The sequence below is a fragment of the Paenibacillus sp. FSL F4-0243 genome (genome assembly GCF_037963295.1).
Classification (GTDB): Bacteria; Bacillota; Bacilli; order Paenibacillales; family Paenibacillaceae; genus Paenibacillus_AQ.
Genome location: NZ_CP150151.1, coordinates 1038089 through 1095759, shown reverse-complemented (window position 1 = coordinate 1095759; position 57671 = coordinate 1038089). Strand labels below are relative to the sequence as shown.

50 protein-coding genes (2 of these 50 running past the window's edge) are annotated in these 57671 nt (G+C 44.0%); 11 read left to right on the top strand and 39 right to left on the bottom strand.

All coding sequences use genetic code 11. The features are described 5' to 3' along the window. The 16 genes from NSS87_RS04765 to NSS87_RS04690 all read right to left on the bottom strand — a co-directional run. On the bottom strand, positions 1-572 hold the 5' portion of the coding sequence (locus NSS87_RS04765; RefSeq protein ID WP_036676592.1) for a glycosyltransferase. It extends 529 nt beyond the left edge of the window; 572 of the gene's 1101 nt are visible here — the first part of the coding sequence; its start codon is at positions 570-572; its stop codon lies beyond the left edge, outside the window. A gap of 61 nt (positions 573-633) precedes the next feature. Beyond that, on the bottom strand, positions 634-1773 hold the full coding sequence (locus NSS87_RS04760; RefSeq protein WP_339245145.1) for a glycosyltransferase family 4 protein: 1140 nt from the start codon (positions 1771-1773) through the stop codon (positions 634-636). Continuing rightward, positions 1773-2960 (bottom strand): glycosyltransferase family 4 protein, encoded by a 1188-nt coding sequence (locus tag NSS87_RS04755; protein ID WP_339245142.1) that lies wholly within the window; start codon positions 2958-2960, stop codon positions 1773-1775. The genes NSS87_RS04760 and NSS87_RS04755 overlap by 1 nt, the downstream gene beginning before the upstream one ends. Beyond that, positions 2947-3804, bottom strand: a complete 858-nt coding sequence (locus tag NSS87_RS04750) for a glycosyltransferase family 2 protein (RefSeq protein ID WP_339245139.1) — start codon at positions 3802-3804, stop codon at positions 2947-2949. The genes NSS87_RS04755 and NSS87_RS04750 overlap by 14 nt, the downstream gene beginning before the upstream one ends. A 26-nt stretch (positions 3805-3830) precedes the next feature. Then, on the bottom strand, positions 3831-5216 hold the full coding sequence (locus NSS87_RS04745; protein WP_339245137.1) for an oligosaccharide flippase family protein: 1386 nt from the start codon (positions 5214-5216) through the stop codon (positions 3831-3833). Then, positions 5182-6660 (bottom strand): O-antigen ligase family protein, encoded by a 1479-nt coding sequence (locus tag NSS87_RS04740; RefSeq protein ID WP_339245133.1) that lies wholly within the window; start codon positions 6658-6660, stop codon positions 5182-5184. Before NSS87_RS04740 ends, NSS87_RS04745 begins: the two co-directional genes overlap by 35 nt. Further along, on the bottom strand, positions 6657-7430 hold the full coding sequence (locus tag NSS87_RS04735; protein ID WP_036676606.1) for a WecB/TagA/CpsF family glycosyltransferase: 774 nt from the start codon (positions 7428-7430) through the stop codon (positions 6657-6659). Before NSS87_RS04735 ends, NSS87_RS04740 begins: the two co-directional genes overlap by 4 nt. Next, entirely contained in the window at positions 7427-8773 is a 1347-nt protein-coding gene (locus NSS87_RS04730) for an O-antigen ligase family protein (RefSeq protein ID WP_036676609.1), read from the bottom strand. The genes NSS87_RS04735 and NSS87_RS04730 overlap by 4 nt, the downstream gene beginning before the upstream one ends. 9 nt (positions 8774-8782) lie before the next feature. Next, on the bottom strand, positions 8783-9718 hold the full coding sequence (locus NSS87_RS04725; protein WP_042185173.1) for a glycosyltransferase: 936 nt from the start codon (positions 9716-9718) through the stop codon (positions 8783-8785). Between the two features lie 25 nt (positions 9719-9743). Then, the gene (locus NSS87_RS04720; RefSeq protein WP_042124430.1) at positions 9744-10436 is read right to left on the bottom strand and encodes a sugar transferase; all 693 of its coding nucleotides are present in this window, start codon (positions 10434-10436) and stop codon (positions 9744-9746) included. 30 nt (positions 10437-10466) lie between these two features. After that, complete coding sequence (galU, locus tag NSS87_RS04715) at positions 10467-11357, bottom strand: UTP--glucose-1-phosphate uridylyltransferase GalU (RefSeq protein WP_042185171.1); 891 nt, start codon at positions 11355-11357, stop codon at positions 10467-10469. A 149-nt stretch (positions 11358-11506) separates the two neighbouring features. Then, the gene (locus tag NSS87_RS04710; protein WP_042185169.1) at positions 11507-12148 is read right to left on the bottom strand and encodes a CpsD/CapB family tyrosine-protein kinase; all 642 of its coding nucleotides are present in this window, start codon (positions 12146-12148) and stop codon (positions 11507-11509) included. Next, the gene (locus NSS87_RS04705) at positions 12132-12872 is read right to left on the bottom strand and encodes a Wzz/FepE/Etk N-terminal domain-containing protein (protein ID WP_339245129.1); all 741 of its coding nucleotides are present in this window, start codon (positions 12870-12872) and stop codon (positions 12132-12134) included. The genes NSS87_RS04710 and NSS87_RS04705 overlap by 17 nt, the downstream gene beginning before the upstream one ends. A 265-nt stretch (positions 12873-13137) precedes the next feature. Further along, entirely contained in the window at positions 13138-13773 is a 636-nt protein-coding gene (locus NSS87_RS04700; protein WP_042185164.1) for a response regulator transcription factor, read from the bottom strand. Positions 13774-13798: 25 nt separating this feature from the next. Continuing rightward, entirely contained in the window at positions 13799-15445 is a 1647-nt protein-coding gene (locus NSS87_RS04695) for an ATP-binding protein (protein ID WP_042185158.1), read from the bottom strand. 316 nt (positions 15446-15761) lie between these two features. Beyond that, positions 15762-16616 carry a helix-turn-helix domain-containing protein gene (locus NSS87_RS04690; RefSeq protein ID WP_339245125.1) on the bottom strand — a complete coding sequence of 285 codons (855 nt, stop codon included), beginning with the start codon at positions 16614-16616 and terminating at the stop codon, positions 15762-15764. A gap of 84 nt (positions 16617-16700) precedes the next feature. On the opposite strand from NSS87_RS04690, the gene NSS87_RS04685 reads away from it, so the two are divergent. Further along, complete coding sequence (locus NSS87_RS04685; RefSeq protein WP_339245123.1) at positions 16701-18611, top strand: family 20 glycosylhydrolase; 1911 nt, start codon at positions 16701-16703, stop codon at positions 18609-18611. Positions 18612-18652: 41 nt separating this feature from the next. On the opposite strand, the gene NSS87_RS04680 is transcribed toward NSS87_RS04685, so the two are convergent. Then, a complete protein-coding gene (locus NSS87_RS04680) occupies positions 18653-18946 on the bottom strand; it encodes a hypothetical protein (RefSeq protein ID WP_339245122.1) in 294 nt (97 codons plus the stop codon). Between the two features lie 103 nt (positions 18947-19049). Here NSS87_RS04680 and NSS87_RS04675 point away from each other — a divergent pair, with 103 nt between their 5' ends. Both NSS87_RS04675 and NSS87_RS04670 read left to right on the top strand, forming a co-directional pair. After that, positions 19050-19985, top strand: coding sequence for a hypothetical protein (locus tag NSS87_RS04675; RefSeq protein ID WP_339245120.1), 936 nt, complete (start codon positions 19050-19052; stop codon positions 19983-19985). Between the two features lie 94 nt (positions 19986-20079). Beyond that, positions 20080-20319 (top strand): NHLP leader peptide family RiPP precursor, encoded by a 240-nt coding sequence (locus NSS87_RS04670; RefSeq protein ID WP_170880314.1) that lies wholly within the window; start codon positions 20080-20082, stop codon positions 20317-20319. A 16-nt stretch (positions 20320-20335) separates the two neighbouring features. Here NSS87_RS04670 and NSS87_RS04665 read toward each other — a convergent pair whose 3' ends face one another. Together NSS87_RS04665 and NSS87_RS04660 are read right to left on the bottom strand one after the other, a co-directional pair. Then, positions 20336-22246, bottom strand: a complete 1911-nt coding sequence (locus NSS87_RS04665; protein WP_339248432.1) for a HAMP domain-containing sensor histidine kinase — start codon at positions 22244-22246, stop codon at positions 20336-20338. Positions 22247-22360: 114 nt separating this feature from the next. Continuing rightward, positions 22361-24259: an ATP-binding protein gene (locus NSS87_RS04660; RefSeq protein ID WP_339245117.1), complete on the bottom strand. Its 1899-nt coding sequence runs from the start codon at positions 24257-24259 to the stop codon at positions 22361-22363. Between the two features lie 223 nt (positions 24260-24482). On the opposite strand from NSS87_RS04660, the gene NSS87_RS04655 reads away from it, so the two are divergent. Beyond that, positions 24483-24881 carry a hypothetical protein gene (locus NSS87_RS04655; RefSeq protein ID WP_042185146.1) on the top strand — a complete coding sequence of 133 codons (399 nt, stop codon included), beginning with the start codon at positions 24483-24485 and terminating at the stop codon, positions 24879-24881. 92 nt (positions 24882-24973) lie between these two features. Here NSS87_RS04655 and NSS87_RS04650 read toward each other — a convergent pair whose 3' ends face one another. Continuing rightward, complete coding sequence (locus tag NSS87_RS04650; RefSeq protein WP_042185144.1) at positions 24974-26179, bottom strand: MFS transporter; 1206 nt, start codon at positions 26177-26179, stop codon at positions 24974-24976. 204 nt (positions 26180-26383) lie between these two features. On the opposite strand from NSS87_RS04650, the gene NSS87_RS04645 reads away from it, so the two are divergent. After that, entirely contained in the window at positions 26384-27067 is a 684-nt protein-coding gene (locus NSS87_RS04645) for a peptidylprolyl isomerase (protein WP_042193340.1), read from the top strand. 82 nt (positions 27068-27149) lie between these two features. Here NSS87_RS04645 and NSS87_RS04640 read toward each other — a convergent pair whose 3' ends face one another. The 3 genes from NSS87_RS04640 to NSS87_RS04630 all read right to left on the bottom strand — a co-directional run bounded on the left by NSS87_RS04640 (position 27150) and on the right by NSS87_RS04630 (position 30288). Further along, positions 27150-28256 carry a Glu/Leu/Phe/Val dehydrogenase gene (locus NSS87_RS04640; RefSeq protein WP_339245116.1) on the bottom strand — a complete coding sequence of 369 codons (1107 nt, stop codon included), beginning with the start codon at positions 28254-28256 and terminating at the stop codon, positions 27150-27152. A gap of 183 nt (positions 28257-28439) precedes the next feature. Next, positions 28440-29372 (bottom strand): manganese-dependent inorganic pyrophosphatase, encoded by a 933-nt coding sequence (locus tag NSS87_RS04635; protein WP_076283885.1) that lies wholly within the window; start codon positions 29370-29372, stop codon positions 28440-28442. Positions 29373-29490: 118 nt separating this feature from the next. Further along, on the bottom strand, positions 29491-30288 hold the full coding sequence (locus NSS87_RS04630; protein WP_042185136.1) for an AAC(3) family N-acetyltransferase: 798 nt from the start codon (positions 30286-30288) through the stop codon (positions 29491-29493). 167 nt (positions 30289-30455) lie between these two features. Between NSS87_RS04630 and NSS87_RS04625 the strand changes: the two genes are divergently transcribed. Beyond that, on the top strand, positions 30456-31433 hold the full coding sequence (locus NSS87_RS04625) for a ring-cleaving dioxygenase (protein ID WP_339245113.1): 978 nt from the start codon (positions 30456-30458) through the stop codon (positions 31431-31433). 58 nt (positions 31434-31491) lie between these two features. Here the strand turns inward: NSS87_RS04625 and NSS87_RS04620 are convergent, their stop codons facing one another. Beyond that, positions 31492-32193, bottom strand: a complete 702-nt coding sequence (locus NSS87_RS04620) for a YjjG family noncanonical pyrimidine nucleotidase (protein WP_042185133.1) — start codon at positions 32191-32193, stop codon at positions 31492-31494. A 168-nt stretch (positions 32194-32361) separates the two neighbouring features. Here NSS87_RS04620 and NSS87_RS04615 point away from each other — a divergent pair, with 168 nt between their 5' ends. Further along, the gene (locus NSS87_RS04615; RefSeq protein ID WP_042124401.1) at positions 32362-33297 is read left to right on the top strand and encodes an MraY family glycosyltransferase; all 936 of its coding nucleotides are present in this window, start codon (positions 32362-32364) and stop codon (positions 33295-33297) included. A 157-nt stretch (positions 33298-33454) separates the two neighbouring features. On the opposite strand, the gene NSS87_RS04610 is transcribed toward NSS87_RS04615, so the two are convergent. From NSS87_RS04610 to NSS87_RS04555, 12 genes are all read right to left on the bottom strand, one after another. Further along, positions 33455-33976, bottom strand: a complete 522-nt coding sequence (locus NSS87_RS04610) for a mismatch-specific DNA-glycosylase (RefSeq protein WP_042185130.1) — start codon at positions 33974-33976, stop codon at positions 33455-33457. Between the two features lie 35 nt (positions 33977-34011). Then, entirely contained in the window at positions 34012-34569 is a 558-nt protein-coding gene (locus tag NSS87_RS04605; protein ID WP_042185128.1) for an RNA 2'-phosphotransferase, read from the bottom strand. A 42-nt stretch (positions 34570-34611) separates the two neighbouring features. Further along, positions 34612-37233: a polynucleotide kinase-phosphatase gene (locus tag NSS87_RS04600; protein WP_339245110.1), complete on the bottom strand. Its 2622-nt coding sequence runs from the start codon at positions 37231-37233 to the stop codon at positions 34612-34614. Further along, on the bottom strand, positions 37233-38615 hold the full coding sequence (locus NSS87_RS04595; protein ID WP_339245108.1) for a 3' terminal RNA ribose 2'-O-methyltransferase Hen1: 1383 nt from the start codon (positions 38613-38615) through the stop codon (positions 37233-37235). Before NSS87_RS04595 ends, NSS87_RS04600 begins: the two co-directional genes overlap by 1 nt. A gap of 42 nt (positions 38616-38657) precedes the next feature. Further along, entirely contained in the window at positions 38658-39461 is an 804-nt protein-coding gene (locus NSS87_RS04590) for a nucleotidyltransferase domain-containing protein (RefSeq protein WP_339245107.1), read from the bottom strand. A gap of 367 nt (positions 39462-39828) precedes the next feature. Next, a complete protein-coding gene (locus tag NSS87_RS04585; protein ID WP_339245105.1) occupies positions 39829-41853 on the bottom strand; it encodes a hypothetical protein in 2025 nt (674 codons plus the stop codon). Beyond that, on the bottom strand, positions 41828-42730 hold the full coding sequence (locus NSS87_RS04580; protein WP_042185122.1) for an ABC transporter ATP-binding protein: 903 nt from the start codon (positions 42728-42730) through the stop codon (positions 41828-41830). Before NSS87_RS04580 ends, NSS87_RS04585 begins: the two co-directional genes overlap by 26 nt. Next, on the bottom strand, positions 42723-43112 hold the full coding sequence (locus NSS87_RS04575; RefSeq protein ID WP_076283874.1) for a GntR family transcriptional regulator: 390 nt from the start codon (positions 43110-43112) through the stop codon (positions 42723-42725). Before NSS87_RS04575 ends, NSS87_RS04580 begins: the two co-directional genes overlap by 8 nt. Positions 43113-43280: 168 nt before the next feature. Beyond that, entirely contained in the window at positions 43281-44039 is a 759-nt protein-coding gene (locus NSS87_RS04570; RefSeq protein ID WP_076299120.1) for an amino acid ABC transporter ATP-binding protein, read from the bottom strand. A 9-nt stretch (positions 44040-44048) separates the two neighbouring features. Further along, positions 44049-44708, bottom strand: a complete 660-nt coding sequence (locus NSS87_RS04565) for an amino acid ABC transporter permease (protein WP_042185116.1) — start codon at positions 44706-44708, stop codon at positions 44049-44051. 29 nt (positions 44709-44737) lie between these two features. After that, the gene (locus NSS87_RS04560; protein WP_042185114.1) at positions 44738-45508 is read right to left on the bottom strand and encodes an amino acid ABC transporter substrate-binding protein; all 771 of its coding nucleotides are present in this window, start codon (positions 45506-45508) and stop codon (positions 44738-44740) included. Positions 45509-45718: 210 nt separating this feature from the next. After that, entirely contained in the window at positions 45719-46837 is a 1119-nt protein-coding gene (locus NSS87_RS04555; RefSeq protein WP_339245101.1) for a polysaccharide deacetylase family protein, read from the bottom strand. Between the two features lie 484 nt (positions 46838-47321). On the opposite strand from NSS87_RS04555, the gene qoxA reads away from it, so the two are divergent. From qoxA to qoxD, 4 genes are read left to right on the top strand one after another with little or no spacing between them, the layout of a single operon-like run. Beyond that, positions 47322-48317 (top strand): cytochrome aa3 quinol oxidase subunit II, encoded by a 996-nt coding sequence (gene qoxA, locus NSS87_RS04550; RefSeq protein ID WP_094871516.1) that lies wholly within the window; start codon positions 47322-47324, stop codon positions 48315-48317. A gap of 38 nt (positions 48318-48355) precedes the next feature. Next, complete coding sequence (qoxB, locus tag NSS87_RS04545) at positions 48356-50299, top strand: cytochrome aa3 quinol oxidase subunit I (RefSeq protein ID WP_042185110.1); 1944 nt, start codon at positions 48356-48358, stop codon at positions 50297-50299. Next, positions 50296-50892, top strand: coding sequence for a cytochrome aa3 quinol oxidase subunit III (gene qoxC, locus NSS87_RS04540; RefSeq protein WP_076283869.1), 597 nt, complete (start codon positions 50296-50298; stop codon positions 50890-50892). The genes qoxB and qoxC overlap by 4 nt, the downstream gene beginning before the upstream one ends. 1 nt (position 50893) lies before the next feature. After that, complete coding sequence (gene qoxD / locus NSS87_RS04535) at positions 50894-51187, top strand: cytochrome aa3 quinol oxidase subunit IV (protein WP_179281646.1); 294 nt, start codon at positions 50894-50896, stop codon at positions 51185-51187. Positions 51188-51261: 74 nt separating this feature from the next. On the opposite strand, the gene NSS87_RS04530 is transcribed toward qoxD, so the two are convergent. The 3 genes from NSS87_RS04530 to NSS87_RS04520 all read right to left on the bottom strand — a co-directional run. Next, positions 51262-52968: a methyl-accepting chemotaxis protein gene (locus NSS87_RS04530; RefSeq protein WP_042185106.1), complete on the bottom strand. Its 1707-nt coding sequence runs from the start codon at positions 52966-52968 to the stop codon at positions 51262-51264. A 210-nt stretch (positions 52969-53178) separates the two neighbouring features. Next, complete coding sequence (locus tag NSS87_RS04525) at positions 53179-55758, bottom strand: DUF4430 domain-containing protein (protein ID WP_339245094.1); 2580 nt, start codon at positions 55756-55758, stop codon at positions 53179-53181. A gap of 208 nt (positions 55759-55966) precedes the next feature. After that, positions 55967-57671 carry the 3' portion of a glycosyltransferase gene (locus tag NSS87_RS04520; protein ID WP_339245092.1) on the bottom strand. It continues 1256 nt past the right edge of the window, so the window shows 1705 of its 2961 coding nt (coding positions 1257-2961); its start codon lies beyond the right edge, outside the window — the gene reads right to left on this strand; it ends in the stop codon at positions 55967-55969.

Here is a 57671-nt window from a genome sequence, read left to right as displayed (position 1 = left end):
GTAAACCGGGCTGTATTAATCGGTGGAAATATGACATCTGCATCCCGGTGATAATAATTCTGAATCCTCGTCTTCACTACTGATGAATTGGCTACGAACTGATTCACATTTTTGGAAGTCCGTTGGTCCCACGTTTTGAGCTGCTGCATGTATACCTTAAGCATTTTTTTGAACAGCCCGGAATTCGACTGACGTTCCATGTAGGTGTCATAATCCCATGCGAAGCGCATAGGCGTATGGCAGTAACAAAGATGAAACGTATGTTTAGGAACTTGAATACTTTTCATAAAAGCACTGCTGGAACTCAGGACGATATCGAAACCGCGAAAGTCCAAATCACGGATGGCCATTGGATAAAGTGGCAGCACCCCTTTAAAATTGGTCTTTACCCCCGGAATCTTTTGCAGCCAGGAGGCACGGATATCCGCATCTTTGAGATTGTCAGTAAGGCGGCTTCCGTTAAAAACCGTTGTGTAGATTGGAGCCTCGGGATACATGTGATGAAAGACTTCCACCACTCTTTCCGCGCCGCCCATTTGGATTAAGTAATCGTGCGCTATCGCAATTTTCATGTGAATCATCCTCAAAGTTTTATGGAGCATCATCTTCAGAATTACCGCGTCATAGCATCTGTCAGGTGCCCGCCAACAAACCTTTATAGTAGTCAACGATGTCCTTGACCGTATTCTCGATAACAAAATGCTCTTTCACTCGTTTCATCCCATTGTCCGCCATCCGCCGTCTTTCCTCTGAGTGATCCAGCATCCATTTAATGGAATCTGCCAGTATCGCCGCGTCACCAGGCTCTATCAGTAGCCCTGTCTCACCTTGAACTACAATTTCTACCGGCCCGCCTTCATTGGAGGCGATCACCGGCAATCCCGCTGCCATTCCTTCAACGATAACTTGGCCAAAAGGCTCAGGAGTTACCGAAGTGTGAATCAGTAAATCAGCAGTATTCATAAGACCTTGAATATCATCCACATGCCCTAGCATGCTTACATTAGTAAGCTCGTCGTTTTTTATCTTTTGCAGCAATTCCTGCTTATAAGCCTCTTCTCCAAACAGAGCGTCTCCAGCCAGCCAGAATTTCACACGAGGTTCGTTCTTAAAGCTTTTTGCGGCTTCCAGCACAATATGTTGACCTTTCCAATGCGCCAATCGACCAACTAGCAGTACGTTAAAATCCTTCTGGTCCCGCATACCGATCCCATTACCAATCGCTTTAGCGAAAGCGGAGTATACGACCAACGTTTTTTTCGAACGCGGCAGCTCCAAAGCATTCAGCGTAGAATGTGAATTTGCGATGACTCCATTGGGGAGCAGTCGCGACAGCAAACGAATTCCTTTGGCAACGATTGGCTTTAAATAAGGAGCCCCAATATGATCCCGGATGTGCCAGATCAATGGAACGCCCGCTATTTTTGCAGCGATGGCTCCGTATAATGCAGATTTTAGGGAATTGGTGTGCACGCAATCTACCTTCTCCGCTTTTAAGAGCGGCGCAAGCTTGCGGCCATAAGCCAACAGCTTGAAGGCTGCAGCAGGTGCTCCCAAGTTGACAGCATTTCTCCCCCGACTTCTGATGCTCTCATCCAGCGGAATAATACGGACATCCATCCCTTTTTCACGTAGCCGTTCAGCCAGCGCACCATCCTCAGCCAGAATTACCAGTGGATCGATCTGTTCTCCAATATGGGTAAGGATGTTAAACAGGGCAACTTCTCCACCACTCCATTTAGCAGTGTGATCTATATAGGCTACTCTAAGCATTACGTGGTCACCTCCTCTCCTAAGGCTTGTAGGAACACGGATTCTACTTGATCCGTAACATGCTCCCAGGTATATCTCTCCAGTACATGCTCTCTACATTCATCCCGGCTCGGAAGCAGCTTTCGATTGCTAAGCATATGGATCATACCTTCAGCCATGTGGTCACTACTTGAACTCTTAAATAGTAATTCCGGCCGGAAGCCTTGCAAAATTTCCTTATTGCCGCCAATCGGTGTAGCCATCACTGGCAATCCTGAAGATAAAGCTTCAACGGTAATCAAACCAAAGCCCTCCAATGCCTGTGAGGGAACCACGAACATATCCGCTGCCTGATAATAAGAGGCTAGTTCATGATCGGGAATGTAGCCTAGCAGTCTTACCTTATTGCTTAAGCCATAGTCGGCGATCTTTTCTTCCAGTTCTCCCCGCAACGGCCCTTTACCACCAATCAGCAGAATTGCATTCGGGAAACGCTCCGCAACTTGCTTCCAGGCTTCAAGCAGCTGTAGCAGTCCCATCCGATTGACCAACCGCCGAACAGTCAGCACGGTTGTTGCTCCCTCAGGTAAATTTAAGCTTCGTCGAATCGCCAATCGATTCGTAGCGGGAATAAAACGTTCCACATTAGCTGCTCCTGGAATCACTATAATTTTGTGTAGAGGCACTCCGTGCAGCTTATGGAGAATGTCCCGGAACGTCTCACTAAGCACAATGAACTTATCCGCTAGTTTATAGGCTCTATGTTCAATGGATTTGGCGATGGTTGTTTTGACCCGGTGCTTAATGCCTTGGCCTTCGATTTTCATTTCTTCATTCCATGGGCCATGAAAAGTCATCACTACAGGAATCCCGCGTTTCTTTGCTTCCAAGGCTGGACCAATACCATAAGGAGCAAAGTGAGTGTATAAAATATCTATACGGCCACTGCCCTCTCCCATCAGATCGGCCGCCTTACGCTGGAAAGCATCCTTACGTTTCCAGATCCCATCTTTTGGATCTCCGGCATTGTGAATAATCAATTCCTCAGGGGTATCAGGCGTTTCTTGACTGCAAATCAGCGCATGCACCCGATTACGTGAGGAGAGTTGCTCGCAAACGGATTTGAAATACGTGTTAAGCCCACCCGGCTGTAGCGACGGCCAGCTAAGGCCAGTCGTCATAATGTTCAATCCGTCACTGTACGGCATAGCTTCTCTCTCCTTTATTCTCCTTCTCGGTCTGACTCGTCTTCGCATTGTGCTGAGTCAGCTTTCCCGATCTAATTAATTCGTAATGCTTGAAGCCGACCATGAATTCATACATGACCCAGAATACGGATACACCGAAACCTGACATTCCCTTCTTGAACAAACCGTGTAAGAAATACTTTTGCAGGAAACGGGCTGGCGGTCTTAACAGCAGATGACTGACCCGAAATCGTTTGCCCTTGGCATACGCACTTTCAGCTTCCAAGTCAGTATACTTATTGAATCGTGCCACATGATCGTTAATACTGCGGTAACCATAATGCCAGAGGGTTCCTGTCAAACGTATGGTTCGTTCTTCAGAAACCTCGGGCATCTCGTGCACCAAGCTGTTTCGAATTCCATACGCTTTGCGGTTGTAAAGGCGCACTAGATATTCGCCACGATCCAGCCATCTGCCCATAAAATCACCGATCCGGTAGATAGAATAGGCAACCGATTGATCCTTAAGCCCCGGTTTCAGTTCAAGAATACTTGCGGCCAACTCGTCGCTGACCACTTCGTCAGTATCAATAAGGAAGACCCAATCATGAACCGCGCGTTCTACTCCGAACTCCCTCTGTTTCGCATATCCGGGCCATGGGTTGACGTATACACGACAATTCAAGCTTTCGGAAAGCTGAACTGTCCCGTCTTTGCTGCCTCCGTCAATCACAATCACCTCGTCGGCGAATAACCTGCAGGATTGTATGGCCTTAGATATTCGAACTTCGTCATCCTGAGCGATGATGACAGCCGATATTTGATAATTGCCTTGGCCGCCTACCACGCTTTTTACTGAATCCATGAAGGTTTCCTCCTTTGTCTTTCGCATTATCCATTCATATCCATCGGTTTCTTGCGAATGTAAGAATTCATCGTCGTCTTCATCCACTGGATGTCCTCCCGGGTAATGAGCAGCCGGGGTAGTTTAACTTTTAAGGTGTACTTTATATTGAGAACAATGAAGAAGAATCGCAGGATTGCTGATGACAGCATCGCTATCCCTGCTCCGAGTAAGCCAAACTTAGGGATGAGCAGGAACAACATTGGGATAACCAAGAGTAAGCCAAAACCTTGAAGCATCGAAACAATTTTCGGCTTGCCTAGCGCCATAAAGGCCTGCGCCAGAATGATCGTCCCCCCGCTAATAGTCACTTCAAGGAGCAATAAGCGAAACACGGTTAATGCCGCATTGAAGTCTTTGCCATACATCAACGGAATTACTAAAGGGGCTAAGAGCATCAGGACTACTCCGCCAAGCATGGTGAAAGTCGTACTTATGCGAAAGGCTTTGAATGTTAACTCAACTGCCTGTTCTTTGGACAGCTCAGAAGCCTTGGGAAACAGTACGATAGTAATCGAGCTTGAGAAAAAATTAACCATCCGCGACAGACTCACTGCCACTACATACAGCCCCAGATCAGCAGGTCTTAACAAACCGGCAATCACGATCTGATCGATATAATAAGAGAAATTGCCAAGCAAATCATTGCCGTAGGAACCAAGTCCGTAAGTAAACAATCTTTTTAAACTCTGAAAGGCTCCTCTCATCTTCACCTTATAGGTGCGCAGCAAGGAAATCGTCATTCCGATAAACAGCGGCGCTCCTGGAAGGAGATAGGCAACTGCAGTTGTAAAAGGATTCATCCGATCCAGTGCGATCAATATCCCGATTATCGTTAGGGTTAGCAATGGAACTAGATAACGAATCCAATTAAACCTCTTGTATTCACCTCTGAATTGAAAAGCTGCATTGTTAATTTGAGAGATCACTATAATCGGACACAGAATCATTGACCACTGGGCAAAGGTCACAACCTCCGGACTGAAGGATTTCAGCCAATAGGGTAAGACCACTATGCCTATAATCATTGCGATGACCCCAAAAATGATGCCGAGCAGCAATGCCATTCGATAAAGCACTCCGGCATCCTCCGGGTTTTTCTTAGCGTTATAAATCAGAGCTGATGGAATCCCAAAGCTCATGCTAAAGGCCAGAAACTGTGACCAGTTAATCATTGCCGTTTGTTCCCCACGTCCTGTCGGTCCAAGATAACGGGCGGTCAGTACACCCGTTAACATGTTAATCAGTAGGATCATGACACTGACAAACATTGTCTTCACGGCTGCCGAGCTGTTATCCTTACTCTTCGCGAACAATCTAAAAGATGACCAGATTGTTCTAGCGGGGAGAGACTTTGCATTCAATTGCTGCATACGGTGTTCCCTTCCTTCTACTTTGTGTAATCTCCCTTGCGCTGAGGCCAAGACCGATCAGCATCCAGATTAAGTATCCCTTGAGTCCGGGAAACCCATTATCTGATACCAAACTGACTATCGCACCGGTCCAAGTAGCAAGAGCAAGTCGGGCGTAGGGCTGCAATTGGTCCCTGCTGATTACTCTAGCGAATATCTGTTTGACAACTGCGCCTAAAGCTCCGAAGAAGAAAACAGCACCCAGAACACCAAAGGTAAGCAGTAAAGCGATAACTCCGTTATCCATAATTCCGTACTCTCCAAGCTCGCCGTCATTACCAAGCTTAGTCCCTTGGCCTACACTACCAATTCCCTGACCTACTGGATTGGCGGCAACCATCGGCAGCATGTTTTGCCATAAGCTTAGCCGTTCATTATAAGAGTGATCTTCTTGAACAGAAGAAAGTGTCTCTACCCGAGCAACCAGTCCTTCGGCACCAGGCAATTTCGGCACAACCCAGAACAACGCAGCAGCCACAAAAACTAATTGGATCAAGGTTTTCCACTTTCCCTTAGAAGGAGAGGTTCCAATATACATGAGCAGCATCACCAGGAGTATCAGCCATGCCGCACGTACCAAAGTAGTCAGCAGGCAGATTACAACTAGCAGAACGCCGATCCAGCGCAATGTTCCCCGCCATTTTTTCTCCAGTATCATCGGAACTAAAGCAAACGCTAAGAAGGTTGCAGCCGGTCCGGGCGAATTCAGCGTAGAGAACACTCGGATTTCCAATGGATATGGATTTCCGATGGACATCATATCCGCATGTTTCATCCAGAACACATCCCAAGGTGGCACCGTCAAATACTGAACAATCCCGTAAATGGCAACTAGGACTGCAATATTGGCAAAAGCGGTAAGCAGTCGATCGATATCCTTCGGCTTGAACTTCGTGACGGCAAAGTACGGCAATAACAGCAGTGGCACAATATAATTCGCTAAGTCATAAACTGAGCCCATGCCATTCTTAGCCAAACCGATTAAAGCACCATAACCCAGCGCAACTGCGAACATTAACATGATCCGCGTGGAGGCTTTTTGAATATTATGAATCTCCTTCAGCAGCGGAATGATCAAGGTTACACCGGTTAACAAGGGAGCTAAGCTCAGCAAGGATACAGAGTGATACACTCCTTCTGACCAGTCAGCAATGCGGCGCAGCTCTGGAGCTACGGCCCAGATTAGCAAGGTATAAGCAACCAGCATTTTCGGTCTAAGTATGGCTAACAAGAAAGCTGGGAATAGGATGGCTGAGAGAATGGCTCCCTGCAGACTGTTCGATGAACTCAGCATCGCACTGGAGAAGCCGATGATCAGCGGAAGAGAGACACCTGCAGCAGCAGTCCCCCCTATTAATCCAACTGTCTTGATGAACCTAAGTGATGGGGGCGTAAATACACTCATTCCAAGCCTCCTTCCTTCACCTTATCCCGCTTACGCAGTTCCTTAAGTAATAAAAGTAGAAATTGTGCATCGTCCACAAGATATCTTTTCCAGAGCCGGCCCGGCTCCTGGCTAAGCCGCCAGAACCATTCGAACCCTGTTTTTTGCATGAAGCTAGGCGCTCGTTTCACTGAGCCTGACAGAAAATCAAAGGTCGCTCCCACTCCGATCGATATCGGAGCTTGATAAGAGGTATAGTGGCGGTAAATCCACTTTTCCTGCTTAGGTGCTCCTACACCAACAAACACGATATCTGGCTGGCACTCTGTCAGCATTTCTATAATGCGTTCATTCTCCTCCTCATTGTGCTCGAATCCATAGGATGGAGAATAACAGCCAACCACATTTATTCCGGGATGTGCTGTTTTCAAATTCATCGCTGCCCGTTCCGCCACGCCTTCAGCTGAGCCTAAGAAGAACAGCCGGTACTTCCTTTGCTCAAAGGCGTTGCCCAATCGATTAAATAGATCCGCGCCGGATACCTTCTGCTTAAGCGGCTTGCCTAGCATTTTGGATGCCCAGATCAGTGGCATTCCGTCAGCAACAACTGCGCCTGCCTTCGAATATACCGTTTGAAATTCTTTATCCTTACGAAGCTTGATCACATGATCTACATTGCAAGTGAGGATATAAGACTGATTCCTCTCCTGAATGGTTTTATCAATGTAATCAAGCAAATCCATGAAATCATAGTTATCAAAATTGACATCGAACATATTCACTTGACTCATCGTATCACTTCTTTTTGTGGGGAATCGGTTGGCTGTGAAGATCGATACAGGCAGTTCAGGTACCAACAGAACGGAATAATAAATTGGACCGTCGACAGCGTGTTATCGGAGAATGAGTAGATTAAAAACGCTGCAATAAATAACAGATAATAAGGTTTGATCGGCGGAGCCAATGCTCTGTACACCAGAATAAATACAGCCAATAAAGAGAACATCAACAGAATAGCGCCAATATATCCCCCATCGAAGTAAAAGCGGATATACTCGTTGTGCGGAACTACAAAACCCTTATACAATGTTCCATCATTTGCTACCGTCACTGCTCCAAGCCCTCTACCAGACCAAGGAGAGTCCGCAGCCTTGTTTAAGAAATACTCCCATGCCTCTGACCTTCCTGATAAATCAACAGCCGTATCTGTCTGTCTCTCAAAGGAACGTTTCTCAAAATTATCGAGCTGCCAGAAAACGGCGACCATAATCAGGAAAAATGCACCCATCAACGGAATTAGCAGATAGGTTCTGCCCTTCAAATATTGGCGGAGAATATCATAGAAGTAATAGAGAACGGTAAGTCCAAGTGCCAATATAGGCCCTCTTGTTCCTGTTCCAATCAAGATAAAGAAATTTAGAACTAACATGATATAGAAAAAGCGTGCTTGCTGCGGATTCCGCTTCACCTCAATAAATGGAATCGCTACTCCCATAAAGGCCAGCATTGCTAGATGCGCAGGAATATTAGCCCCCTGAATCCGTACAGCGCCTGTATACTCGATGTTGAGAAAATTATGAACATGCGCAAGCTGCAGCAACAAACCAACCACTACACTAACAAGGGGAAGCATACAGATAATTTTGATTTGCAGCTCGGCTACATTCTTTTTCCAGTTGATTAATAAAAATACGAATGGAATGGATAGACCGATAAAAGCTTTAACTGCAATGGATGAGGTCATTTCCGGCAGCCAGATCGAAGATCCAAAGGTAATCACCAGCAGCGCTACCATTGCCCACAAGGGGTGACTCAGACGAAACCGCAAACCATTGACCAGAATACAAGGAACAAGCAGCATCACGATAACCAATTTATAAAGGGACAGTATCTCCATTCCGAACATGCTGCCATCATATAAAAAGTTAATCGATATTGCCGTCGTGATTAGAACGAAATAACTGATCAGTTCAGGCCGTGAAATTGAGATTCCCAGCAAAATAATCAGAAGCACGGCAGCTATCGCAATCATCGGCTGGTAGATGACCGCCGTTCCAAAGAACAGGGCCGACATGAGATAGAGCATCCCGTATGGCAAAACATTTAATTTGGAGCCCCACTCAAAATTTGTCATATTAATCCCTCACCCCGCTGCGGAATGCCTCTCCCGATTGAGAATCATATGAAGCGTTCCACGAATACTCTCCAGCCTGCATTTGTTCAAAAGCCTTCTTCCTTTACTTCTTGAGAGGATAGAATCAGCCAGGATATACACGAGCTTAGCGGCTGTCTTTCCCACTAGAAGCAGCTTGCCTTTTAGTCCTTCGCTTTTCATAGCGTTAGAGATGCCTTGGCTATAATAGCGCCTCATAATCCAGTCTTCTGTCAAACGGGCCGCCGGAACGAAATGGTCAACCGCCATTTCCGGATGGTAGAGGATGGAATGCCCTTCTTTTTGAATCTGTCCGAATAACCAGGTCTCTTCACCGGAGAGCAGAGAATCACCCTTTCTTCCGAGATCTAGGGGAAAAAGACTGATGTCGAATACGAGCTTCCGCATCGCCATATTGGCCCCACAAGGATGAAGTTGCTTGGGATATTCCTTAATCCGGCTACCTAAATCAACAATCGTGTACGGAAGCTCAAAGGGTTTAATCAACCAGTCCGGACGTTTACTTTCAAATATCGGAGCGATTTTACCTCCCATAGCCATGACCTCCGGTTTACTCTCGAAAGTACTGACAATTGTTGTTATCCATCGCTGGCAAGGTATCGCATCATCATCGAGAAAGGCAATCAGCGGCGATTTGGAAGCCAGAATCCCTGTATTTCTAGCCGCTGAAAGCCCCTGCATCGGCTCCATCATGTAGCGGATATCCATATCAGCTCCATGCTTTCCTATAAACTTTTTGACGCAAGCTTCAGTATCATCCTTGGAACAGTTATCCACAACAATGATCTCCGCCTGCTCTAAGTGATCTAGCTTTAAAAGTGACTGAAGCGTCTTGATCAATAAAGGTGCTCTGTTGTAGGTACAGATGATAATGGAAAGCTTAGGAACGTCTCCGTATTCACGCATCGGCATTCACCTAATTTCCACATTATTAATAAGCATCTTTTGAACCGAGTAACATCAGTCCGGTTTTAGCAATGATTTTTAGATCCAGCATGGTGCTCCGAATATGGATGTAGGTTAAGTCCAGCTGTACCATTTCGTCGAAGCCGACACTATTTCGGGCATTTACTTGCCAATATCCGGTACAGCCTGGTGTAACCGTCAAACGCTGTTTGTCATATTCCGTATACTGAGCCACCTCTTCAGGCAGCGGAGGACGAGGACCGACCAGACTCATTTGACCTATCAGCACATTCCACAGCTGAGGTAGCTCATCGATGCTCGTCTTGCGCAGGAATCTCCCTATCTGTGTGATCCGCGGATCGTTCTTAATCTTGAACATGGCACCGCTCACTTCGTTATAGGCCATCAGGTTTTCTTTTAACTCCTCAGCGTTACTAACCATGGATCTGAACTTATACATCGGGAACTGCTTTTCATTCTTCCCAACCCGGTTTTGCCGAAAGAACACCTTTCCTTTCGGATCCTCCAGCTTGATCAGAATCGCCACGACAACAAATAATGGCATTAACACGAGAAGACCAAGAGCGGAAAAAAAGATATCGATCATCCGTTTCATTATTAAATAGGACTCCGCTTCTTTCCTTCTCTCATCGGTATGCAGCATGTAAAGTTTCGGCAGGACCGCCTCGTAGTCTTCCGGCAGTTTTTGCATGCTCATCCTCCTCATCTAAAATTTTGCGAACTCAACTTAACTACTCAAGCTGGTTTGTCCCATTTTATTCAGCCATTCCGCCATTGCATCCATCACCGGATAGCGCAAATCTTCACTTTGCAGTGCAAATTCAAGTGTTGTCAAAATATATCCAAGCCGCTCGCCGACATCATATCTTGTTCCGTCAAAATTATAGGCATATACCCGTTCGCTCTGATTCAGCTTCTGAATGGCATCTGTCAACTGGATCTCTCCGCCAGCGCCTTCTTCCATCAAATCGAGATACTTAAAGATCTTTGGAGTAAACACATAACGGCCCATGATCGCCAGATTGGAAGGTGCCGTACCTAGTGGCGGCTTCTCTACAAAATTGTTAACCCGATACAATTTACCGTCCTGCAAATCCGGTTCAATAATACCGTAACGATTCGTGAATTCATCAGGAATCTCTTGAACTCCGATAACCGAGTTTTGTGTTTCTTCATATTGATCGATCAGCTGCTTAAGGCAAGGTACGGCTCCTGTGACGATATCATCGCCTAACATGACACCAAATGGCTCATCTCCGATAAACCGTCTTGCACACCATACGGCATGCCCCAGACCCTTCGGTTCTTTCTGGCGGATATAGTGAATTTCTACCTTGGCTGAACGTTGAACCTCTTTAAGCAGATCCAGCTTTCCATCTTCCAGAAGCCTAGACTCCAGCTCAAACGCATTGTCAAAATGATCTTCAATGGCTCTTTTACCTTTACCAGTAACAATGATGATATCTTCAATACCGGAAGCAATAGCTTCCTCCACAATGTATTGAATGGTTGGTTTATTGATAATCGGAAGCATTTCTTTAGGCATGGCTTTCGTTGCAGGAAGAAAGCGCGTACCTAGTCCTGCCGCGGGTATGATTACTTTTTTTACCTTTTTCATCGCACTTTACCTCCTAAAAGTTTTGTGAGCATTAGCTTCAATGATTTGACTTCGTACAAAACTCACTTCGAAAGCATAAACTTAAGTTTTGTGAGCATTAGCTTCAATGATTTGACTTCGAGCAAAGCTTACTTCGAAAGCATAAACATTTACTTCGCCTGGTTCATGGCAATTCCGATTAGATTAGAGCCGGTCTGTTCAAGCAGCGTCTTCGCTTTGCGGATCGATTCCCGTTTGGACTTTCCGTATCTGGCCACCAGGATCACGCCGTCCGCTTGAGGTGCCAATATACGAGCATCACTGAAATCGACTGCCGAAGGAGAATCCAGCAGGATCAGATCGTAGTTTTCTTTTAGTTCCTCAAGCAAAGCGGTCATTTTGGGGTTGCCCAGCAAATCCGGCGGACTAACATGCGTTTTACCCGCCGGGATGACCGAAAGATTGGCCAAATTTCCGAGGACAGCGATGTTATCTGCTTCCTCTTGCCCACTTAAATAAGCCGCAAGCCCGTCACTACCCTCTACTTCAAACACTGTATGAAGACCGGGATGCCGCAGATTGCAGTCCACCACCGCTACCTTCTTGCCATCCTGGACGAAAGACACCGCTAGATTTGACAAAATCGTCGTCTTGCCTGCTCCAGCTTCTGCTGACGTAAAGAGTAGCACTTTTCCTCCGCTACCCTGCGCTATTCCAAGCTGGCGTATATATGTGCGTAGCGATCGGAACGATTCCGAGATATGCGAGGATGGATTAACATCCGTAACCAGACTCTTATTTAGCCGCAACATAAGCACCCTCCTTCACTCTTGTGTTGCCGCCTGCTGCCTTACCCAAATCGCGTTTACGAATGGTTGCGATCGAAGCAATTACCGGAAGACCAAGGTCATATTCCGCTTCCTTTTCAGACCTTAATGTGCCGTTAAGAGTTTCCATCAGCAAAATAATTCCTAGGGCTGCCATAAGCGATACAACAAAGCTGATGATGAGATTCATCGCAAACCCGCCGTTCGAGGGCCCTGGAACATCAGTCGGATCGGCCGGTGTCAGCAAGGTCACATTGTCTACCCTCATCAGCGATGGCAATTCACGAATGAATGTCTGCGAAACCGCATTTACGATCCCGGCAGCTTTGGTGTAGCTTTCATCCTGAACATTGAGGTTGATCACCTGGCTCTTCTCTGAAGTTTTAATCTCAAGCTTCTGACTTAGTTCATCAGCCGTCAGACCAAACTCCGGGTGATTTTCTATTACGCTTTTCATGATGGTCGGTGATTTCATAATTTCCTTGTAACTCTCAATTAAATTCAGGCTAAAGCTCAAATCGTTAAGATTGTTGCTCTCGGGAGCCTTGGCAATATTGTTGACAAGCAGCTGTCCGGAAGCGGAATAGACGGGTTCAACGAAGTTTTTACTAACGTAGTAAGTCGTAGCACAGGAGATCAAAACGAACACCATGATGAGCCAAAACCTTTTTTTAATCAGGTTAATGTAATCCAGAATCGTCTTTTCCACAGTAACCCTCCTTCCGCTAAAATTACATTCTGAAAGCATTCATGAAAGTTTCAGTTGTTGCTTTAATTCTATCAATCCACACCATTCGCCACATGGCTCATATCATCACTTTCCTCTTCACTTTGGAGTAAGACGTTGTACTCCTTAAGAGGGGGGTGAGGTATACTTTAGCTCCATATTTAGGGCTAATTTAAGTTTTGACGCACAAAAAAACACGGACATCGAGTCCGTGTTTATGTACAATGCTTATAAATTAGTTCAACTTTCACTCATAAGACATTTCATATTTGGTCAATCCGACAGCATTTGCGTAAAGCGCTGCCTGTGTACGATCTGCCACCTGTAATTTCGCTAAAATCTGACTGACATGCTTTTTCACTGTAAATTCACTAATAAAAAGACGTGAGGCAATTTCTCTGTTGCAAGCGCCCTGTCCTAGTTCGATTAAGACTTCCTTCTCTTTCGGGGTCAATTCATCTGTCGGACTGCTTTCACTCATTCGCATCTTATCTTCCATCAGACCAGGATCATAATACTTTCTTCCTTTATGGACCAACTGGATAGCAAATAGTAACTCTTCTGGCAATGCCTCTTTCAGTACATATCCGTCTACCAGCACTTCCTCAGCTTTCAGAAAATCCTCTCTGCTTGCAGATGATGTCAGCAGAATAAACTTACTAACGATTCCACGAGCACGCGCTTTCTTGATGACATCAAGTCCTGATTCATCCGCTAGCTTAAGATCAATGAGTACAAGGTCAGGCTGCGTCTCCTCAATCACAAGAAGCGCTTCTTGGCCGTTCGTCGCCTCTCCAGCAAACTTCACATTCGGTTGCATCGAAATAACGGATGCCAGCCCTCTTCTAACTAGAGGATGATCATCTACAATGACGATTTTCATTAGAAACGACCTCCCGCCCTAAAGTTTATGCATTCTTTAATTCAGCTACACCCACAGGAATGGAAATCAAGATTCTCGTTCCCATATTTTCATTACTGGACAGCTGGAAGTCGCCACCTAGCGACTGCGTCAAATATTGCATATTCTTCATGCCAAGCCCACTCGCACTATCTTCGGATTCAATCCATAACAAATCAGTATCAAAACCAACACCATTATCACAAATCAATAATCGAATCCAAGTCGGCTTCAGAGACAGTTCTACATCCACTCGACTGGCAGCACCATGCCTGATGGCATTACCAGTGGCTTCGGAGATAATCCGAAAAAGCGCTTTGTGGTAAGGATAAGGGAGACTGAAATCATCTCCCGTTATTTTTAATTCAATATCAACATCATTTAATCTAGATAAGCTCTTTAAATGTGATCTTACCATACCGAGCCATGTAGGCCCGCCACTCTTCTTGGAGCTAAGACTGTAGATCGTGATCCGCAGTTCTTTAGCAACCTTTGTAGCAGAGTCATGAATAAGCTCAATTTGTTCTTCTAGCTCATGATCTGACATTCTCTTCCACGATTCCTTCAGCGAATGCGTCGCATACACAATACCAAAAAGGCTCTGGGATACACTGTCGTGCATTTCATCCGCAATCCGGTTCTGTTCATTCGTGATGATCAACCGGTTCTCAATCACACCAAGCTCATGCCTTTCAAGAATATTCGCACTTAGCTCAGATAAGAATATCAATTGTTGAATATACCATCTGCGGCCTTCCAGCCCCTCTGTAGACTCCAGCTTGAGTCCAATCATCCCTACAAATCGGGTGCTCATCCGTACAGGCATCAGCAGGAAATCTCCTAATCCCGGAAGATTTCTAAAAATAGGCTCTCGCTGCAATCTCCATTCATGTTCATGTTTGCCCAGTTCTGAGAATAAGAACTGTTCCTCTTCCTGCTGCCAGCCGGTCTGCCTGCTCTGCGGTGCTGGTTCTCCACTTTTCTTGGCGAACCAAAACAAAGCCTTATCTAGCTTCGTTAGCTTAACAACATAATCGGTGATCACTTGACCGATATTCATGAAATCATGTTGGCTTGAGGTTTCCACGATATGGTACAGCGATTTGATATGCTCCATCGTCTCTTTCGTGCGAGCATTCGATTCTTCACGTTGCCGCTTCATCCGATTAACGATCTGCATTATTATAACCGTAAGTACCAGTGTTAGAAACAGATTCCCATTTACAAATACAATTTCCAAAAAAGTTTTGTTCGCAGAATTGATAAAAAAATAACAGAGCACCGCAAAAATACTGATGTAACTTAAAAGCAGCGACCATCCAAAATAAATGGACAATGAGCCTGCAGCAATCAATACAGGGTTTAGCACATAGAGCCTAAAGGAACTCTCGTACCCACCGGTAAACAAAGTCAATGCAATAATTCCCACCATCTCTATACTAACAGCCAGGACGAGAGTCTTTGGCCTGCTTCGTAACCTCCGATAAAAAAATGAGAACGTTTGTGCAAACAGAAAGAGTATGGCAATAACAAGGGATTTATAAATTACGGAAGGTCCCGTTTTATCTAGAAGATACATGAGCGATGTGAGGGACAAAGAGAAGTACCTGTAATACTCAATCAGTTTGTCTTCTGCAGTTGGTTTGATTTTCATCCCACCACCCTATTCTCCAGTTTTTTGGAAAATGCGAGATTGTACTGTGCTCGATAAAAGCATCATACATGAGAAAAATCACAATAACAAGCTGACATTTCCCATGTTTGCGCTTCCATTTGAAAAATAGTTACAAAAAATTTATTATTTTTTTAGAAGGTTTTATACCTAAAATTTGTCATTTTATCCACTATAGTTATAAAGAACTAACGTATTTATGTAATATTAATCCATAATTTTCAACATATCTTATAAAACGACAACAATTATATAATTATAACAATTCACATTGGGACTCTAGTAGTATGATGTCGATTTAAATGTTACTACGACAAAGCTGTGGCGCAATCCCCATATATTTTTTAAATAAACGTGAAAAATAGAATGGATCATTATAATGAAGCATGCCCGATATTTCTTTTACTTGTAATGAGGTATTTAAAAGCAGCTTTTTGGCCTCAGCCATTTTAAGACGGTGAATATATTCATGAAGCGGATACCCGCTACTACGCCGAACAAGACGACGAAGGGTAGACATCGAGATATGATGTTTTGCCGCAATTTGCTCTAGGTCCATTTCACCATAAATGCATAAATTCAGGTCCTCCCGAATCTGACGCATATAATCTGCCTGAGCATTCCAACTTTTTTCTTCTATTATAAAAGAACACTCCAATAGCATCCTTTCAACGAGTAGTGCGGCCCGATCCGCATCTGCAGGTTCTCCACTCTCCATTCGTTGTAGTACCTCTTCAAATAAGGTCGAAAGACCCAAGATCGAATTCGCTTGGAACACATTCCCGCCAGCGATTAGACCCGACTCTAGCCATTCCGATACACGTGTCCCATTAAAATTAATATAATACTCATCCCAGCTCCCTCCAGGTGGTGGGCCGAAATTGTAACTGTATCCTGGGCGAAAAAAGAATAAGCTGCCTTCACGTACCTGCTGTTCTTTCCCCGAAGTCTCCATATAGGTGCCACCACCAGATACTATGTAAACAATAGCCCAGTGTTCAAAAACTACGCCTGAACGGAATAACGTTCTTCCAGGCAAATGGCCGGCTTGTCCTACTCTAATATTTTTAAGCTTCAGCTTAGAGGACTCCACCTTCGGATCAATAATTCGTATTGGATATGGACTGATCATATAATCCATGCGCTTGGACATTATAGACATTCCCCCCTCTATTTAGTAGTGATAAGGTTATTGTGAAGTTGATCATATTCTACATGAATAAGAGGTGTCCACGCTATGCTTAATCATTCTACACTACTGCTTCTGCCTAATCCGCGTGAATTCACATTGTCACAGGGCTCATACCGTTTCCCAATAAGCGGAAGCATTGTACTTCCTAGTACGGGAGAGCAAAGTTCAATGCCTGCTGCACAAAAGCTGCAAGCTGTGATTAAACAAGCCTTAAATCTTCATTTGACCTTATCTATTGGCACTCGTCCAACGGTTGTATCCGCTTGTATCTTTAGCTATGTGCCGTCATTATCTGAGCAGGCATACGAAATAGTTGTTGATCAGAGCGGTATCGTTGTCTCCTATAGCTCACCTGTCGGTGCCTTCTACGCAGCAGCCACTCTGAAACAAATCATTGAACAAAGCGGCAGATCTATTCCTCATCTGCATATTCGCGATGAACCTGATTTTGGAGCTAGAGGGATAACCGTTGATATCAGCCGCAATAAAATTCCAAAGCAAGAAACCTTGTACCGAATCATTGACCTTATGGCCGATCTGAAGATGAACCAGCTTCAGCTATATATAGAAGGTACGCCGTTCGCGTACGAATCTTTCCCTCAAGTGTGGGAGCTTGAGACTCCAATCACAGGAGAGGAAATCCTGCTTCTAGATGCCTACTGTAAGGCGCGTTATATTGAGCTTGTTCCAAACCAGAACAGCTTTGGACATATGGAAGGCTGGCTTTCCCGTCCTGAATTCAATGCTTTAGCCGAAATTCCAGAGGGATTTATGCTTCCCAAGGAATTGTACATGGGGGATGTATATCCAGAAGGACTATTTATGCATCCCGGTACGTTTGATACCGAAGATCCTGCCGTGCTCCCTCTGCTAGAAAAAATGTTCGACGATCTGCTTCCATACTTCTCCTCTAATCAATTTAATGTAGGCTGTGATGAGACGTATGAGCTTGGTCTTGGCAAAAGCAAGGCGCTGGCTGAATCACAAGGTAAAGGTCAGATCTATTTATCTTTTCTTCAGAAGATTTATGAGCTTGTTACGAAACGCGGCAAGACGATGCAATTCTGGGGTGATATTATTATCCAACATCCCGAACTGATCCCTCACCTGCCTAAAGATATTATTGCTATGGAATGGGGTTACAGTGCGGAACATCCTTTTGAGTCCGATACCCTCAAATTCCGTGAAGCAGGCATTCCTTTCTATGTCTGCCCAGGTACCAGCTCATGGAACTCCATTACAGGGCGTAGCGACAATATGTTTGCCAATCTGCGTAGTGCAGCTATTCATGGCAAAAATAATGGTTCTATCGGCTATCTCATTACCGATTGGGGTGATCATGGGCATTGGCAGCATCTCCCAATCAGCTACACTGGATATGTTTATGGTGCTGCGCTTTCCTGGAATGTAGAGAACAATCTAGATGTAGACACTGCAAAATATTTAAATACATTCATCTTCGCGGATCGTTCCGAGGGTATTGGTCAACTACTCCTTGATCTCGGCAATTACTATCAGCTTGAATCCGAGATTATTCGTTCAAATGATACGGAAATGTCTCTGCTTCTTCGTACTAATCTCGACAATTTGTTAATTGTAGAGAAACTTACCGAAGAGCATTTCAACAATCTTGAAGAATACATGCTCTCTATCGAGGCACGTCTCTCGGGGCTTGATCTTCAATGTGATGATGCTGATCTTGTTCTTAAGGAACTGAGTAACGGAATCCATTTTGTGAAGCACGCTGTGCAGCTTGGAAGAATTAAACTGCAGCTGGCATCCGCGCCAGATTCGATTGACCCTAATCTGATTACGGAGCAAATCAATGATTTGAATGTTCTACTTCATCAATATCGTCTATTGTGGACCGAGCGCAACCGACTCGGTGGCTTAGATCAAAGTATTTGGAGACTTCTACGTCTTAGAGGTCAATACGAAGCATTGAAATCGAAGTAATTTCCTCATCCTAGCTGCAATTGGCGAGTCGAACGTTGAATTTAATATTTCCGACTCGCTATGCGCAGCTCTTCATATTGATTTTCAAGCATTTCCCGTTCCCGCTTTTCATGCTTTTCTCTGCCGATTCCCTCTTTCATGCTTTCCTCATCCTCATAGATTTGCCACAGATCAGAGAACAAATAATCTTTGATTTCTACTGTTTTTCCATTCAATATCCCATTGGTCCAAATAAGTCCCGCAGAGGTACGCATCACAGTGCGGCCGTCTGGCGTTTCAGCCTTTTGCCCCATTCGAATAGTCATAAGCATTTGTCCAAAAGTATAACACTCCATTCGTCCTTAAACCTCCTAAATTTTAGTTGTAATGGAATAAAGAGAAGGATATAATCAGGGCGAAAGAACCAGTTTTTTGCAATTTTATTGTAGGAGGGATGCAATGGATTGGCTAAATGATTACGAAAAAGAACTCCGCTTAGTATTTCAAGAAAGTAGAAAGATTATCTCCGAATTTCCTGAGCCTCTAAATTCACAAGGCATGTCCTATCTTGAACATTTTAACGTATTCAATGCGGAAAGCCACAAAAATTACATATGTTATCTATTACCCTTTTGGCTTCAGAAAAGCTGTGGGCTCTCAGCAGAAATTACCCGTCAAATGTCGATGGGTAATGTCTTCTTCATGCTATATTTTTTCATACAGGATGACCTGATGGACAGCAAAGAATCCTCTACATACGAAAGATTACCTTTAGCGAACCTACTCTATGTTGAATTTTTGAATATCTACAGACTTTTATTTCCGAATGACTCCTCTTTCTGGACATCGTTCAATCGTTATATCGCTCAATGGGCAGACAGTGTTAGTAATGAAACCACCAGTGATTATTTTCTTAATGATCGGATCAAGATCCCATATAAAGCCAGTCCGCTCAAACTATCCAGTACCGCTGCCCTTCTGCTATCTGGTAAGGATTCTCTTGTACCGCAGTCTGAGGAAATGATCGACTCTGTTCTACTTACACTTCAAATGCTTGACGACTATGAAGACTGGAACGAAGATTTATCAGAAGGCAGCTATAATTGTCTCCTCTCACTCACACGAAGCTATCTATCCACTGATAAAGCAACCACACTCACATCAAAAGAGGTCGAATTCTTCCTGTTTACAGCAAACGGACTACGTACCTATGCTGAGCTAGCGCAGGATACGCATCGCAAAGTAATGGCTTCCAGCTTAGATATACCTCATCTCCTAGCATTCCACTCCATGTTGGTGACGAACTTACAACAGATCTCAGATTCTATCGAAGCAGAAAAACAGCTTTTACAAGGTGGAGGCTTGTTTTACTATTTGTCAAAAAATATACAATAAATCTATTATTTTGTAATAAAAAGAATAGATTTAGCACAATTGCTATGTTATATTATTAAAGGTAAATATATACATTTTGGAAAGGGTGATTATTATGTCAGAAGCAGTTCTTAGAAATCAAGTCATTCAAAAGGCATGGGAAGATCCAAGTTTTAAGCAAAGACTACTCGCAGATCCAAAAGCAGCTCTCCAAGAAGCGCTAGGCGTAATCATTCCCGACAGCGTTACCTTGAAAGCCGTTGAAGAAGGTTCAAATGAATTCTATCTTGTAATCCCACCAAGTCCATCATCAGATGTATTGAAAGCAACCGCAGCACCACGCGGTTCTTGGTAAGACAGCAGGATTAACCTCATAGGGAGTAGGAATCATCCGGAGCTTCTGCCAATGGCAGTATGGTAATGGATTCGGTTCCTACTCCTTTTTTGCTTGTAAATTTTACTTCACCTTGCATAGTTTCAATGATGCGGAAGGTGACCATCAAACCTAAACCTGTTCCTTTATTTTTCTTGGTGAAATATGGTTCTCCGAGTCGATGCAGAACATCAGGGTCCATTCCTTCCCCGTTATCTTTGATGTGAATAATCACTTTATTATCTTCACCGTACACCGACATATAAATGAACCCTTCTTCACTGAATGATTCAATGCTGTTCTTGATAATGTTAATGAACGCCTGCTTAAATTTCGAGGAATTTCCTTTTACCCATAATTGGCCGGATACATCCAGAATCATTTTCCCTCCATTGATGTGACACAGGGGCTGCATAATACTCTCAATATGCTTGAATTCATCATATAAATTCAGACTAGAGATCGTCTCAAATTCTGGTTTAGCAAAGGTTAAGAAATCTGTAATAATATTGGATGCACGATCTAGTTCACTTAGGGCCATTGACATATAAATTTGCTCTTCGTTAACGGATTTCTCGCTAAGCAGCTGAAGAAAGCCCCGAGTGACTTGTAGTGGGTTTCTTACTTCATGAGCTACCGATGCAGCAAGCTCGCTAATGATCTCCATTTTTTCCGAACGCTCCAATTCATTGTTGAAACGCTCTAGTTCTCTAGAGTAATTAACAACCTGTTGATGGTTATAGGCTAATCTTCGTTCCAGAATTACGATCAAGGAAATAATGAAAGCAACCAGCCCCCACTTCCACAAGAACAAATCATAATTCCCTTTTTGGATGTAATACCATAATAGCTCTGCAACTACAGTAAACGCAGCGGTTCCAAATCCAATGGCAAACACAATAGCATCTTTATTTCCTTTAAGAGAGAACATAACCACACATGCGATCAGCAGGATGAATTGGAGGATAAGGATAACCCCTATAATGGTGGTAGAAATAAAATAATAGAACTCAATATAGCGATTATTTGATAGGAGATTGATTAAAAGACATAACAAACAAAAAGAAGAGTAAAGCACTTGAAATTGACGAAATTTTCGAATGATACTGAATTTACCACTACCGAATAATTTCTCAAATAAAAAGGTAAGCGCTGGGAGAAGTGAAAAAAGGGCTAAGTCTAGGCAAACGTTACTAATTGGCCCCAATTTATTATAAAAGGTATAGATGAAGGGGGAGTAGGTTATAGAAAGGATTCCGGTAGCCGCTATAACCACTGCTAGTGAAGCAACACTGGAGAAATAATCTCTGTTTATGTATAGAGCACTTATAAATAGAACGATAGCCACCAGAAAAAAAGCGCAGCCCAAAATCACATCACTTAGTCCATTCTCAATATATTCATTAATTAATTGACTATGTTCACCGATCATTACACTTTTTTTAATTCCAATTCTGTCTTGCATGGTTTCTGTCCAGATATATAGTGTTTTCCCGTTATCTTCTTTACTTAAAGGCAACAGCAAAGAATAGTTATCCTTGATATATTTACGATTTTCCTCGAAGATCAAACGATCCTCCACATACACTCTCACATGAAGAGCATATAAAGTATCGATATACACCGAAGGAGACACATAACTTAAATCGGGTAAGGAAATGCGGGTCCAAGAAGAGGATACTCCTGAAGGTAACTCTGGGAGTTCCTTCTTAGAATCTACGTTCATCCAGCTTTGCTGGCCTTCACTCCACGGAATCTCTTGTCCTGCATTTCCTGTTTCATCCCCCCATTTCATTTGCCACTTTGTAATTTCTTGGGATGGATTTGGGTTCGCTGCCGATACAATAATAGAGCCACAACCTATCAGGAGGAGTGAAAGGGTGATTGTAATGTGGAGTATTCTAACCATCAAGCGCATATAGGCACCTCAGAAGGAAGTTTCAGAAACAATATTCTGTGTGTTACTACTTCGCTCACTATGCTACCCTTTCCTTCTAAAAAACGGAATAATCATTAAATTCTCCTAATTTTTTCTAGCCGTTGGCAATTTAATGATAATCTCCGTTCCTTCCCCCTTCTCACTATGAAACTCCGTTGTCCCTTCCATCGCCTCAATTATTCGGAAGGTTACCATAAGTCCAAGTCCTGTTCCTTTTGTTTTATTAGAGTAATAGGGCTCACCCAATCGGGCCAGTTCACTACCATTCATCCCTTCTCCATTATCACGTACACTAATCATTACATGGGCTTCGGATTTCCAGGCCGTAACTCTAATAAGTCCATTATCCTGCAAAGCTTCGATGCTATTTTTTATAATATTAATAAACGCTTGTTTAAATTTGGCAGATGATCCAATCACGCAGAGTTCCGACTGCAGGTTGAGTTCAATGACTCCCCCTTGCAAATTCGCAAGCGGAGCGAGAATACCCGACACATGCCGTAACTCCTCGGATACATCAAGCCTCTCAATGGTCTCTAGCCCTGGCTTAGCAAAGGTAAGGAAGTCTGAGATAATAACCGTAGCTCTATCCAGTTCTGCGATAGCCATCTGCATATATTCCCTCTCCTTATAATCTGAGCGTTCTCCTAGGATCTGAAGGAAACCACGGGTTACCTGTAAAGGATTCCGTACCTCATGCGCTACAGAAGCTGCCAATTCACTTATAATCTCCATTTTCTCGGAACGCTGTAAATCATTATTAAACGTCTCAAGCTTACGAGAATATTCAACGAGTTGTTCATGGTTTCTCGTAAACCTTCTCCCCAGAATGACGATTAAGGATAATACGAAAACCATCATCCCCCACTTCCACCAATATAATTGATAGGATTCTCTGGATATGTAGTATACGATCAATTCGACAAGAGATATAAATGCAAAGATTGTAAATCCTGTAGTAAAAACAATTGCATCCCCATTGCCGCGATAAGTATGAATAAACGCTAAGCTTACCAATAATATAAATTGCACAATCATAATGATGCCTAGAATATCAGCAGTCATGAATCTATAAAAGTCTTCCAGCTGATACGACAGAAGGATATTAATAACCATTAGTGAAAGACTGAATATAGAATAAACCAATTGAAACTTACGGAATCGGGTGACGATTTGTTTTTTCCCTGAACCGAATATTTTCTCAAAATAAAAGGTTACTGATGGCAACAAGGTGTACAATGCTAAATCAAAGAATACAAGCACGATTTTCCCATAATCCCCGAGAATGATCGGCAAAAACGAAGAATACGTAACCACTATGACTCCAATGGATAAGAGAATTAACACCAACAAAAATCCGGCCGTAAAAAATCCTTTTCTCAAGAATAATGAACAAATAAACAGGACAATAGCTATAAAGATAAACGTCATCCCAATGATGATATCCATTAAGCCCTGCTTCACATAAATGGACAACAGCTCACTGTAGCGATCTACTCTTATTTCGCCTTCTATTCCTAAATCTTTGCTTCCTCCGTGTGTCCATATGTATAGTTCCTTCCCTCCATCTTCTGTGGATAAAGGAATTAGAATTTTGCTGCCGTTGAAATTGTATTTATTCTCAGAATCATATACTAACGCGTTATTCACATAAGCTTTGACGCTATTTCCATATACCTTATTAATGAACAACGCGGATTTCTCGCTCATTTGCGGCAAAGAAAACCGGAGCCACGCTGAGGATGTACCTTTTGGCATCTCTGGTTTGTGATTATGAGGCGTTACGCGAATCCATTCATCATCTGAAGCTGCTACAGCTTCTTCGACAGTCTCTGCTTCTGTATTTCCAAATCTAATCTCCCAACTTGGCAGCGCAGAGTCTGATGATCCAGCACTCACTATCGCCGCACCGTAAGGCACTATTGCTGTTAGCAATAGAAATAATAGCAAAGTAGCCGCTATCTTTGGTTTTGGCAACTTCATCGTAGCACCTCAGTAATTCATTAGTTGTTTAAATGATCATATATGATTCTTAATTTCGACAACCTTCGCACTATTCCTGCCTATTCTTGTAAATTTTCTCGAAAAAAGACGTTATTTATCGGCGTTATTCCCTGATTATTTATAAAACGATTCGATCATAGGCAATCGGGTAAAGATACATATGAGAAGTCCAAATCTTAACCTACCAAGGGAGTGAACGGCTATGGAAGATTCACCTAATAAAACTGAAGCCGATTTTGCATATGAGCGTTATATTCAAGCTGATATTGATGTAGAGGATGTTGTCAATGAAGATGCCGACCCCGTGTTGGTTGGCGATAAATATTTGGCGGCTGATATTGGTTTAAACCAACCTGAGGAAACACTCGAAAGAAATGACTTGCTGGAATCCGATGCATTCCTGGCTGCTGAAACGGCAGGACTAACAAGCAGCGATAATGCTGAGGACGAGGAGCTGCTAGAGATGGAAGAGGAGGATCCTCCATTGGAAGATATTCCTGACGCAGATGAGGTGTATCCAGGATCCATCATCGACCCTGCTTCACCACCAGTTGATGGCATGCCTGGAACGGACGTCTTAAACGGATCACAGGGAGATTAGACTATATAAAGCCGCCGGGCTAGGATCCGGCGGCTTTATTTGTTTTTCAATATGAGTACTTTCCTCAGTAAGGGTTACTCTTGAGCTGCCGGTTATTCTACTGAACGCGCTGCTGCAATTTGGGAATCCAGCTTACGGGTCTTAACCAATACCGCTGCTACAAGCAGCATCACCCCATTGATCACAAACACCCAGCGGATCTGGATAAAAGCCCCAAGTAAACCGCCTATAATAGGCCCGGCCATTGTCGCGAGTTGAGATGCCGCTTGGTTGAGACCAAAAGCACGTCCGCGAAACCCGGGCTCAATAACTTGTACAATCATTGCATTTACAGATGGAAGCACACCTGCATAGAACAAGCCGTAGGCAAAACGAAGAACGGCGAATTCCACATACCCTGTAACAAAGAATTGCAGAATATTACCGATACCTCCACCGATTAATCCAATGAACAAGATCATCCCGAAGCCCTTCCGGCTTCCGATTCTCCCCCACTGCGGAGCCATTAGCACAGTAGCAATACCCACAGCGGAGAATACAATTCCTGAGCTTAGCGAGGCGCTGCTTTTGGCGATTCCCATATCTAGCAGATGTATCGGAATAAGCGGCTCCAGAATCATAACAGAAAAGGTGCTTATCCCCGCCAGCGATAGCAAAGTCATAAATGCGCGATTGCTTCGCGCTTCCTTGATATCATCACTTACATGAGACCTCGGAGCAGATCGGTCAAAATTCTCTTCTTTAGCAAAAAAAGTAGCAATAAGTGCCGAAACGAGTACAATACCTGCTGAGAATAAAAAAGCAACCCGATTGCTTGTGTAAAAGCTCACTACACCGCCGATCAATGGACCAATGATACTGCCCGTTGCTCCGGCTGTAGACATAATACTCAGCGCATAACCGGTCTTATCCTCAGGTGTGTTCGTAGCCACCATGGCTATCGCAGCCGGAACAAATCCAGCAAGCAATCCTTGTAGTACGCGCACGATCAGAAAGACGTAAGGATCATGCACGAAGTAATTAATCAGATATAAGGCTGCCAAACTGAAGCCCGAGCGAATAAGCATCGGCTTCCGACCATATTTGTCGGCGAGGGAACCCCAGTAGGGAGAAATTAAAGCGCTGGCTAGAAAGGTTATCCCAAAACTAACCCCAGACCAAATTTCCAAATGATTCGTAACCCCAAGCTCGTCACTCAAAAAAATAGAGAGGAACGGAATAGAGATCGAATACGCCGTACTACAAAAAAAGACACCCACCCAAAGCACGATCAAGTTCCGTTTCCATGAAAAGCGCATGATCTACACATCCTTTCTTGATGTTCTCGCGGAAACATTCCTATTATTGTAAACCTCTTTTGAGAATGTGCCAATCCCACATGTCACAACTGACCTTTGCATGTAAAGGGACAAAGAGGTTATTATGAGAAGTACCTACGAGATTATTCAAGAAAAAGGAGAGATTGATTAGTGAAGTCTACACGAGCAAGATCTGCTATCCTAATGGTCATGTTATGCCTGGTGATGGTTATTGCAGCAGGTTGCGGTAATAAGCCTACCAATAACAATGCCAGCAGTAATAATGGAAGCAGCAGTGGGGCAGCAGGAAATAACGCAAGCAGCGAGACAAATGCTGGCGCTAACGAAGGACTCCCTTCAGCTACAGCAAGCCACCCCATTGTGACTATTGAGATGGATAACGGAGGCATCATCAAAGCCGAGCTTTATCCTGAAGTTGCCCCTAACACTGTGAACAACTTCATCTCACTGATTCAAAAAGGATTTTATGACGGCACCATATTCCATAGAGTGATGCCTGACTTCATGATTCAGGGCGGTGACCCTGATGGTACCGGTATGGGTGGTCCAGGATATAGCATCGCTGGAGAATTCTCCGGAAACGGGTTTACTAATAACCTGTTGCATACGGAAGGTGTTCTGTCCATGGCAAGATCGCAGGCTCCAGATTCTGCCGGTTCCCAGTTCTTTATTATGGATGCAGCTTATCCTAGTCTAGATGGAAGCTATGCCGCTTTTGGTAAAGTTACCGAAGGCATGGACGTGGTTAAATCCATTGTTGGCTTGAAAACAGACAGTTCAGATCGTCCAGAAGAGCCACCAGTGATGAAGAAAGTAACCGTCGACACACTGGGTGTCACTTACCCAGAACCACAAAAGGTACAATAACAAGCAAAAACGCCGTTGACGTCCTTTAAGGACACCAACGGCGTTTTTGCTTGTGAAAGACTAATTTAAGTACCTATGCACCTTATCCCCGTAGTGATCTTCTGCTAAGAGCATGTTGACCGTTACGCAAGAAAGTACTACGAGTATTTCTTAATAAGGAAATCCGCTCCTCTGCAAGCTGATTTGCCGCAACGGAAGTAGGAATTCCATTTAGACGTGAGATTTCCAGCACGCGGGTGATGTTATCGTAAATTTTTGCAACCTGCTTAAACGCACGTTCCTTATTATAACCATTCAGTTCATCCGCAATATTAATAACGCCACCAGCATTAATCACATAATCAGGAGCATATACAATGCCCATTTCGTGCAGAGTATCGCCATGATAGGCCTCTTTTAACTGATTGTTGGCTGCGCCAGCGATCACCTTCGCCTTAATTACCCGGAGGGACTCATCATTGATCGTTGCTCCGAGTGCGCATGGAGCATAGATATCACAGTCTGTACTGATAATATCTGCGGGATCGACTGCTTTGGCGCCGTAAGCCTCTACTGCACGCCCCACAGCTTCTTTGTGAATATCAGCTACGATAAGCTGAGCGCCCTCTTCATGAAGATGCTTACACAGCGAAAAAGCCACATTCCCAACGCCTTGAACGGCTACAATCTTCCCTTCGAGCGAATCACTGCCAAACACTGCTTTGGCCGCTGCCTTCATCCCTTGGTATACGCCGTAAGCCGTAGCTGGTGATGGATTACCCGAGGAACCATAAGTAGGAGATGTACCTGTAACATAATCTGTCTCCTGATAAATAATGTTCATATCTTCTTCTGTAGTGCCAACATCCTCGGCTGTTATGTAACGTCCATTCAAGCCCTGTATGTATCTTCCAAAAGCACGGAACATCGCTTCATTCTTATCCTTCTTGGGATCCCCTATAATTACTGTTTTCCCACCGCCTAAATTTAGGCCGGATACTGCATTTTTGTACGTCATCCCTTTCGCTAATCGAAGCGCGTCAACAATCGCTTCCTCTTCTGTAGCATAGGTCCACATCCGTGTTCCACCCAGTGCGGGCCCTAATGTCGTGTCATGAATGGCGATGATTGCCTTTAATCCTGATGCTTTATCCTGACAAAATAACAGTTCCTCGTAATCGTCCTGCTCGAGTGTTGCAAACAATTCCATTCTTAATATCCCCTATCTCTTTGTTATATTCCAGATGTTGGTTGTTACTCTTACCTCTCAAAGTATTGTAGCAGAATGTGCCGTAAAACAAAAAGAACCACGTCACCCTTATAACTTTCAGTGGATGACGTGGCTCTTATATGAATGCTACTGCACCGAATAGAGTGCAATTGTTAAAATGCGTTACAGCTTAGCAATTGTTTCTGTAAGAACAGGAACGATTTGCGATTTACGGGATACTACACCTCTGAGAAGTGCTTTATTGTCATCAAGCTTAACATTGTACGCCGTTTCTACTGCACCTGCAACACGACCCAGAGCCAGACCCACAGAATCGTTATTGAGGATATCTGTAACTACAAACAAAAACAGATCCAATTCTTTTTCAGCAATAATGGAAGTAAGTGCAGTTTCCAGTTCAGCTTGTTTGGAGAGAACATCATTAACATCCACCGCGTTCACTTGAGCGATTTCAACTTTGTATTCACCCATTTTGAATTCCTTTGCATCCAAGGAAATCAGTTGAGCGATACTCTTGTCGCTAAGATCAGCTCCAGCTTTCAGCATGTCGAGACCGTAGCTTTCAGCATCTACACCAGCGATTTCAGCAAGCTCACGTGCTGCAGCTACATCTTCCGCAGTGCAAGTTGGTGATTTAAACAGCAAGGAATCAGAAATGATCGCAGACAGCATCAATCCGGCGATTTCTTTAGGAATAGCAACTCCGTTTTCTTTATACAACTTGTTAAGAATAGTAGCTGTACAGCCTACTGGCTCAGCACGATAGTATAACGGATGTGCAGTCTCAAAGTTTGCGATCCGGTGATGGTCGATAACTTCAACCACGCGCACTTGATCAATGTCATTCGCACTTTGTTGGCGTTCGTTATGGTCAACAAGAATAACCTGATTTGCTTCACCAGCTACGTTCTCTACCAGACGAGGAGCAGCGACTCCGAAATGATCAAGCGCAAATTGCGTTTCACCACTAACCTCGCCCAGACGAACGGCCTCAGCATCCCAGCCCAATTCCTTTTTGAGTGCAGCATAAGCAATTGCAGAACAAATGGTATCCGTATCCGGATTTTTGTGTCCAAAAACCAAAGTTTTTTCCATTTCCAATCTCCTTACTATGTTTTAGTGAGATTAATATACCATACATTGATAGCGGCTTCCAGATTGTGTGGTTTGAAAAATGCTTTATCGTCATTCAATTAGCCTCTTCTAAGGTTGCTCACGCCCTAGTCTTTGGAAGTGGTACCGGCTTGTCCTCCCCATGCAGTGGCTCATTATCCGAGAAAAGGTCCGGATTCACTGTCAGCATCTGGCTTAGAATATCCGTCGTTTCTACCGTCCCACATACCCTGACTAACGCGTCTCCAAAGTTACCCTTGCGCATGGCACCGCCCTCTTCAAGCTCACGCTCCACCTTCCAAAAATGCTCCGACCAAGAGAGGCCACAATGTCTGCGAGAAGGCACCATGATTTCATCTCCACCCGGCGTCACCGTATATAGCTCCTCATGGGTATCCGTCATTCTGCCTGGAATATCGACCCACTCTTCAATGCCATGGATGAACGTATTCCGCCGAAGATCGACTCCCAGCAGTACAATTTCCGCCTTTCGATCAAGTAGCTTGCCCCATGCTGAACCACGGGCGCACGGCGTATCCCAGCGTTCATCCCCCGTAGTGAACTCCTCAGCATCTGCACCTAAAGCCGCCACAGAATGCGTCGGGTGCCAAGAGCGAACAACACCTGGACGTTTACGGAATAACTCCGGTAATATCCCTACACAAGATGGGGAATCTTGAACAGAGAACCTTGGATTGTCTGCATTAATATAAGCCCAAGTATGAGTTGGCAATACGAGCAGTCCGTCCTTCATATATTCACTGAGTACATCCAGTACTGTGTTCGCGCCTCCATCTACTTCCCCAATGCTTTTTAAAGAGGAATGGACCAGAATAGTCCCGTGTGGATCAAGCTTTAGCTCCTGCAATTGTTTCATCAAGCTAGTTGTTGTGTGCATTGTACACTCTCCTTATATATGAACTGGATTTTATGATGCATAAACATCTACTTGCAAAAATCGCATTTTACTATTAAAATTATAGTAACTTAATAATACTCACTAAATCTTTTAAAGATCACAATATAACTTACTCACATTTAGCATTTACACGGAGGTAATTACACATGACATTAACATTAAAAGGACTACATCACGTATCCGCAATTACAGGTAAAGCGCAAGAAAACTTTAGGTTCTATACCGAAGTACTTGGACTGCGTCTCATTAAAAAGACAGTAAACCAGGATGATATTTCAGTGTATCATTTATTCTATGGTGATGAGAAGGGTAATCCCGGAACCGAATTAACTTTCTTCGAACTCCCAATGGCGGGCCGCAACCGTGCAGGCAATAACAGCATCTCCGCGCTCTCCCTTCGAGTGCCAAATGATGCTTCACTTACCTATTGGGAGCAGCGTTTCACCGAGCTTAACGTAGAGCATGAAACGATTCAAACAATCGGTGGCCGCCAGACTTTAGCCTTCCGTGATCACGAAGGGCAACGTTTCATTCTAGTATCCGACGAAAATGATAATGGTGTTGCCGGTGGCATCCCTTGGGCTAAAAGCCCGGTACCTGCTGAAAATGGGATTGTTGGTCTAGGTCCCGCACATCTTACAGTAGAAAGTGCAGAGCATACGGCGGTTGTACTGGAGCAATTGCTTGGCTTCCGCCGCAAAGGCACTTATCCTTCAACCATTGCGGGCCAGCCAGATGTGATTGTATTTGAGACTGGAGAAGGCGGATCAGGTGCAGAGGTTCACCTAGAGGAACGCAATGATCTAGAGCAGGAACATTTGGGACGAGGTGGTGTGCACCATGTCGCATTCCGCGTGGATAACGAGGAGGAATTGAAGCAATGGGTCGAGCATATACGCACAGCTCAGCTTCCTAACTCCGAATTCGTGGATCGTTTCTACTTCCGCTCCCTTTACTTCCGTGAGCCTAACGGCATTCTTTTTGAGCTAGCTACAGACGGGCCAGGCTTTGCAACAGATGAGCCAATGGAAAGTTTGGGCGAATCTCTTGCACTGCCACCATTTCTGGAATCGAAACGCCAGCAAATCGAAGCTTATCTGAAGCCGCTGGATACTCGGCAATAAGATTCTTCAGCTCACTTAATAAAAGGTGTGAGTCGCTGATGCGCTCACACCTTATTTTTTATTGAAGATCCGTTGTCTTGCCTACAATGTCTAAGAGCTCCGACAGAACTCGAATTTCATATTTCGGTTGAACACCCGACGTATTCTCTTTACCGAGCGGGTTAAACCAGCAAGTATCGATCCCATAATTGATTCCGCCTTGAATATCAGAGGTTAAGGAGTCCCCTACAATCAGTACTTTTTCCTTATCCGAAATTCCCAATTTAGCAAAAGCATAATCAAAAATCCCTGTCTCCGGCTTCTGACAACCAGCCTCCTCTGAAATAATGATCTGCTCAAATGTTTCACTAAGCGGTGATCCTTGAATTCTGGAAGTTTGCACTTCTTTAATTCCGTTCGTAATGATTGCTAATCGACAGCCGGCAAGCTCCTCGCACAGCTCGATCGCTCCCTGGATCAGAAAGGTTCCCTCGCCTAAGAAACGTAGATACGCTTCACTAAACGCCTCAGGATCTAGCTCCAGCGCATTCGCAGCGAATAACCGATTAAACCGTTCCACGCGTAATGCAGCAGAACTAATCTTCCCCTGCTCCAAATCACGCCACAGCGCATGATTAATCTCCTGATAACTGGCAGCATAATCCTCAGCACCTGTGGGCATCCCAACATGTAGAAATGCGTTAGATAACGCGTGACTTTCTGCCATTCCGTAATCAAACAGTGTATCGTCAGCATCGAATAAAATAACGTCGTATTTCATAAATATCCCCCAAAACTCTTTTCTCAAAAAGGTACTACAGTGATACAATCAAGTCAACTTATCAGTCAGACGACAAAAATTTACTTTTTTAAGGTAGTTTTAAGCGAATTGTGTTATTTTAAAAAGAAAACGGTGGTGAGCGTCATATTATACGTTTTATCGTTTCTAATGTCTTTTTCTATCGTCTACTTTCTAATTCCGCCGCTCGGCAGACTAGCTTTCCGACTCGATTTTGTGGACAAGCCTCGTCAGGACGTTGAGCGTAAAATTCATAGAGAGCCTATACCGCTTACGGCCAGTTACGCCATATTCATTGGATTCTTCATTACCTATCTGGTATTTGCCCGTGAATTCTCCATGGAAACCGTCGCGCTGTTTGCAGGGGGCGTACTGCTGCTGACCATAGGCACCATAGATGATTGGTACAAAACAAAAGGTAAGGATTTCCCGGCACTGCCCAAAATGATTGTGCAGGTTAGTGCGGCTGTTCTTGTTTATCTTTCCGGCAACGCATTTACAGGCTTCTACAACCCCTTCTCAGGGGATTATATCGTTCTACCCGTTGTATTACAGTTTCTATTGACGATTATCTGGATCTTCGGCGTAACCACTGTCATTAATTTCTCGGATGGTATGGATGGTTTGGCTGGCGCCTTAACTGCTATTTCGGCCATAACACTATTTATTGTCGCATTAACTAAGGGGCAATCCTCTTCTGCGATTATGGCGATTGCACTCGTCGGTGTCACCATTGCTTATCTACGCTATAACAAACCGCCTGCCAAAATCTTTATGGGCGACGCCGGGGCTACCTTTCTAGGTTTCATCCTTGCGGTAATCGCACTCGACGGTGCGTTTAAGCAAGCTACGGCCCTGTCGCTGTTCATCCCGATTCTGGCGCTGGGCGTTCCGATCTTCGACAATATTTTTGTCGTCGTCAAACGCTTTATCCAAGGCAAGTCCATTTATCAGGCCGACGCTACCCAGGCTCATTACCGCCTGCTTCGTGCAGGTTTGAGCCAGAAGCAAGTCGTTGCCGTGTTATGCTTGATCAGCGTTTGTCTATCCTTATCCTCTATCATTCTGTTGTTGATCGAGACTTGATGTATTATTTGCGGATTAGTATCGTACAGGAACAATCGCATCAGCTAGTCCATTGAAGTAATAAAAACGAGCAAGTTTCCAATCTGGAAACTTGCTCGTTTCTTGTTTGAAGTTCATACTTCTTCAAGCCCATAACTCTGCAGCCAAACACATCATCTCATCTGTCGCTTTCTTGCGTAAACTCGGCTAACCTACGGTAAATCCCTATGATCTCCTCCATAGGCATCCTCACTAATCCACTGGAAGAGGGAGCTACAAATTCACGTACACCGTCTACCTTCGGAGGTACATCCCCTTGAAATCCCCAGTTTGCTTTAGTCCTACGACTAAACTCTGTATATACACCTTTTCCTACAAAACAGGCGACCTGTGGGCGATACAATTCCAGCTTGGAGCGAAGCAATTCGCGGCCCTCATTATATTCCTCACGGGTAATATCGTCGATTCCGCGTGTAGGCCTGGAAACAATATTCGTAAAACCATAACCCAGCTTAAGTAGTTCCCCGTCCTCAGACGCGTCGTATAGCCGAGGAGTAAGTCCTGAATTGTGCAAGATTCTCCAGAAATTATTTCGTGGATTCGCGTAATGGTGCCCCACTTCACCTGAACGAATACTCGGGTTAAAACCAATAAATACAATCTGTAATCCGTGATCTAGGTGATCTGAAATTCCATCCATGTGAGTATGCCTCCTAACCAAACGTTGTTCTAATTCTATAATGGGGTATACACATTAAGACAGGAAGCCGGAATTGGGTCCGCCAGCCATACCTCATTACCCGCACAATAAAAAGTTACACCCATTTGACCAGCGCTAATCGTATCAACAGTCAGTAGAATCAATTTCCCTCTGCGGCTTCCGGCCAGACTGGCAAAATGTGTCCCTTCGGATAAATGAACATATTGGCGTCCCATTGATTGGAGTCCCTCTTCCAAAATAACTGAAAGAACGCCAGTATGAGTTCCGTGATAAAGCGTAGATGGCGGAGTTCCCGGATCATAGGTTATTTTGGTATGACTATGCCCGTACCGAGCTTTGATTCGATCTCCATTGATTTCAAATCGTTGCTTCTCGCAGCTGGCAACCACTTGCTGAATATCTCCCACAGTCACCTCAGACCATCTAGGAGCTTTCACAAGCACGGACAACAAATCGTCCAACGTACAGGAACCATCCTCAGGGTCCAAAATAAGGCCATACTGCTCTGGAGTATGCCGGAGCAATTTAGTCATAAATTTGCTTAACGACACTTCTGTAGCATTGCTTAACATTATATTTCTACCTCAATTCATAACTCATTTCTATTCTATTCTCTACAGCCGTGGATCTACAGGATCAGACTCCAAAGACAGCGCAGCAAGCACACATTCATGTACGCGTTCTATCGGCTCTTTACGAATAAAACGTTCCACCGATTCCCGGCTAAGCGCACATTCCATTAAGGCATTTCGCTCTTTTTTACTTGTTTTGCGCTGCTTGAGGCGTACAAGATTGTCCGGCTGTAAATAATCTATTCCATAGATAATATGCAGATATTTACGCCCTCTCACCTTGAGTGCAGGCTGAACCAGTTTATCTCCATTACGTGTTATAAATGTTTCTGGTTTGATAACAATCCCTTCATGCCCATCCTCCGTCATCTCTTCCCACCAACGGATTATCTGTTCCTCGTCCGCTTCATTACAAACCGTGCGGTATTCAGTCTCCATAAATAAAGGTGACAACTCCGCTAGTTCACGATTATGCTCCATATGCCAAAGATGGCTGTGCTCAAAGAAAGTTTGTCCGCTATGCGCAAGCGTGTGGAAGGGAGCAATCTTAATCCCCTCTAATCCACTAACGTCCCAGCAATACTTTTGGAAAGCTTCCTTAAAAAGATGAGCATTCTGGAGCTTCTCCTCCATTTCCTGTATCCACGAGGTAACATCTCGCCCTGATCTTTCAGCCTCACGCAGCTTCTCCAAAAGATGCTCCCGATCTAACAGTGCAGCTTCAGCCACATGTGCATATTGGGAGGAAATCAGCTCACGCGCTTTCAAGTTCCACGGTACGATCTCCGCATCTAGGAGCAGCAAATCGGTGTTATTTTTCGCAAAATAATTCGCCTGCACGAGATCCGCGTTCAGCCTACGTAACACTTCAGATTCAGTATCCCTGTCAAAAAAAGCTCGGCCTGTACGTGTATAAATCGTGCCTAACGACGGCCTGCCCACATACGATAATGCCGCCTCTTCATCCCGGAATAACAATAGAATGGCCCGGCTGCCCATATGTTTTTTCTCCGCGATCATTGTCTTCACACCTTGTGCACGGAAATAAGCAAAAGCTTCACGCGGATGCTCCAGATAGTTCTCATCTATAGACACTGAAGGCGGCGGACTCATGGTCGGTGGAATATATACCAGTTCCTCTAGTGGAACCGTAAAGTGGGAGACCGTGTCTATAGCCGCTTTAACGAACTCTCCGCGCACCGTTATCTCACCGTAAAGGTCAGACTGGACTGAGTAGCCCTCCACGAATTTGCGCAGGTTAGGTGGTGAGAATCTTCCCCGCTCCCAACGAATTAACGGACTGTCGGGATCACCTGCATAATCGCGTTTCGCTCTAACACTAACGAATTTCCCTTCAGGGTAACGGTACGCAGTTAAAGATCCACCAAATACAGCGCCTTGGTCGATGTTCACTGTATTTTTCACCACGGTTGGAAAAGGTCTAGGATCATGCCCCCAGACGATAATCTCTCCAGATTCGTGTTCGACATACCATTCTTTCCTTACAGGTGCACCCTTGCCATCCATTCCATCAGTGTCCCCATATCGGCAGAAGTCCTGAATCCGTTTGGACTGCTTGCCGATAAATTCATCGCGAATGCCGGCATGGGTAACTACGACCCGCCGCACGCCATTGCGGCCAAACAACAAGTGGCTAGGCGCGGACAACAGAAACTGTTTAAGTTCATCCCTAAGCCTTTTTGCTTCCTCATCGCCTGCTTCTAGCGCAAATGCCTCCAGCTCGGCGGCGATATTCTCGTCTCCGTGACTTAATGTAACTTTGCGGCCATCCAGGTAGCGGGCGATTTTCCAGCCATGGTTGCTGTCGATCATGCGGGCAATTCCAGCATCTACATGCTTTTTCCAAAACCTCATCGTCTTCAGCGATTCCGGGCCCCGGCTCATCACATCCCCCACAGAAATTAACTGCCTACTCTCGGGGTGTCTGTACAACCCTTGCTCGTCTTCCTTATATTCCAATCTTTCGAGTAGCTCGATCATCTCTTCATAACAACCATGAATGTCGCCGATTATATCAAGTCCTTTATCGATTTCAACCCAAAGCGGGTTCTGCTTACGTTCAAAAAGTACTGACTCCGTATTTTTCAAAAAATAAGTCGAGGCAAAGCCCTCGTCCTTAACACTCCGTAGCGAACGCTTGAACTGTCCATATTGTTGCTTGACCCGCTGGCGTCCTCGTGGATGCTCACGCTGTACATCCCGCTCCAGCAGCGTTTCCTCTGGAACATCGAGCACCCAAGCCATACATGGAACATTATACTTATCTGCTAAATCTAAATATTGCTTACGGTATTCCTCTTGCAGATGTGTAGCATCCACCACCGTCAGTTTTCCAAGTCGGCAGCGCATGGCAATGACTGAATTCATTGCTTCAAAGGCTAGACTTGAGAGCAACTGATAATCATTAAAAATAATAACTGCTTCTTCGCGGGGGCGATTCTTCCAATCCATAAAATCAGTGTCGCCAAGCATGCTACGGAAATCATCCGATGAGACGATTTCTGTCTGCAACAACGTGCCTTCATCTACTAATCTACGCAGTAAAGTGCTTTTGCCGCTATTGGAGGGACCCACCAATACAATAATTCCTGCATGCGGAAAAAGAATGGTTCGCTGCTTTTCTTTTTGCTCTTCTGTAGTCATTACAATGCTCCCTCCTTCGTAAATATCGACATCTGCGTCGGGTATCCAAAAGCGTCAGAACCCTCGCCAATTCCTTTAAAATCAACCGAATAATTAAAGGAGCTCGTCCAGCGCATACACCACTCGGAGAACTCTGCTCGTCCCCATTCAAAACGGTGATCACTATGCCGCATTTCTTCCGCTTCCATCTCATACACCTCGTTATACTCCTTGTTCGGTGTAGTCAGGATCAATACCTTAGGACTATATTCCGCCAGAATAGTCTCCATCACTCGAGCCAGCCTATATTCGTCGATATGCTCAATAACCTCACATAGAATCATAATATCCTTGTTCCGCAGCGATTCATCGAAGTAGAACAAAGAACCTGTAACAGGCGTCGGCACGGTAACTCCTTCTCGGTCTTCAAGCTTCGAGAAGCGGTCTATTGCGCGTAGCTGTGCGTTTGCGGAAGGCTCAACCGCCCAGATCTGCTTAACGCCCGGCACACTTCCGAGCCTTGCCGAAAGTTTCCCTTCGCCGGAACCAAAATCAACAATACTACTCTTGAAAGCCAACCCTTCTACTGTTTCTGCAATCGCCGCATACCGCAGATCATTTAATCTAATTTTAGGCTCAGCTGAAAGCTCAGCAGGAGTAACAGCCACTTTTTCAGAAGAAGGGGTGGATTCCTCACCATCAAATTGCTTAATAAGATTAGCAAATCGTAGTGACCGCTTGAGAATTAACGCACGCAACGGATGACTATCCAACCAGCCTTCGCCATAACGCCTGATTTTTTCAATCTCATCATCACTGATAAAATAATGCTTATCATCATCTAATGCCGGAATCAGAATGAACAGTTGACGAAGGGCCCTTTGCAGCGTCTGTTCTCCCCGCAGCCTAATGTATCGTGCAGAACTGCGGCTTTTTAAATCAAAAGAATACACTGCATCTCCTCTTTCAAGCTCAAGCTCGTAGCCAAGTACATGAAACAGTTCCTCAATCGTGTGATCAGGCAGGTTCGATGCTACTGGGCCAAAGGACAGCTCCAATTGAAATTTGTGATCTACCCAAGGCAAAAATACTTCCTTAGGCTTTCCATTAAGAGCTGTACCTAGCGCTGGACGGATATAAGAGCAGAATCGGCTGCTCGTAACAAACTCCCGATCGTTAATATATTGTGTGATGTCATTATGAGCTGTATTTCCTTTAACTAGAGCTATTGGATCTGGTGTGACATAGATAACGGCCTCTGTCTCTTCGTCGGAAGCTGCAGTGAATACTATACGCACTCTAGCTTCTTTATCGCTCCTGTCATATAAATTATGCGGGTTTTTAGCCAGCAGATGGGACAACATCCCCGCTCCTGACCCCGTCGCCTTGATGATCAAATGCATAAGCTTCATCTCTCCCTAATTAACAATTATTGAATTGTGAACTTACCAGTTCCATTGCCCCGTTTCTCCCCAGACCTCTATCAGTGCTGATCGGAACAAGATATCTAACGCTTCATCCATAACACCAACACTCTGTTCAAAAGCAGAAGCAACCGCCTCGTAATGAGCAATTCGCTCCTTCAAGTAAATATTGATAACATCCAAGCGCGGCTCCAGATTTAGTTCATCACCGGACATTTTACGAAATAACAGACTCTGCACAGCTTCCTGTAATTCTGAATCTTGTGGAATCAAATCCTGTACAAGCACATTAAAATCGAGCGGCGGCACTTCGTTGTATTTTTCAATCCAAGCGCATGCTAAGAGTGGTCTTAATACGTAAAAATATTTCTTGATTTTAACCTCACTGCCTTGCAGATAATCCCGGTAATTTCCTCGCGCCATGTTCAAATAGTGGTAAATGCATGATTTTGGCGAAAAGCTTTGTGGCGAGAGTTCACGGATACTTTCGGCTACAGCGTATTTTTCTTCATAGCGAATCGGTGATTCTAACCATTCCAGCAGAGGCGGATTAGATTTCCGAAATAGATTAAGCCCCTTCTTCAAGTCCCAACCGTTAATATCAAGCATGTCACTGATCGGCCGTTCTATTACATCCCTGTGCTCAAAAATAGATAAATACGCCTCAGGTCTCCGTATGTATAGGAATCTAACATCATAATCACTATCTTTGGATGGAAATCCCCAAGCCCGGCTCCCCGATTCACACGCATACAAAATGCGGACTTGTTCTTCAGATTCAATGGTCCGAAGCTGCTGAATGATCGATTGATGTATTTCCGACATATTAACCCCTCCCTTAAACCTTCTAAATATGCAAAAAAGACCATGGACTCCATCGTCCATGGCCGGGCTTCACCTAAATACAGAACTCCTTACCGGTTAATATAGCGTTGTTGATTCACCGGAAATGAATACACTGATTCTAAGGCTGACCTGTAAGCCAAGGTAACAGATGGACGCAAATATGGATAAGCATTATACGATGGCTGATTATTCATATTGTTATTCATCTGTCCTTACCCCCAAGTCAAATTATATTTTATTCGGTACCATTTCATCCTTAACATATCTCCAAAAGCATAATCCAACTATCCAGTTTCTGTCAACCAGTAGTCTTTTTCTGTAATCTTTTACTTACCTTATTCTTAGCTTATTTCAGTAATACTTTCAATTCAGGCGTCATATCGGACGCTTTTAACATAACGAAATCACTATAACCCTCCTTATACAGCAGCTTCACAATGTAGTTGCCATTCTCAACTCCATAATTGAAACGATGATCTATAATATCCGTTAATAGTGCCTTATCCTTCGTAACAACTGTAAGATTCTTTTCACGTGCAAGCACTAATCTTTGTTCAGGACTCGTAGGATTCTTAGCTGTTTGCTTATCCATAAAGTCGTCTTTTACAATCTCTGCCGATTGGATATCTTCAGCTGTTATTCGTATTTTATCGGCATAGCCTTTTTCGTTCATCCACTTTTCAAGCTCATGGAAAGAAGACTTCCACGGAAAATAATAACCATAATCTGTAGAAATTTGATTACTGTTCTCTTTTACCTTTACCTCTACTTGGATATTAGCCACATCAGGTTTTCCGTCCTTATCTATCTGTACTTCGTAGGACATATTCGAAATTTCGCGTTTGATAATCTCCTTTAGCTCTGAAATTTCCTGAGGATCAGAGATGGCTACTTTTTTATTCCTGTTAGTAACCCACATATAATCCAGGTCTTTGTCTAAGAGAGCTAAATTATACTTTTCATACTTGTAAGCTTCGGTATCCTTAACCGCCTTGAGCTCTGATTCAAACCCCTTATTAGGGATCCAGTATTCCCTCACTAGCTTGTGACCGTTCTCCAATTGATAGGCGATGGTAAAATATTCATAAGCGTATTGTTGTGAGGTATGTTCTGGACGTACCGCAATTACCGCTTGATGAAGTTTACGGACAGCTTCTATATAATCTTTATCATCGGAAAAAGGGTCCTGCCCCATATAGGGTGTAGTAGTGTACAAATCATCCGTGGGGGTATACCAACGGTAGTTAGATCCCATATACACACCACTAATCTTATCACCGGATGGTACTCTAGCTTCATACCCGGTAACACTTGATATCGGGATATACAGAAGTAACCCCAGCATTACTGCATAAACCGCAAACTCTGCTAACACTTTACGCGTCATAATCTGCCATGTTTTCCGAATAATCATTTCCGCTGCAACATAACCGATAATGGCTCCGATGGCATAACCACTAATCACCCAGCCCATTTGCTGTTGCTTCATTTGCGCAAAATAATTCCCGGAAATAAGCATAGTACATAACATAAATCCTGCTTTAAACAGCGGGTTGAAATATCCAAAAGCAATAGCCTGACCCGCTTTTTCCGTATTTCGTTTACGGTATAATAGATAGGACAACCCAATAAATAGAAGTGCCAATACCCCATAAATCCATAATTCTGTATTGGTGAATGGTTTGCCGGTAAAATAATACACGATATGAACAAACGGAGACCACATCTGCAAACTAGAATCTCGGAAGTTTACATTTGCATTTGCATAACCATAAAGATACATGACTAAATGGCTATTGATTAATGAAATCAGTACAACAGGAAGAATAAGCAAAATATAAATGATAATTCCCTGAAGAATAGATTGGCCCGTGCATATTCCCACAAAAACACTAAAGCAGAAGAGGAACAAAGTTAGAATACTAACTGTGATGCACCATTGCCAAATATCTGCGCCCTGAAAAATATAAAAATTACCACTCCATCGCTTAACAACCGCAACCACCCCTGCAGTTAACCAAACCGGCACCAACAGTAAGGTAAGTCCACTTGTCAGATGAGCCGTAAATAAATGCTCTCTGCGTAAAGGCAGGCTATGCCATAGATCTGATGGAGATTTTGCCTGAAGATATCGGAATAAAAAGAGTCCAGCAGCAACAGGGATCGTAATAATAAACAATGCTTGCACATTACCAGAGATGCGGAATAAATGATCGATTTCCTGCGGTTTTGCATTTGGATCGATACTCATGAACAGCTGCAATGGAAGTGCGAACATTAGGCCAAGTGCATATATAATCCCTATCCAGCCATGCTGGCGGAAGTTCTGGCGAATAATACTGCTATTAAAGTAGTATCGGCTGCGCGTCATATCCGACATCCCCCATTTCATAAATAAAGATCTCTTCTAGCGTTAATGGAAGCAAATCGAATACGTATGGCTCGTACACTTGAAAAGCCGCTTTAATTCGCTCACGATCCCCTTTTACTATGTAGAGGTTCACGCTCCCCCGGCGTTCTTGATGTAATATTTGCAGCTTCGCTGCTAACGGAATTTCATGCCGTTCATCTCGGAAGGCCACTTGAATCTTATGTGTATCCGCCTTAAGATCATCCAGGTCCTTCTCAATCAGCATCTTCCCACCATGCATAATCCCAACATGATCACACAGATCTTCGATCTCACGAAGATTATGTGAAGAAATGATTACCGTCAGCTCGCGTTCAGCAACCTCCTGAAATAGCAGGTTTTTGATCTGGCGTCGCATTACCGGATCTAACCCGTCAATCGGCTCATCCATAATAAGCACATCTGGCATACAGCTTAAACATAACCAGAATGACGCTTGCCGCTGCATCCCTTTGGAGAAACGACTAAGCTTCCGCTTCTTATCGAGCTGAAAGACGGTCCCCAAATCTTCAAAACGCTTCTGATTCCAACTCGGATAGATCGAGCGATAGAAGGCTGCCATTTGCAGCATGGTGGATTGCGGGAAAAAGTAAGGAGAATCCGGCATAAAAATAACCCGTTGCTTAGTCGTCGGGTGTTCGAATACCGCTTCACCCTCCACCTTCACGGTTCCCTTATCTGGAGAGTAAATGCCTGCCAAGGTCTTCAGCAGCGTAGTTTTACCCGCGCCATTAGAGCCGAGCAGCCCATAAATCGTCCCTTTACGTACTGTTAAAGAGATATCGTCTACTGCCTTCTCCCCTTGAAATAACTTACTGACGCCTCGAATCTCAATCATCACTTTTCCCTCCTTCTCTCTGCTTCTCCACTTGCTCATACAATGAACTAATCTCAGCTGCGGTGAACCCAAGGTATACCGCTTCCGCCATCAGTCTAAGCAACTCAGCACGTACTTCGGCTTTTTTAATCTCATTCTGTTCTTTTTTCATTGGGGCTACAAAACTCCCTTTCCCCTGCAGTGAATAGATATACCCCTCACGTTCCAATTCACGGTAAGCCTTCTGAATCGTATTAGGATTCACGGTTAGCTGCTGGGATAATGTCCTTACCGAAGGCAGTTGTTCATCAGTCTGCAAAATGCCATGTAAAATCATCTCCTTGACCTTATCGGTCAGCTGCTCATAAATCGGCTTGCGACTGCGAACGTCCAATTCGAACATAACCATCCTCCTTTCACTGTCTTCCCTTAGTTCATGATGATGTGTATTAACTGTACTACTATTATTAATACAGTTTAATCTTTATGTCAACGCAAAAACCCCCACAGTTATAAAAAACTGTGGGGACTTTTTCTCATAAATAGACACTTTATTAGCCTGAGGCGGTATTCATACTCTCGTCTCTTGATTCAGAAAAATTCGAGTGCGCTCCTGCTGTGGATGATCAAAAATCTGCTCTGGTGTTCCAGACTCCGTAATCTCACCGTTGTCCATGAAAATCACACGATCAGCCACATCACGAGCAAAGTTCATCTCATGAGTGACAACAATCATCGTCATATTCTCCTCAGCAAGTTGACGGATGACGCGTAGTACCTCGCCCGTGAGTTCAGGATCAAGCGCGGAAGTGGGTTCATCGAACAATAGAATATCAGGATTGAGCATTAATGCTCTCGCAATAGCAACCCGTTGCTTTTGTCCACCCGACAGCTTTGCAGGATACACATCCGCTTTTTCAGCAAGTCCTACCTTAGAAAGTAAGTTCTCACTTCTAGCCGTAATCTCCTTCACGCTCTCCCGTTTCAACATCCTTGGAGCTAGCTCTAGATTGCCTCGCACCGTTAAATGTGGAAATAGGTTAAAGTGTTGAAATACCATTCCCATGGACGCTGTGATCTCACGAATACTTGCTCCACTAGCGTATTTTCCATTCTCCACAAGCGGCTTACCTTGGATGAAGATGCTTCCACCCGTAATTTCCTCTAGATGTACTAGACTACGCAGCATCGTACTCTTACCTGAACCTGAAGGCCCGATAACAGCGACGGCTTCTCCCGCCTGGATATTGAAACTAACCTTCTTCAACACATCCAATTTGCCGAAGGATTTCTGTAAATCACTTACTTCTATCATGTTACTCATATTCAGACAGTCCCTCTACTCGAATTTAAAACGTTTCTCCAGTGCTTTGAAGAATAAAGTGAGCACCAGCGTCATCAGTAAGTAAATCACTCCCGCCACTACAAAGGGGGTTACAGTAAAGTCTCGATTCACTGCTGTTTTGGCATAGTTCAGTAGCTCAGGTACAGCAACGGCATACAGTAGAGCCGTATCTTTGACCAAGGAAATCGATTCGTTTGCCACGGCTGGCAAAGCTACCCTAAACATTTGAGCTAGAATTACCTTGCGCAGCGTTTGCCATTTACTCAGTCCGAGTACTTTGGCTGCTTCATGCTGCCCTTTATCAATGGAGAGCATACCCCCACGGAAGATCTCCGCGAAATAAGCCCCATAGTTAAGAATAAACCCAAGACTCGCCGCAACGAAGCGGTCCATGACCAGATATTCCCCGATCACCGGAATCTGTGGTAAACCAAAGCAAAAAAATAACAATTGCAGTAAAAGTGGTGTTCCCCGCATGACATAGATATAGGTATGTGCAATCCAAGCCACGGGCTTGATCACACTCTTCGCCATCAAAGTGACTAGGAACCCGAGCGGAATCGACACCAAAATAACAATAAGAAACAATAAAATAGTTGTACGCGCGCCTTCTAACATCGGCCCGGAAATTTGTATTATATAATCCATTTTCATTTCTCCAATAAACTCTGTATATTGACCTTCTATTTCAATACCTTATTCTCACCAAACCACTTCGTGGAGATCTTCTCAGCCGTTCCGTCGTTGTTCATTTCATCCAAAGCCTTTTGAAGTTCTTCCAGTAGTGCCTCATTGCCTTTCTTAATTCCAATACCGTACTGCTCAGGAGCAAGCGATTCATCTAGTAGCTTAAAGGTATTAGGCTCTTTTGACATATAATATCTGGCTACCACTTCATCAATGACTACACCATCCAGGCGCTTAGTCTTCAAATCTGTGAGCGCTAGCACATTATCCGGAAATTCCGACAGATTAGCAATTTGGTCTTTAATCGGATTAGCATTTAATGCATCGGCAGCGGAGGATAGACTTTGAAGTCCTACCTCTTTACCCGCCAAATCCTCAAGCTTTGAAATAGTGGAATCCGCTAATACGACTACTACCTGACTATTCTCAAGATAAGGCTTAGTGAATAACACCTTTTCCTTACGTTCATCTGTGATGGTATAACCATTCCAAATCATATCAATGCGCCCACTATTCAGTTCTGACTCCTTAGCTGACCAGTCAATAGGCTGAAAAGTGATTTCTTTGCCCATTTTCTCAGCTGCAGCTCTTGCATAGTCGATATCAAACCCAACAATTTCATTATTCTCATCTCTAAAGCCCATCGGAGCGAACTTATCATCAATCCCAATCACCAGCTTTCCATCCTTGCTCCCAGAAGACGAACAGCCTGATAAAGCTGCAATAACCATGATCATAAATAAAACTAAAAGTGCATTTTTCTTCATCTCTTTTATCCCCCATCGTTGACACAGTGCTGTGTGCTTTAGTTCGCTAATACGTTATCAGAGTATCATGATAACATGACAAATTAACTACGTCGATAGATTAGAGAAGTCTACATGTGTCAAATCTACAAAGATTTCAGACAAAAAAAAAAGACGACAGATCAAATCTGCCGCCTCAACAATATGAATGATTTAATTTCACTATCAGATTTAGCGCTTATCGTTCCAAAAATTGTTAGGCTCCATATCTGAAGTAATAATATGAAACGAATAGCCTTCTTTCTTCAGCGCCTCTAGGATGCGTGGAAGAACTTTAAGTGTAGCCTTTTGATCATGCATTAGAATCACTGGGCTGCTCTTCTTCAGACTATGAACTTCTCTCATAACTGTATTATAGATGGAATTACTATCGTTCTTATATCTCCAATCCTCAGAGTCAACGTTCCAATCCCACAGGTGGTACCCTTGAGTTAGTATCTTATCTCTATAAGCTTTTGTTAAATAAGGCTTACTACCATAAGGTGTACGAATCAGCGTTGTACTTTGACCTGTAATCTTCTTCAGAATTGCATTATCGTCATTCATCTCTTTCAACGCAGAAGCTGGAGAAGCATAAAATTTATCTTTCACATGTGTCATGCCGTGCAAAGCAGGTGCATGTCCATCTTTCACTAAGCGTTTCACTTGAGACGCGTGTGCGTTCATGTTATTTCCTAACATGAAGAAGGTTGCCTTCGCATCATACTTCGCCAAGATATCAAGTAGTTGGGAGGTTGTAGCGGATGGGCCATCATCAAAGCTAAGATATACAACTTTCCCCTTTGTGCCTGTCGTCCCTGTAGTTACATTTTGTTGCAAATCCTTTTTATGTTGATTCACGAATGCAGCATCGTCTAATTTAGCCCCGGAATTATACACTCTTAATAAAGATTGAGCTGGCTTAAACGAAATTGAAAATCCAAGATGAGAGGTCATCTTCACAGGAACCATCGTTCTACCATTTTCCACAAATGTTTTCAGCGGGATAGTCTTTCCATTAGGGAGAAGAGCTGTTGCGTGATCATTCAGCAGTTCAATGGAACCGTTGTTCCCTTGAACATGAATACCAACACCCTCAAGGGTAAGATTCAGATTCAGTGCTAGTGACAAGTCACGCAGCGAAACATAATATGTATCCTTTATCGACACTGCATCAATTTTAGTTAATTTATCGTTCACCCCTAATTTCAGGGATCCTGCACCCGCAGCATTCACTGTATCTATCTCTCGTACCAAGCCCGTACATACGAATAATACTATAAATAATAGCCACACTTTCTTTTTAAACATCTCAAAAAATCTCCCATCTCGTATATTTACCTATAACATTATCATAGATTAATAGATAGAAATTTGAGAGATTGTAACTTAATACAGAATAATTTGTTACCCTTTTTAAGGCTTGCAGATATTTCGACAAAATTCATCAAATACGGATTTCGGCCAAATCCTGTCACACCAACAATAAATGGTTAAATTCCAATCCTTTTGCACAAAATAGATGTGTCCAAATTAGCAACTTTAGTAAATTATTGAACAAAGTTTGAACAGAAATAAATAACCATTAATCAGCGTGGCTACAGTGATCTTTATCATATCATTAGGAACTTGTAACAAATTGATCACACATATTTAACTTGATCGCCATTATTAAGGTCTATTATGGCTTAGATGGAAAAATAAGTCTTTTGCTTTCTTTCTCATTAGTTCTTACTATATATGAAGGTAATGATGAGGGTTAATTAATAGAAGTATTGAAGGAAGGAGCTTAAGCATGAACAAAAAGGGACCGTTATACGCTTTATTTCTCAGCCTAATTTTACTCTTGCCAGGATGCAGTTCAATCGCTGTTCTGAATCCGAAGGGGCCGGCTGCGAGAACTCTGTCTGACACGATCATCCTCTCCATTGTTGTGATGCTCGGTGTTCTAGCAGTTGTCTACATCTTATATGTCTTTGTACTTTTGAAGTACCGCGCTAAGAAAAGTAACGAAGATTATATTCCTCCTCACGAGGAAGGAAACAAATGGTTGGAGGCCATCTGGATTACAATCCCGATTATTATCGTGGCATTCCTCTCCGTGGTCACTGTCAAAACGACAGTAGATGTAGAAAACGTTGCAGCGGATTATAAAGATCAGAAACCGCTTGTAATCTACGCTTCCTCCTCCAACTGGAAATGGCATTTCAGCTATCCTGAGGAAGGTATTGAAACCGTAAACTACGTGAACATTCCAGTTCACCGCGCTGTCGAGTTCAGATTGTACTCTTTCGGTACGATCTCAAGTCTCTGGATCCCTCAATTGGGAGGACAGAAATATGCGATGAGTGACATGCTTACCACTCTGCATCTTTCAGCGGATACTGTAGGTTCTTATACCGGAAGAAATGCGAACTTTAATGGTAAGGGTTTTGCCCACATGGAGTTCGAAGCCCTTGCGATGACTGATAAGGACTATCAAGAATGGGTAAAAGACGTTAAAGAAACAGCAGGTCCATTAACCGAAGACGAATTCAAAAATCTTTTGAAAATGGAATATGTCGGACGCAAAACATACACCAACACTCACTTATCCTTTAGCCCTCCTCCAGGAGACCATGGCGACCATATGAGTAATAATGGTAAAGAAATGGATATGGATAATGGAACTATGGAACATCAGGATAATAAAGAAATTCATCCGTCTCCTGCACCATCTAGCGAGACAGAATTTAACAGTGAACCTAATCCAGAACTGGATGAACAGAGCACTACACATGAAGGACATTAGTCCATGTTAATTGAGCAACTTGAAAGGAGCGATTCCTAATGGATTGGGATAAATTTAAGGTCCATGGCGAACCCCTGATTTACGGGGCTATGGCAAGTATTGTTTTAGCTACAATCGGGATTATCGTCGGCCTAACCTATTTTAAAAAATGGGGATATTTATGGCGCGAATGGTTAACTACCGTTGACCACAAACGTATCGGGGTTATGTATATCCTTGCTGCGCTACTAATGCTTTTCCGCGGCGGCGTTGACGCTATTATGATGAAGCTGCAAACTGCAGCCCCAGACATGAAATTTCTTGACGCACAGCATTACAACGAGGTATTTACAACACACGGCTTGATCATGATCCTCTTTATGGCCATGCCGTTTATTATCGGTCTGATGAACGTTATCGTACCGCTACAAATCGGTGCCAGAGACGTTGCCTTCCCACGTCTTAACGCTGTCAGCTTCTGGCTCTTCTTCTTCGGAGCAATGCTGCTTAACATTTCGTTTGTTATCGGGGGATCACCAGATGCTGGTTGGTCTGCATACTTCCCACTAGCAAGTATAGAGTTCAGCCCAACGGTGGGTAACAACTACTACTCGCTCGCGCTACAAATTTCAGGTATCGGTACACTCCTCACAGGCGTTAACTTTATTGTAACGATTCTGAAGATGCGTGCTCCTGGTATGAAGCTGATGAAAATGCCAATGTTTACATGGTCCGTGCTAATCACGAACGTAATTATCGTATTCGCTTTCCCAGTGCTTACGGTTGCGCTCGCTTTGATGATGTTCGACCGGTTATTCGGCTCTCAATTCTTCACGATGGCCAACGGCGGTATGGATATGTTATGGGCCAACCTTTTCTGGGTATGGGGACATCCAGAAGTATATATCGTTGTACTACCTGCCTTCGGTATTTATAGTGAAATTATCGCCACCTTCTCCAAAAAGAACCTGTATGGATATACATCCATGGTCTTTAGTATGTTGATCATCTCCCTCTTGTCCTTCTTAGTATGGGCTCACCATTTCTATACAATGGGTCAAGGCGCTATGGTTAACAGTTTCTTCTCGATTACTACTATGGCCATTGCCGTTCCAACAGGTGTGAAAATATTTAACTGGCTATTCACCTTACGAAAAGGGCGAATATCATTTACGACGCCGATGCTATATTCGCTTGCCTTTATCCCGATCTTTACGATTGGTGGGGTAACAGGTGTCATGCTGGCCATGGCCAGCGCCGATTATCAGTACCATAATACAATGTTCCTGGTAGCACATTTCCACTACGTTCTCATTCCAGGTGCTGTATTCGCCGTTATCGCAGGTTTCCACTACTGGTTCCCTAAAGTATTCGGCTTCCGTTTGAACGAACGTCTTGGTAAACATGCCTTCTGGTGGATTATTATTTCCTTTAACGTATCGTTCTTCCCACTGTTCCTTCTCGGACTTAAGGGAATGACACGTCGACAATACACTTATTCTGCGGATACCGGATTTGGTCCGCTCAGTATGGTCTCGTTCATAGGGGCGATAGGTCTTACAGTCGGATTTGTAATTCTGGTGTATAACATCTACTGGAGTACACGTTATGAACCAAGAGATACAAATGGAGATCCATGGGATGCACGTACACTGGAGTGGGCAACGAAAAGTCCGATTCCAGCTTACAACTTCGCAGTGGTTCCAACCGTAAAAACACGCGATGCCTACTGGTTCTCTAAACAAGACAACGTACCTCTATACGAAGATAAGATTACTAAGATTCATATGCCTAGCAATTCAGGCAAACCATTTATTCTGGGTGTTATCTTCTTCATTGCAGGATTCTCTCTGGTATTCAGTCTCTGGATTCCAGCCATTCTCTCTGGAGTAGGTATCCTCATCGTTCTAGCTGCTATGTCCTTCGATCGGGATCATGGATTCTACATCCCTGCAGAAGAAGTTATTGCTACTGAAAAGAAATTGCGGGGTGAGACAATATGAAAATAGATGCGTCTAAGCCGCTTGAATACTCAACAGAAGAGAATAGTAATAAAATCTTTGGCTTCTGGGTCTTTCTAGGAGCAGAGATTGCACTGTTCGCTACGTTGTTCACTGTTTACTTTGTAATGGTAGACCGTTTTGCCAGCGGCCCTAGCGGGCCGGACCTTTTTGAAATTGGTCCCGTGATGATCGAAACATTACTGCTGTTGACAAGCTCATTTACGATCGGTCTTGCAGTTCATGCTATGCGGCATGGTTACCAGAAAGCTATGATGGTCTTTTTCGGACTAACCCTACTAATGGGTCTCGGCTTCCTTGGTATTGAAATCATGGAGTTTGTCACTTATGTTCACGAAGGGGCTACACTTCAAACCAGCGGATTCCTATCCAGTCTCTTTGTACTGCTGGGAACACACGGAGCTCACGTATCGTTCGGGTTCCTGTGGGGTGCGGCTATCTTAATCCAGTTGAAGCGTCAAGGTATTACTCCGGCTACGGCCAATAAATCCTTTATCTTCTCGCTGTACTGGCATTTCTTGGACGTTGTCTGGATCTTTATTTTCAGTTTCGTCTATCTGAAAGGACTGATGTAGCATGATGAAGCAACTGTTTCCAATTCGCCATGTGATGGGTTTCTTAGCCTCTCTTGTCCTTTCTGTGGCTGCACTTGCTGTAATCTACCTTGATCTATCTAATAGTGCGAACATGGCTATCCTGCTTATTACAGCGCTCATTCAGGCTTCCCTGCAGCTCTTCCTGTTCATGCATATTGGAGAATCAGCTGATACCAAGAAAGAACTCTACATCAATATCGCCTATGCCTTATTCGTTGGCTTAGTTACGATCTTTGGTACGCTCTTCATCTTCGTATGGGGCTGGTATGCTTAACTCCATTCAATAACACACAAAAGGACGTCTCCAAAGCCTAAATGGCTCTGGGACGTCCTTTTTTTCATTTCGCGTTATAATTTAAATCGCGCTAAAGTCTTCTGCAGATCTTCCGCCAGCACCGCTAAATACTGAGCTGATGCGGACATTTCCTCCATAGCAGACAGTTGCTGCTGACTAGCTGCGCTGGTGTCCTGAACACCCACTGCCCCTTTATTGGATATTGCATTGACCTGTTCCATTGCTGCCGCTACACCTTGTGACTCTAAGGAGACATGTGCAACTGCCTCTCTAATCTCTTCCGTCTGCAGCGTAGCTTCTTTAATAGAACTTTGAATCTCATGAAACGCTTGAGATACGAGCTGACTTTGAGCTACGCCGTGAGAGACTAGCTCGGAGCCGAAAGCCATTGATTCTACTGCTCTTTCAGTTTGCTTTTGAATATGCGTAATAATATCCGTTACTTTCAGTGAACTGTTTCGTGTCGCTTCTGCAAGACCCCGAATTTCTCCGGCAACTACAGCAAAGCCGCGTCCATGTTCTCCAGCTCTCGCTGCTTCAATAGAAGCATTAAGCGCCAGCAGGTTCGTCTGTGTTGCAATTCCGTTAATCGTAGTAATAATTGTATTTATATCCTGAGACAGCTGCCCAAGGTTACTAATAATCTCTTGGCTCTGAGTTACGCCGGAGTCGATTTCCTTCATCTGTTCAATGATGTTATCTACGGCGATTACCCCTTGATCTGTTGAACCAGAAGCGACTCCCATAAGGTCGGACATTTCAAAACTGCTACTTTCTACGGCCGAAATATTATTGGTCATAGCTTGTATAGACTGAGAGGTACGATTAATACTTTCCGTCTGTTCATCAAACCCCGCTGCAATCTCTCCAGAAGCTTCGGCGATCATTTGCGAAGCCAGCGAGGTCTGCTCAGCACTAGCGCTCATCTCTTGCGATGAGGCTGATAACAATTCTGCACTCTCCGCAATGCCTTGCATCATCTTCCGTAAGCTCTCCAGCATATTGTTAAATGAGCTATTAATTTGGCCGATTTCATCCTTTGCGGTATACGTTGCTGTGACGGTTAAATCTCCATTTTCCGCCCGCTTCATTAAACCTTGCAGTTCCTTAAGAGGTTTCGTAATCAGTCGAATGATTGCAACACTAAGTACGATACAAATGATCCAAGAGAACGATATCAACACTATACTTTTAGTCTTCATGCTCTTAGCGGTAGCCGTAGACTCTGAATTATGATCTCCAGCTCCCTTTAGCAGCGAATCGCTTATTCCTTTAAGCATATTGATCATTTTCTCACGAGAATTACTAAACTCACCTGTGAATACTTGAAAGGCCTCTTGACTACCTTTGCTATCCGCAACCTGAATAATATTATCTCTTTGTGCACGATAGTCTGTTAAGGAGGACTCATACTCCTTTATTTTATTCACTACCGCACTATCATTGTACTGGACGGTCTTCAACTTGTTCAAAAGATTATTATTTTCCTGAACTTTCTCCGTAATGCTCTCTTTCAGTTGTTTGTTCTTGTTTACATCAACGCTCATCAAGCGCTCCAAGAGAAAAGCTTCAATGGCCCGATTGTTTGTACGCATTTGTCCCACGTAAGAAACAGGCAACAAGTTTTCATTATACGTTTCTGTTGTTTTTTGAGCCATTTTGTCCATGGTGATAAAGCCAGTTACCCCCACAATGTTCAACATGACTACAGAAAATACCAATAGAATCCCAATTTTGAATTTCACTTTCATATTCTTCATCTGCACTCCGCCTTCACATGATCTTACTAACTATCTATTTTTATCGGTAAGAAAGGCGAATAGTGTGATGATTTTTAAATAAAATCATGAATAAAATGTCGAAAAAAAGTTTCTGTTGTCAAATAATGCAACGAACGAAAACAAAAAAACGGACACTCGATCCGCTAATACTCCGAATCGTAGTGTCCGCCTAACAATAATCAATCGTACTTATTCACCCGATGAATAGTACCAATATAATATATCACCGTTCTCTAAAATGTAGCTGTCCGCGCTGATACTTGGATCAGCATCTCTATTCGTCTTATACTTCCATCCACTGCTAGGTCCGCCATCAAATTCGGACAAACCATCTATAGATTTCACGTATTTACTTCCAGCGTTTCCGGATGATACTACCTTATCGCCCAATTGACTAATCAATAAGCTATAAGCCGTTTCACCTTCTTTTAGCGATACTGTTGTACTGTTCAGAATCGTACCCTTCTTGTTATCCCCAACGACTGAAAGGGTAGCCGTAGCTTTAACAGGAGCAATAACATCTGAAGCAATGTTTAGTGACTGAGTATAACGCGCCACACTAGGCACACTATCTTTAGCATATCCCGTAACAATGATCGTATAGGTATTCGCTGGTAGACCTTGGTCAAATGCAGCTACACCCTTAGCATTTGTGATCGCCTTCTGATCACCGATCAAGACCTGCACGCCAGCGGCTGGAGAAGTCACTGGATCGGAAGTAAAGGTATCCTTATTCCATACCCATTTTTTCTGAGAAACTGTTACTGTGAAAGCTTCACCCGGCTTCGGCTGTGCAGAGGATACAACCGCAGTATTAACAACCTGTGTGGTTTCTCCGGCATAATATACAAGAACACGGTCGGATTCCTGTAATTCAAAAGCGTCCATACCTACACTTGGATAGATCCATTCACCGCTACGCCATACTACGAAGCTCCACCAGCCATCATAAAGGCCTTGAGTAACTCCATGAATGCCCGATACAAAATTACCATACGACGATTTCGTGATATCTACTTTAAAATCATTGGATAATCCCAATTGCTGCAAAGCTTCAAGTGCATTGGAAGCCTTTAAAGTCCCCTCACCGATCAGTCCTTGCGGACCCTCAACGGTAAGTGAAGCCGTTACATGCTTAGGAATTACCTTTAGATCTTGAGTATATTTAGCTATCGATGGCGCTTTTCCTTCACGATAGCCTGTTACAGTCAGCTTGTAATCACCTGCTGGAACATTCCCTGAGAATAGCGCCTCGCCTTTAGCATTTGTTGTTACGATGCGATTTCCAATTTGGACCTGAACGCCAGATGCTTTGGCAGCTACCGGGGAGGATGTATTCGTTACAGCATCCCATTTCCATGTCTTACTAGTCACTACTACAGTAAAAGAATCGCCCTCTTTTAGGCTTGCTTTGGACACCGTTACCGAATCTACAAGTTTAGTATCATCTCCAGCATAATATACCAAGACCTGATCTGAATCTTTAAGCGCAAAATCACTCATTCCAACATCAGGGTTGATCCATTGACCGTTACGGGATACGGCATACATCCATCCGTCATAGCCGCCGTAGCTTCCGGCGGGAATGTTTCCAATTCCTGTGACATATGCACCGGAAGGATTCGTGATCGGCAAGTTCGTCTGAAGAGCCAGCTTCTCTAGTGCACCAAGTACGTTGCTAGCATATCCATATCCCTGTGCTAAAGTACTCTTAGGACCCTCTACAGTAACAGGTGCATAGATTAAGGCATTCTGAACAGATGACTTAGAAAAATCGTATAACTTACTGTTACTGCCTTTATAGAGTAGATTGTAGGCTACAAGCGCCTGAAGGCCTTGCTCAGTAGCTAGAATATTACTGCTTCCGCCACGGCTATGAGCGAAGCTTCCGTCAGCTAGACGGTAGCTCAGCAGGTTACCGATCAGATTCACTTTATTCTTGGTATATTCTAATCCACTTGGATCTACACCGAAGGATGTGAGACCTAGAATAGCTTGTGCAGCGCTCTCAGCACTATCTCCGTAACCTCCATGACTATCCTGAGCACTAGAGAGCCAAGATACGGCTTGTAGCCCTGCTGTGTAAGCTTCTGGATTACGCTTATGTGCCGCTAGAGCGGTCAAAGCTATCGCTGTCATATCTGGCTCACTAGCGCCTGTCGTTAAGGCAAAGCCGCCATCTTGATTTTGCTTGGAGAGAATCTCAGCAATGAGCTTATCCGCTGTCCATTTCGCGTTATATGGAATGTTATATTTACCAGAGTCCAGTGCGAGCAAAGCATATACTGGATTATTAAGTGTCTGTCCACTGATTTTGTCATGATTATAGATCTTCTCTATTAAGTTATAGCCAGGTGTTGTTCCGCTTCCAGCAAAGTTGGTAGGATCAGCACCTACCGCTCTTACTGCGAGTACGATTCTCGCATAATCCGTTACGCTCGCGAAATTCCCCTCTGCATCCTTCACCTTTTTCTCAAGAGCTAGACGGTAACCTGCTGGCAGTTTGTATCCCGCTTGAGCCAGCCCAATCGCTTGCCAATCCGACTGCACGCCACCCTTTAGAATAAATTCTGCAGCTGTATAGGTCGCATCCGCAACATTAATTCGCTCCGCCTGAGCAGCTGCATCGCTAGATTCATCTAGTCCGGTGCTAACACCTGCCTCTGCGAAGATGGTTCCTGCCGGAGTAAGGGATGTTCCTAAAATTGAAATGACCATGAATATGGCCAGTCCAAGTACAAAAAACTTGGAGGTGACTATTTTCTTCATTGTTCAACCTCTTTCTATAAAGGAATGGATACTACTTAAAATAAGAGCGCACAACATAAAGACCGCCCCTATAAAGGGCGGTATAACCTTATTTTCATAATCATATCTATTAATACATAGCATGTCTATAGAAAAGCTTTGTATGAGTAACAAAAAAAGAACAGCAGAACCAAACCTTTCGGCATCGTCCTGCTGATCAGAAATTCCTTTATTCAGCTGTTCCTTCCGGACTTGCAGTTGGAGAAGGTTCAGCACTTGAGTTAACACCCAGTGTATCCTTTGGAGCGGGATCTACAATCAATGTAAATCTTCCCGCCTTGATCATACTTTTCTCTACGATGGTCGCTCCCGGTTCTAAGGTAACCTCCACCTGATAGGATGGCTGTACCCCTTCTGTGACAGCTGTCGCGGATGGATCAACTGTGTTATTCTCCGCATCAGATGAAGGCGTTGGAGACGGTGTGGCATCGGCTCCTGAGTTAGTAGCGTCCGCATCTTCAGCCGGTTCAGAATTAGCGCCTGTGGCATCCGCTGACGGAACTGGACAAGTTCCATGGCTAGCAGCGACTTTAAAGCTCTTATCCACCACATTGGATGAAGTCATCAGACTAATCTCCGTCGGATTAAATTGCACACAATCATCAGCTTTGGCAAACGTGAACACCAATATGCTGCTCCCCTTATCTCCTTCGACGCTCTGATCCTTCAAGTATACTGAAGCCGGAGGCAGCTCATTGCCTGCACTCTGAACGGGTGTCGGCTCAGGGCTTGTCCCCGGCAGAGCCGTCTTTGGATCATCCGGACGCAGCATACTGAATACGATAATTGCGATAATCACCAGAATGCCCGTGATGGAACCGGAGATCAGGAGTCGAAATCGACTGCGGCTGATCCAGCGCGCCAGCGGGGAAGCGAGCTGGGAGCGAGCTTCATTGTACACATTTTGAAGAGCAGGCCGTGCTGTAGCAACATAGCTTTTACGGAACTCACGATTCTTGAAGGCTTCGCGGTCACTGCTCTGGAAATACTTCAGAATCGCCCGGCGGTAACCCGGATAAAGCTTTTTATTCGATATCGTAAATAAAGAATTTCCTTGAGACCATGCAAAAAATCGATAGATAACATCCTTATCGGTACCGGCTTTATGCTTTACTAATTCCATGAGTGCGTCATAATCCAGTGGACCACCCTCGCGCTGACTGGTGTAGTAGAAAGCTAGAGGCAGACGTTCAAAAGGCTCTAACACTCGGGCTTCCTTCAGTAAACGGCGACCGAGCAGTTGTACATCGTCCAGCTCCTTTGGAGATAAGCCTGCAAAAATCTCTTCATTCGGCTTCTCTTCACCAAACCAGCGATAAGCAGCGCGGAGTGCATTTTCTTTCTGCTTGCTAATTCTATCTAGTGGCGGCTGCCAATCCACGACATTGCCATAACGTAAGAAAACAACCTCCAGTAAGTCCTCCTGCGTCATTTCAGTAAGGGATAGCCTGTTCAGCAAGAATCTGTCTGCAGATGCTGCCAGATCCTGCATGAGTGAGAGTACTTTAGGAGATACGCCTGTCCCTCTACGTCGATCTTTCTCCGCTTTATCTACAGTGCCATGAATTTCCGCCACCGCAGCAACCGGATCAGTTTCCAGTTGTAGCTTTTCTAGCAAGTAATCCCTTACTGCATCCTGAGCAAAAGGTTGCTCTAACGCAGCCGGCAGAAAACGGCCCCAATGGAGTACAAAATTCAGAATGTCCACAGATTTAGATGCAGCAACTAGTCTTGATTCCATATAAGGCTCTAATAACTGCTTGCGGAAATACGCTTCAGACATTACCCGTTGAAAAAAAGCAGCGCTTAGCTCATCATTACTCTCAATGATACCGTAAGCTGCATTGAGAACATCTTTGCGTCCCGCTTCCACG

Bases quoted from the DNA above. Each gene is read 5' to 3' on its own strand.
- NSS87_RS04760 (WP_339245145.1), bottom strand. From the start codon at position 1,773: ATGCTTAGAGTAGCCTATATAGATCACACTGCTAAATGGAGTGGTGGA.
- NSS87_RS04755 (WP_339245142.1), bottom strand. From the start codon at position 2,960: ATGCCGTACAGTGACGGATTGAACATTATGACGACTGGCCTTAGCTGG.
- NSS87_RS04750 (WP_339245139.1), bottom strand. From the start codon at position 3,804: ATGGATTCAGTAAAAAGCGTGGTAGGCGGCCAAGGCAATTATCAAATA.
- NSS87_RS04745 (WP_339245137.1), bottom strand. From the start codon at position 5,216: ATGCAGCAATTGAATGCAAAGTCTCTCCCCGCTAGAACAATCTGGTCA.
- NSS87_RS04740 (WP_339245133.1), bottom strand. From the start codon at position 6,660: ATGAGTGTATTTACGCCCCCATCACTTAGGTTCATCAAGACAGTTGGA.
- NSS87_RS04735 (WP_036676606.1), bottom strand. From the start codon at position 7,430: ATGAGTCAAGTGAATATGTTCGATGTCAATTTTGATAACTATGATTTC.
- NSS87_RS04730 (WP_036676609.1), bottom strand. From the start codon at position 8,773: ATGACAAATTTTGAGTGGGGCTCCAAATTAAATGTTTTGCCATACGGG.
- NSS87_RS04725 (WP_042185173.1), bottom strand. From the start codon at position 9,718: ATGCGTGAATACGGAGACGTTCCTAAGCTTTCCATTATCATCTGTACC.
- NSS87_RS04720 (WP_042124430.1), bottom strand. From the start codon at position 10,436: ATGAGCATGCAAAAACTGCCGGAAGACTACGAGGCGGTCCTGCCGAAA.
- galU (WP_042185171.1), bottom strand. From the start codon at position 11,357: ATGAAAAAGGTAAAAAAAGTAATCATACCCGCGGCAGGACTAGGTACG.
- NSS87_RS04710 (WP_042185169.1), bottom strand. From the start codon at position 12,148: ATGTTGCGGCTAAATAAGAGTCTGGTTACGGATGTTAATCCATCCTCG.
- NSS87_RS04700 (WP_042185164.1), bottom strand. From the start codon at position 13,773: ATGAAAATCGTCATTGTAGATGATCATCCTCTAGTTAGAAGAGGGCTG.
- NSS87_RS04695 (WP_042185158.1), bottom strand. From the start codon at position 15,445: ATGAAAATCAAACCAACTGCAGAAGACAAACTGATTGAGTATTACAGG.
- NSS87_RS04690 (WP_339245125.1), bottom strand. From the start codon at position 16,616: ATGTCCAAGCGCATGGATTATATGATCAGTCCATATCCAATACGAATT.
- NSS87_RS04685 (WP_339245123.1), top strand. From the start codon at position 16,701: ATGCTTAATCATTCTACACTACTGCTTCTGCCTAATCCGCGTGAATTC.
- NSS87_RS04680 (WP_339245122.1), bottom strand. From the start codon at position 18,946: ATGGAGTGTTATACTTTTGGACAAATGCTTATGACTATTCGAATGGGG.
- NSS87_RS04675 (WP_339245120.1), top strand. From the start codon at position 19,050: ATGGATTGGCTAAATGATTACGAAAAAGAACTCCGCTTAGTATTTCAA.
- NSS87_RS04670 (WP_170880314.1), top strand. From the start codon at position 20,080: ATGTCAGAAGCAGTTCTTAGAAATCAAGTCATTCAAAAGGCATGGGAA.
- NSS87_RS04665 (WP_339248432.1), bottom strand. From the start codon at position 22,246: ATGGTTAGAATACTCCACATTACAATCACCCTTTCACTCCTCCTGATA.
- NSS87_RS04660 (WP_339245117.1), bottom strand. From the start codon at position 24,259: ATGAAGTTGCCAAAACCAAAGATAGCGGCTACTTTGCTATTATTTCTA.
- NSS87_RS04655 (WP_042185146.1), top strand. From the start codon at position 24,483: ATGGAAGATTCACCTAATAAAACTGAAGCCGATTTTGCATATGAGCGT.
- NSS87_RS04650 (WP_042185144.1), bottom strand. From the start codon at position 26,179: ATGCGCTTTTCATGGAAACGGAACTTGATCGTGCTTTGGGTGGGTGTC.
- NSS87_RS04645 (WP_042193340.1), top strand. From the start codon at position 26,384: ATGGTCATGTTATGCCTGGTGATGGTTATTGCAGCAGGTTGCGGTAAT.
- NSS87_RS04640 (WP_339245116.1), bottom strand. From the start codon at position 28,256: ATGGAATTGTTTGCAACACTCGAGCAGGACGATTACGAGGAACTGTTA.
- NSS87_RS04635 (WP_076283885.1), bottom strand. From the start codon at position 29,372: ATGGAAAAAACTTTGGTTTTTGGACACAAAAATCCGGATACGGATACC.
- NSS87_RS04630 (WP_042185136.1), bottom strand. From the start codon at position 30,288: ATGCACACAACAACTAGCTTGATGAAACAATTGCAGGAGCTAAAGCTT.
- NSS87_RS04625 (WP_339245113.1), top strand. From the start codon at position 30,456: ATGACATTAACATTAAAAGGACTACATCACGTATCCGCAATTACAGGT.
- NSS87_RS04620 (WP_042185133.1), bottom strand. From the start codon at position 32,193: ATGAAATACGACGTTATTTTATTCGATGCTGACGATACACTGTTTGAT.
- NSS87_RS04615 (WP_042124401.1), top strand. From the start codon at position 32,362: ATGTCTTTTTCTATCGTCTACTTTCTAATTCCGCCGCTCGGCAGACTA.
- NSS87_RS04610 (WP_042185130.1), bottom strand. From the start codon at position 33,976: ATGGATGGAATTTCAGATCACCTAGATCACGGATTACAGATTGTATTT.
- NSS87_RS04605 (WP_042185128.1), bottom strand. From the start codon at position 34,569: ATGTTAAGCAATGCTACAGAAGTGTCGTTAAGCAAATTTATGACTAAA.
- NSS87_RS04600 (WP_339245110.1), bottom strand. From the start codon at position 37,233: ATGACTACAGAAGAGCAAAAAGAAAAGCAGCGAACCATTCTTTTTCCG.
- NSS87_RS04595 (WP_339245108.1), bottom strand. From the start codon at position 38,615: ATGCATTTGATCATCAAGGCGACGGGGTCAGGAGCGGGGATGTTGTCC.
- NSS87_RS04590 (WP_339245107.1), bottom strand. From the start codon at position 39,461: ATGTCGGAAATACATCAATCGATCATTCAGCAGCTTCGGACCATTGAA.
- NSS87_RS04585 (WP_339245105.1), bottom strand. From the start codon at position 41,853: ATGACGCGCAGCCGATACTACTTTAATAGCAGTATTATTCGCCAGAAC.
- NSS87_RS04580 (WP_042185122.1), bottom strand. From the start codon at position 42,730: ATGATTGAGATTCGAGGCGTCAGTAAGTTATTTCAAGGGGAGAAGGCA.
- NSS87_RS04575 (WP_076283874.1), bottom strand. From the start codon at position 43,112: ATGTTCGAATTGGACGTTCGCAGTCGCAAGCCGATTTATGAGCAGCTG.
- NSS87_RS04565 (WP_042185116.1), bottom strand. From the start codon at position 44,708: ATGAAAATGGATTATATAATACAAATTTCCGGGCCGATGTTAGAAGGC.
- NSS87_RS04560 (WP_042185114.1), bottom strand. From the start codon at position 45,508: ATGAAGAAAAATGCACTTTTAGTTTTATTTATGATCATGGTTATTGCA.
- NSS87_RS04555 (WP_339245101.1), bottom strand. From the start codon at position 46,837: ATGTTTAAAAAGAAAGTGTGGCTATTATTTATAGTATTATTCGTATGT.
- qoxA (WP_094871516.1), top strand. From the start codon at position 47,322: ATGAACAAAAAGGGACCGTTATACGCTTTATTTCTCAGCCTAATTTTA.
- qoxB (WP_042185110.1), top strand. From the start codon at position 48,356: ATGGATTGGGATAAATTTAAGGTCCATGGCGAACCCCTGATTTACGGG.
- qoxC (WP_076283869.1), top strand. From the start codon at position 50,296: ATGAAAATAGATGCGTCTAAGCCGCTTGAATACTCAACAGAAGAGAAT.
- qoxD (WP_179281646.1), top strand. From the start codon at position 50,894: ATGATGAAGCAACTGTTTCCAATTCGCCATGTGATGGGTTTCTTAGCC.
- NSS87_RS04530 (WP_042185106.1), bottom strand. From the start codon at position 52,968: ATGAAGAATATGAAAGTGAAATTCAAAATTGGGATTCTATTGGTATTT.
- NSS87_RS04525 (WP_339245094.1), bottom strand. From the start codon at position 55,758: ATGAAGAAAATAGTCACCTCCAAGTTTTTTGTACTTGGACTGGCCATA.